The organism is Pseudoalteromonas sp. G5_S1_54_S4, assembly GCF_054968565.1.
Window position 1 is genome coordinate 1 of record NZ_JBQKUL010000016.1, and the last position, 57,671, is coordinate 57,671.

The following is a 57,671-nucleotide window of genomic DNA, read 5'->3' on the forward strand; positions in this document are numbered from 1 at the left end:
ACTTAAGTTAAAAAATTCTCTCTCAAAGCTTAATTGGCATTCTAATTCGTGCGCAACATGCTTAATTAATTCATATCCTTGGGAGGGCGTAATAATGGTATTTAGCGAGTTAAAATGACGTATTTTAACCAAACATAAAGTGGTGGAACGTTGCTGGGCTTTGAGTGCCATAAAGGCATACTTTAACTTTGCGCTATTGAGCAGTTTTGTTTGCTGGGTATGCGTGGCATGATATAAAGCGCGCTCACGCTGATAACGAACCCGATCGGCAAGTGCCATGGCCATTAAGACAATTTCACACAAAATGGCCATTAAAAAAGCATGACGTATTGAAAAGCTATAAGTAATAACGCCTGTAAGCTCTAAAGGCTGAATGGCTGCACCAATAATCAATGGCACCCATGAAAATACGTAAAACTTAGCCCATCTAAAGCCACTTTTTAATTTGTTATAAATTAAAATAAAGCAGACGATATAAAGTAATCCCAAAATTACAAAAAATATGGGGGCAGCTATATTTTCAGGAATAAAAAAGCTTAATGTACCGAGCACTAGCATTAGCCAGAGTAAACCAACACTTAATTTATAACGCCAGCAACGGTCTTTATGATATCGCAAAAACATGGTGCAAAAAGCGAGAGTGAAAAACGCAATAGTGTAATTAACGACAATTATTTTTTCGTGAATAAACAACTGCCATTCTAGCGGCCATAAATAAAAACCAAACCCCAGAACGGTGCCCATTAATGCTATAGCACTAATAATGTAGCCAATATAAACTAAGTACACGCGGTCTTTAATGCCAAAATAGAGTAATAGGTTATATAGTGAGGCCATTAACAATACACCCGCGAAAATTCCCCAAATGCCTGTTTGTGAGCGAACTAAATCAACAAATACATTATGGCGATACAAGTGAATTGGGGTTTTACTGATCCCCACGGTATCTATTTTTATAATTAGTCGTTGTGTAGATTGGCCATCGAGGTTAAAGCGAATGTGGGGCACGCTGTACTTAAATAAAGTAAGACGTGGCTCTTTATCGCCAAGCTTATAAGTGTCGAGTAGTTGGTTGTTACTATTGAGCCGATATATGGTGAGATGATCTACCATCGGGTTATCAAAGTGGGCAACCACATCTTCTTGTTGGCTGCTTTTGTTTTCTAAATCGAGGCGTAACCAATAATTTTGCTGTTCAAAGCTCCAAGGTATATCGTTAAATTCTTGCTGTGTAAATAGCGCCTGCTTGGTCATTACTTCTGCAAAACTTTGTGTTTTGCTTTTGTCTATGTAATAAGCATGATCGAGGTAAACAGGGGTTATTTTATCTATGGTATAGCGCGATGGCATCACAAAGTTTGTTGCCAATATGCTGATAATAAAAAAGATAAAAATAAGTATTACAACTGCTATGGCATGATAGCGTAAAGTTTTAAATTCCAATATTAATCTATGTCCAGATTACTTTTTTATAGTGTAGCAGTAAAAAGCGCAGATAATCTGCGCTTTTATAAAATTTACTCGTTAGTTATCAATCGTTATGATTGTTCACGAGCAATTGCGCGATAAGCAATGTCAGTACGGTATTCCATGCCATCCCAGTTGATTTCATCAACCAGTTTATAGGCACGCTGCTGCGCTTGTGTAACTGTATTACCCAGTGCAGTAGCACACAGTACACGACCACCGGCAGTCACTACGTTATCGCCGTCTTGCTTAGTCCCTGCATGGAAGACTTTTTCGCCTTCAGGGTAAGTTACTTTCAAGCCATTAATAGCATCGCCTTTCGGGTAGTTATCAGGGTAGCCTTTAGCGGCTAAAACAACACCTACTGCAGCGCGTGAATCAAACTCAATGGTGGTTTTATCAAGCTCTACACGGTTAGCAGCTTCAATCAATTCAACTAAGTCTGATTGTAAGCGTAGCATCATAGGTTGTGTTTCAGGATCGCCAAAACGACAGTTATATTCAATAACCTTTGGTGTACCTGTCTCATCTATCATCAAGCCTGCATACAAAAAGCCAGTGTACGGATGGCCTTCGCTAGCCATACCTTCTACCGTTGGGTAGATCACTTCGTTCATAATGCGCTGATGAATTTCATCGGTTACTACAGGCGCTGGTGAGTATGCACCCATACCACCGGTGTTAGGACCTTGATCGCCATTGTAAGCGCGTTTATGGTCTTGGCTGGTTGCAAACGGCAGTACGTTTTTACCATCAACCATGACAATAAACGACGCTTCTTCACCTTCTAAAAACTCTTCAATTACTACACGGCTACCGGCGTCACCAAAGGCATTACCCGCAAGCATATCGCGAATAGCCTCTTCAGCATCGCGTTCGTCCATAGCAACAATAACGCCTTTACCAGCCGCTAAACCATCGGCTTTAATAACAATCGGTGCGCCTTTTTCTTTTAAATAGGCAAGCGCAGGGTCGATTTGTTCAAACGTTTGGTAATCAGCGGTTGGAATAGCATGACGTGCTAAAAAGTCTTTAGTGAACGATTTAGACCCTTCAAGCTGGGCTGCACCGGCGGTTGGGCCAAAAATAGCTAAGCCGTGTTCACGGAACTTATCAACAACCCCTAATACTAGTGGCACTTCAGGGCCAACAATGGTTAGCTCAACATTATTTTGTTGTGCAAAGCTTAGTAGTCCATCAAGGTCTTCAACGTTAATTGCTACGTTCTCAAGTTTTGGCTCAAGAGCTGTGCCCGCATTACCTGGAGCAACATAAACAGTGTTAACTTTTGTATTTTGAGCGGCCTTAAACGCAAGTGCGTGTTCGCGGCCGCCGCTGCCAATGACTAATACATTCATGGCGAATATCCTATTTAAAGCGGTTTTTTAAATTTCAGCGTCATACGGTCGCTTTCACCTATGGCTTTATATTTAGCGGCATCTTGCTCGCCAAGTCTAAGGCTCGGTGGAAGGGTCCATACCCCTTTAGGGTGATCGGCTGTATCAAGAGGGTTTGCATTAATATCGCTTTTTGCTTCAAGTTCAAAACCAGCTTGTTCAGCAAGTGCAATAACCACACTTTGCTTCATATAACCTGATGATTTTTGCATCTCATCATCTTGCTCTTCTGGTAGGCGGTGTTCAACCACACCTAAAGTGCCGCCTGGTTTAAGTGCTTTGTAAAAAGACTTAAACGCATTGCTTGCAGCTTCTTTATCTTTGCTCATGTACCAGTTATGGACATTACGAAAAGTCAGTACCATATCGGCGCTAGCCGCAGGAGCAATATCTAAATGTGTAGATGGGGCAAACTCAGTGAGTTTAACGTGACTAAAGCGGGCGTCTTCAGCGATTTTAGCTTTAAAGCCAGCAAGAGAACGTTGGTAATAACCAACCGATGAATCAGCAGGGAAGTGCGCAGCATAATAGGTGCCTTGCTCTTTCAGCGCTGGCGCTAAAATTTCACTGTACCAACCACCACCTGGGGCAATTTCTACCACAGTCATTGTTGGTTTAAAGCCAAAAAATTCGAGTGTTTCTACAGGATTGCGGTATTGATCGCGCTCACTGCTACGCTCGCTTGCTTTAACTGCATTTGTTAATGCTGAGTCGTGGCCATGGTTATGTGCCAACGCCATTGTTGAGCTTAATGACAGTGTGGCAACCAGTAGAGATTTTAGTGCAAATTTCATCGTCTAATCCTTCACATTATAATTGTTAGTCATGGTTATAGAATAAGCAGAATACGTGAATTTGGTGCAAACAAAAAGAGCTAACTGAACCCGTTAGCTCTTTATGCGATTAATGACGGAAGTGGCGCATACCGGTAAACACCATTGCCATTCCAGCTTCGTCAGCGGCCGCAATCACTTCTTCATCGCGCATTGAACCACCTGGTTGGATAACAGCAGTAATGCCAGCCTCTGCAGCTGCATCAATACCATCGCGGAATGGGAAGAATGCATCTGATGCCATCACTGAGCCTTTTACTTCAAGGCTTTCATCAGCGGCTTTAATACCGGCAATTTTAGCTGAGTAAACGCGGCTCATTTGGCCCGCACCTACACCTATAGTCATACCGTCGCGGGCATAAACAATGGCGTTTGATTTAACAAATTTAGCCACTTTCCAGCAGAATAATAAATCTTTAAGCTCTTGCTCAGAAGGTTGGCGCTTAGACACAACCGTTAAGTCGCCTTGCGTTACCATGCCTAAATCACGGTCTTGAATAAGTACACCGCCATTTACACGCTTAATGTCGTGACCTGTGCCTTTAGCTGAGAATTCACCACACTCTAATAAGCGAACGTTTTGCTTAGCAGAGACTATTTGAGCCGCTTCAGGGCTTACGCTTGGTGCAATAATAACTTCAACAAATTGACGTTCAACAATCGCTTGTGCAGTCTTAGCATCAAGTTCTTGGTTAAAAGCAATAATGCCGCCAAATGCTGACGTTGGGTCAGTTTTAAAGGCGCGCTCGTACGCTTCTAAGATATTATTACCAATTGAAACACCACATGGGTTAGCGTGTTTTACAATAACACACGCAGGTACATCAAATTCTTTTACACACTCAAGTGCAGCATCGGTGTCGGCAATATTGTTAAACGATAATGCTTTACCTTGCAGTTGAGTCGCTGTTGCCACTGACGCTTCAGTGATGTCGTTCTCAACATAAAACGCGGCATCTTGATGCGAATTTTCACCGTAGCGCATATCTTGCTTTTTAGTGAATTGCATATTAATAGTACGCGGGAACTTAGTATCGATAGCGGCTTCTTCTGTGTAATCAGGAACCATTTTACCGAAGTAGTTAGCAATCATGCCATCGTACTGCGCTGTATGCTCATACGCTGCAATAGCTAAGTCAAAGCGTGTTTTGTAGGTTGTTGAGCCGTTGTTATTTTGCATTTCGCTAATAACACGGTCGTAGTCGCTTGCGTTAACAACGATCGTCACATCTTTGTGATTTTTAGCTGCCGCACGTACCATCGTTGGGCCACCAATATCGATGTTTTCAATAGCATCTTCAAGGCTGCAGTTTTCTTGAGCGACAGTATTCGCAAAGGGGTATAAGTTAACTACAACGATGTCGATAGCAGAAATGTTGTTATCTGCCATTACGCCTTCATCTTGGCCACGACGAGCAAGAATACCGCCATGAATTTTTGGGTGTAGGGTTTTTACGCGACCATCCATGATCTCAGGGTGTCCGGTGTGATCTGATACTTCGGTAACTTTAATCGCATTGTCAGCAAGTAGTTTACACGTGCCGCCAGTTGAAAGTATTTCAACACCTTGTGCTTCTAGTGCACGGGCAAATTCAACAATACCGGTTTTGTCTGACACACTCAAAAGTGCGCGACGTATAGGACGATGTGTATCCATTGTAGTTTGATTTCCTCAGTTAATGAGCTAGCTTAGAAGCGCGTATTTTAACTGATTACGACTCAAAAAACGACTTATAACGAACCATAAAGCGTGAGCATTTTGCAATTTCGTTAATAAATTTTACAAATAAAAAAAGCACCCTAAGGTGCTTTTTACTCAAAATACTTTGTACCAGCTGTATTGGATTAGTAAGCAATTATAACGACAGAGAAATAAGTCAATAACAAGGCAAAAATTTTGCTGTGTAGTTATTCTACATAAAAAATTTTTAACGCAGTTAGGGGCTTAATTAGCTCGTTAGAATGATTACGGTTTCAATATAGCTGGTATCAGTTCATACCGTATTTTTTAAGCTTTTTACGTAAAGTACCACGGTTGATACCTAGTAAAATTGCCGCACGAGTTTGATTGCCACGTGTGTAAGTCATTACTTCTTCAAGCAATGGCGCTTCTAGCTCAGAAAGAACAAGGTCGTAAACGTCTTGCACATCTTGACCGTTAAGCTGCTTTAAGTAGTGGTGAACAGCTTTTTTCACTGCATCACGCAATGGCTGCGGTTTCTCGTGTGACTGAACATGAGGGTTAGTGATAAATGGAGAAGTCACGTTTTGTTCGAACATTATAAAGTCTCTTTCTTTCTTAGTTAGCTGCTAGTGTTTTAAAGTATTGCTCTAATGCGACGACCTGTGCCTCTGAATTGTCGAGCGCATTAAATACTCGCCTAAACTGACCGTCACTGTCATGGGTTTGCAAATACCAAGATACATGTTTGCGAGCGATTCGTGCTCCCATTGGCTCACCGTAAAACATATGGAGGTTGGTTAAATGCTCCATTAAAATACTGCGCACCTCTGCAATAGCAGGTGGCTGCATATGTTCACCAGTTCGCAAATAGTGGTCTATCTCCCTAAATATCCAAGGGCGACCTTGGGCGGCTCGACCAATCATAATGGCATCTGCACCCGTATAGTCCAAAACCTGCTTTGCTTTTTCAGGTGATGTAATATCACCATTAGCAACGACAGGTATCGACACTGAACGTTTTATATCCCTAATTGTGGCGTACTCAGCATCACCTTTATACATACATGCGCGCGTGCGCCCATGTACAGCCAGTGATGCAATGCCATAACGTTCAGCTATTCTTGCAATCTCTACACCATTACGGTTGTCCTGATCCCATCCGGTACGGATTTTAAGTGTCACAGGTATATCAACCGCGTTTACTACGGCATCAATAATCTCTTCCACGAGTTCTGGAAACTGTAATAAGGCTGAGCCTGCAAGTTTCTTGTTCACTTTTTTTGCTGGGCACCCCATATTGATATCTATGATCTGTGCACCGTTTGCAACATTGAATTGTGCGGCCTGTGCCATAAGCTCAGGGTCTGCTCCTGCAATTTGCACCGCACGTATACCCGACTCACCAGAATGATCCATTCGGTTCATCGACTTTTCGGTTTTCCAAACCTTCGGATTAGACGACAGCATTTCAGACACAGCAAGGCCAGCGCCTAAACGACGACATAGCTGTCTAAATGGTCTGTCCGTTATGCCCGCCATAGGCGCGACAATGACATTATTCTCAAGTTGGTATGAACCGATACGCACGATATTCAATAGGCCTCTTTTCAAGGGGCGCTAAGTTTACGGCTTTTTACGCAAAAATCAAAGGCTATAAATTGAACAAAAGTGACTTTTTTTTGCTCTTTTCGTATTGACATTTGATAACCGTATGACGAAGCGGTTTATTTGTGTGAATTTTGAACGGCTGTTACTTTTATAATAAAAAATCTTTATTTTTTATTATGTAAAAAAATAGTAAAGCCTGTTAAATACAGGCTTTAGATACGACTTTTGAGTTAATACTCTAAATTTTTTAATAACGCACTATTACGCTTTTTTAGTGCCACTTACTCGGGTCCAATCGCCTTCAATGGCAATTTCATCGAGCTCAATAAAGGGCGCGTATATGTCAGCAACCGATTGTGCTTGTTCTTCTAAAATTCCCGACATAGCAATTTTACCGCCTGGCTTTAATAATCCTAAAATAACACTATGAAGCTCACGCAGTGGTTGCGCTAAAATATTTGCCACTACAATGTCAGCAGTAAACTCAGGTTGATTTTCTGGCAGGTAAACTTCAAGCTTGTCAGCAACACCATTGCGATTAGCGTTATCTAGGCTTGCTTCAAGCGCTTGTGGGTCAATGTCTATCCCAATCATGCGCTCAGCACCCAATTTTATTGCTGCAATACCTAATATGCCTGAGCCACAGCCAAAATCGACCACGGTTTTACCAGTTAAATCTTGGCTTTCTAACCATTTTAAACACAGTGCTGTAGTGGCGTGTGTGCCAGTACCAAAAGCAAGACCAGGATCAAGTAGTACATTGACTGCGTCTGGGTCTGGAATGTCGCGCCAGCTTGGACAAATCCAGAGTTTTTCGCCAAATTGAATAGGGTGAAAGTTATCCATCCACTCACGTTCCCAGTCTTTATCTTCGAGTTGCTCAATTTTGTAAACTAAATTGTCTTTTAGCTCATCATGGCGCTTCAATAACGCAACCACTGCGTTCATATCGTGATTAGCTTCGAATAGACCTATCACTGTGGTGTCAGCCCAAAATACAACAGTGCCAATTTTAGGCTCATAGATAGGCGTGTCTTTTGCATCAATAAAAGTAACAGAAGCACTGCCTGCTTCCATTAATAGGTCACTGACTGCATCAGCAGTTGCAGCATTGGCATTGATACGGATTTGGATCCAAGCCATGTTTATTTCCTTGAAATAGAAAAAAGGCCGCTACAGCGGCCTTTTAAGTTAACTCATAATGTAACGCTAGATTATTTAGCGTCTAAAAAGCTTTTCAGTAAATCAGAGCGAGAAGGGTGACGTAATTTACGCAGTGCCTTCGCTTCAATTTGACGAATACGCTCACGTGTTACGTCAAACTGTTTACCTACTTCTTCTAACGTGTGGTCGGTATTCATATCAATACCAAAACGCATACGTAGTACTTTCGCTTCACGGGCTGTTAAGCCAGCGAGCACGTCGTTAGTTGCGCCACGAAGAGACTCCATTGTTGCCGAATCGATTGGCGAATCAATAGTCGTATCTTCGATAAAGTCGCCTAAGTGCGAATCTTCATCATCACCAATTGGTGTTTCCATTGAAATTGGCTCTTTTGCAATCTTAAGTACCTTACGGATTTTATCCTCAGGCATCATCATGCGTTCAGCTAATTCTTCTGGATTTGGCTCACGACCCATTTCTTGTAACATTTGACGTGAAATACGGTTCAACTTATTGATCGTTTCAATCATATGTACTGGAATACGGATTGTTCTTGCTTGGTCAGCAATAGAGCGCGTAATTGCTTGACGGATCCACCACGTAGCATAAGTTGAAAACTTATAACCACGACGGTATTCAAACTTATCAACCGCTTTCATCAGACCAATGTTACCTTCTTGGATTAAATCTAAGAACTGTAAACCACGGTTGGTGTATTTTTTAGCGATTGAAATTACAAGACGTAAGTTTGCTTCTACCATCTCTTTTTTAGCACGGCGCGCTTTCGCTTCACCAATACTCATGCGACGGTTTATATCTTTAATACGTTCAATGCTTAAGCCAGTGCTTTCTTCCATTGAAGTAAGTTTGCTAATACAACGAAGTATTTCAGGCTTCACTTCTTCAAGTTTAGCTGAGTGCTTTTCGTTTGCTGCAATTTCAATATCAAGCCATGCTGTGTCAGTTTCGTTGTTTGCAAAGTGCTTAACAAAGGTTTTCTTTGGAAGCTTTGAAACTTGTACTGCATGCTTCATGATAAGACGTTCTTGAACGCGAACTCTGTCCATCATTTCACGCATGTTATTAACCATGCGATCAAACTGTTTAGGCACGAGTTTAAAGGTTCTGAACAGCTCACCAATTTCTAAAATAGCGGCTTGAGACTCTGGGTGAGAGCGACCCTTTTTATCGAATGTTTCACGTGCTTTAGTATATAAATTACGTAAATTTTCGAAATGGATGCGCGCTTCTTCAGGATCTGGACCTGTATCTACTTCTTCTTCGTCTTCATCATCGCTGTCATCGTCATCATCGTCGCTGTCATCAAGCTGTTTTTCACTTAATTCAGAACCAATGTTAGTGGCAGCAATAGGTGGTGCTTCGTCTGCATCAGGATCGAAAAAGCCAGAGATAATATCGCTAAGACGCATCTCTTCTGCTTCAAACTTATCCCACTGTTCAAGTAGGTAAGTGATCGCTTCTGGGTATTCAGCAACCGAAATTTGAACTTGGTTAATGCCTTCTTCAATACGTTTAGCGATGACAATTTCGCCTTCACGAGTAAGAAGCTCAACAGTACCCATTTCACGCATATACATGCGAACAGGGTCAGTTGTACGGCCAATTTCTTTTTCTACAGTAGCAAGGGCTGCAGCGGCAGCTTCCGCTGCGTCTTCGTCTGTCGTGGTTTCTTGCATCATTAATTCATCGGCATCAGGCGCGTTTTCGCTAACCTTGATACCCATGTCATTAATCATGCTAATGATATCTTCTACTTGATCTGAGTCGATAATATCTTGTGGAAGGTGATCATTAACTTCTGCAAAAGTTAAGTAACCTTGCTCTTTACCTTTTTGAATCAGAAGTTTTAATTGTGACTGAGGAGTTGGATCCATAGAGATTGTTTCTTCCACTCTGATAAGTTGATACAACAGGCGCCATCATGGAGTTTGCTCAAAGGCTAACCAGAATAATATGACGCAGTGAATAGCACAGTATAACAGCCTAAATCAAATCTGACTAGCTGTTCGTTGCTTTTAACGCTGTCATTAGTAAATGACATTCTAGTCGTTCGTCGCTATTTAGGCCCTGTGTCTTGTCTTTTATTAATAGGGTCTCTAGTCGATAATTTAAACACTGATCTTCAATAAATTTGAAAGTATTTTGGAAAACAGTCTCTAAACGCTCTTCATTTATTTGATGTTGCCATGTCGCTAACTTAGTTAATGGCTCGTAGTCATCGGTGCCCCGAAATGATTCAAGAATTTGTGCGGTGGTAATGCCATCTTTTTGTAATGCTTGATGTTGTAGTCGCAATAATAAGCCAATACCCGCAATATTCATTTGAGCTAAATCGGGTAAATAGGGCACACTTTTAGCCAAGTTAGGGTGCTGAATTAAAATCCCTATTGCTTGGCGCATGGGTGTAATTTTAAATTTTCGTTCAATTGCTTGCTGCTGTTTTGGCGTTTTTAAGTGATTATTGAGTTGCTCACGGGTACGGCCAATCAATCGCCCAAGTTGCTCTAGGATATTTTCTTGGTAAAACTCACTTGGGATCTTTTCAATCAGGGGCAGTGCCGCACTGAGTAACTTAGCCTTACCGGAATCTAGTGTTAAATCAATCTCTTTACTTAGTTTATTAAACAGCACTTTAGTGAAGTCATCTGCGTTTTCAAGGCGTTGCTCAAAAGCTGCTTTACCTTCTTGTTGTACGAGTGAATCAGGGTCTTCACCATCGGGTAAAAATACAAAATGCAGTGCTTTGCCATCGTTTAAGTAAGGCAACGCATTTTCGAGTGCGCGCCACGCAGCATCTTTACCTGCACGGTCACCATCGTAACAACAAATAACTTTATCTGTGGTTCTAAATAAAGTGTGCATATGCTCGCTGGTTGTCGCTGTACCAAGGGCTGCTACGGCATATTCAATACCTTGTTCTGCCAGCGCTACTACGTCCATGTAACCTTCAACAATCAGTACATGGTCAAGCTTCTTGTGTGCTTGTTTAGCTTCATAAAGGCCATAGAGTTCAAAGCCCTTATGAAATATGCGCGTCTCCGGAGAGTTTAAATATTTAGGCCCTTGATCGGCTTGCATTACTCGCCCACCAAAAGCAATAACGCGGCCGCGTTTATCACGAATTGGAAACATTAAGCGATCACGAAAAAAGTCGAACTGTTTGCCTGGGGTTTTCTCAGATGCGAGTTTAAGCTCAACTAATTGTTCTTTTTGTTCTTGGTTTCGCCCAAGTTGTTGGCAGAGCCCTTCCCATTCGCTGGGCGCATAACCTATCATAAACTTTTTAACGGTTGCACCGCTTAAGCCGCGACCTTTAACGTAATCGATTACCGCTTCAGAGTTACTGTGATGTTTTAACTGATGTTGATAAAAGCGTGCTGCATGCAGCATTAGATCATAGTCTGAACGTTTTTGTGCCGCTGTGCGCTCTGGTCCATTACTGCTCCCTTGTTCGCGAGGAACATCAAGGTTAAGTAAACTGGCTAGTTCCTCAATTGCATCAACAAACTCGAGTTTGTCATACTCCATTACAAAAGAAATAGCATTGCCGTTAGCGCCACAGCCAAAGCAATGATAAAACTGTTTATCTTGCGATACGGTAAATGAAGGCGACTTCTCATTATGAAAAGGACAGCAAGCTTGATAGTCTTTGCCCGCTTTTTTCAACCCTACCTTTGAGTCAATCAGGTCGACAATATCGGTTCGTGCCAATAAATCATCGATAAAGTTGCGTGGGATCTTTCCAGCCATTGTTTAAAGTACAGCCCTAAGATAAATAGAAAAGTGATGAAAACGAATTATAATACGCAAAGATTTGAACACAAATGCATAATTTTTTGAAGTACTAAATATCTAAACGAAGAAACCGAGCTCAAGGCTCGGTTTACTTCAATCATACTAAATGTATGTGGGGGTATTAGGCAGTTAATCGTTGCTTAATTAAACCTGAGATTTTGCCCATATCGGCACGACCTTCGGCTTTGCTTTTGATTATACCCATTACTTTACCCATGTCTTGCATACCTGCTGCGTTAGTATCAGCAATAGCCGCGTCAATGAGAGCAATAATTTCTTCTTCACTCAATTGTTGAGGTAAAAAAGCTTCAAGTGCTGTAATTTCATTGGCTTCAATATCAGCTAAATCATCACGCCCAGCATCTTTGTACTGAGTGTAAGAGTCGCGACGTTGTTTAACAAGCTTCACTATAACGGAGGTAATACCTGCGTCGTCTAGTGTTATTTGCTCGTCAATTTCACGTTGCTTGATTGCAGCAAGTACCATACGAATAGGGTTAAGACGTTGTTTGTCTTTGGCTCTCATCGCATCTTTTTGCGCATCTTTTAGCGTTATTAAAAGGCTCATTTATACAAGACCTAATATATTAGTATAATTTAACGCGACGAGCGTTATCACGAGAAAGTTTTTTCATGTGACGTTTAACAGCAGCTGCTTTTTTACGCTTACGCTCAGCTGTTGGTTTTTCATAGTGCTCGCGACGACGAACTTCTGAAAGGATACCTGCTTTTTCACATGAACGCTTGAAGCGACGAAGTGCTACGTCAAACGGTTCGTTCTCTCTTACTTTAATTACTGGCATTAAAAATTCACCTACCTAAATTATGAGCGTTGCTCAAGTTGATCAAACATTGATCAAGTGGTTCAAAAATGGTGCGGTATTGTAATCCGAAGCAACACCACATGTAAAGGATAATATTAACAGAAACACAGCAGCTAAAACAGTGTTAATTTATATGGCGTTGGTACAGCCTACAAAAAACCTGACCTGCCTTTTTCTCTTTAATTAACAACCAGTTATTTGGTGCTTTAAACGAGGTTAGCTCAGTTTCTACTTCAACATATATCAATGCTTCGGGGTCGAGCCATTGATTATTTTCCAATAAATCACAGCATGATTGAGCTAAATTTTTGCGAAATGGCGGGTCAATAAAAACCAAATTAAATGTGTCACTGGTGTTTTTTCTCTCTAAAAACGTCAGTGTATTGGTATTAACGACTTGCGCGTTTTGTGCATCAAGCGTCGCAATGTTTTGCTCTAATTGTTTTGCTGCTTGTGAATCAAGCTCTATGAATGTGGTGTGTTTTGCAAAACGCGACAATGCTTCAAATCCCAATCCACCGGAACCGGCAAAGCAATCGAGAGTGTGCGCATCGCGGGTATCGTGCATCAACCAATTAAACACCGTTTCTTTAATTCGGTCGGTTGTAGGACGCAGACCTTGAACATCTTTTACTGGCAGTTTTCGACCGCGAAATTGGCCGCTAATGATTCTAATAACCCCATCAGCTGATTTATGAGTGGTGTTATTTTGTGTGGTTTTTTTTCTCATTTAACTCACTAAAAATTGGTATCTATGATCTAGCTCAGATAATATTGCAATCATATCACGGCGTGTCATTTTTCAACTGCGCTAAAAGTGTTACTATTATGCACCCTCGAGGATAACGTGTTGCTAAAAGCAATTATTTAGGCTTAAAAGCACGCTATCATTATCGTTAGTTTATCAGATTTTTATAAGTGGTTATTAGCAAGTATGGCAAAAAAAAGTAAATTCATGTCGTGGCTCGGTTTTGGCAAGTTAGATAAAAAACAAGCAGAAGCTGATAAACAACAAGCATTAGCAAAAGAGCAGGCAGAAAAAGCCGAGCAAGAACGTTTAGCTGCAGAGCAAGCTGAGGCAGAGCGTTTACAGGCTGAAGCAGAAGCCGAGCGTATAGAACAAGCTCGAATTGCAGCTGAACAAGATCGTTTAGCACAAGAGCAGGCAGAAAAAGCCGAGCAAGAACGTTTAGCTGCAGAGCAAGCTGCGGCAGAGCGTTTACAAGCTGAAGCAGAGGCCGAGCGTTTAGAGCAAGAGAAACAGGCGCAAGCACAGCGCGCAGCGGCAGAAGAAAAACAAGCGATTGAACACGCTAATGCAGAGCTATTAGCTAAACAGCAGGCAGATGCAGAGCAACAAAGACAAGAGCAAGCCAAACGTTTAGCAGAACAAGAAGCGCAAATGCAGTTAGAGCAAGAGCGCATTGCAGCAGAAAAAGCTGAGAACGAGCGTTTAGAACAACAGCGTATTGCAGCAGAACAAGCTGAGAACGAGCGTCTAGAACAACAGCGTATTGCAGCAGAGCAAGCTGAGAACGAGCGTTTAGAACAACAGCGCATTGCAGCAGAGCAAGCTGAGAACGAGCGTTTAGAACAACAGCGCATTGCAGCAGAGCAAGCTGAAAATGAGCGTTTAGAACAACAGCGCATTGTAGCAGAACAAGCTGAGAACGAGCGTTTAGAACAACAGCGTCTGGCTGCTGAAGAGGAGTCTGAACGCCTAGAGCAACAGCGACTGACCGCAGAGCTTGCAAAGGAAGAAGCTATAAAAGCGGAAAAACCTAAAAAAGAAGGTTTTTTCTCTCGCCTCAAAAAAGGCTTACTGAAAACACGCGTTAATATTGGTTCTGGCTTTGCCTCAATTTTCAGCGGTAAAAAAATTGACGATGAGTTATTTGAAGAATTAGAGACTCAGTTACTCACTGCCGATCTTGGTGTTGATACCACAATGAAGCTAATCGATAGCCTGACCGACGCCGCTGATCGCAAGCAGCTTAAAGATGGTGATGCGCTTTATGAATTAATGAAGCAAGAAATGGCAACTATGCTGAAAACAGCAGAGCAGCCTTTAGAAATACCAGCAGACAAAAAACCTTTCGTTATCCTTATGGTAGGTGTAAACGGCGTAGGTAAAACCACCACCATTGGTAAAATGGCGAAACAATTTCAAAACCAAGGTAAATCGGTAATGCTTGCTGCCGGTGATACATTTAGAGCCGCAGCAGTAGAGCAGCTTCAAGTTTGGGGTGAGCGTAATAGTATTCCTGTTATAGCTCAGCACACTGGTGCTGATAGCGCCTCAGTGGTATTTGATGCCTTTCAAGCCGCTAAAGCGCGTAATGTTGATGTGTTAATTGCCGATACAGCAGGGCGCTTGCAAAATAAAGATAACTTAATGCAAGAGCTTGAAAAAATAGCCCGTGTGATGAAAAAAGTAGACCCAGATGCACCGCATGAAGTGATGCTGACAATTGATGCTGGCACAGGCCAAAATGCTATTAGCCAAGTAAACTTATTTAACCAATGTGTAGGTCTAACGGGTATCACACTATCAAAGCTTGATGGCACCGCTAAAGGCGGGGTTATTTTTGCCGTTGCTGATAAGTTTAATATTCCTATTCGTTACATTGGTGTAGGTGAAAGTATTGATGATTTACGCACCTTCAAGAGCGATGACTTTATTGACGCGCTATTTAGCCAAGATGAGGACGACGTTTAATTTACCAAAAGGGAGCCTGCTCCCTTTTTAATTGCAAGGAATACCAATTGCGTTAGGACGTTTAATGAGGTTGGCATAATAAAAAAATGATAAATTTTCAGCAAGTAAGTAAAACCTATGCCGGTGGGCATCGCGCGCTTGAAAAAGTGAGTTTTCATATAAAACCAGGCGAACTGGCTTTTTTAACGGGCCACAGTGGTGCCGGTAAAAGTACACTTTTAAAGCTTATTAGCTTGATGGAACGCCCTTCTGCGGGCAATGTGTTTATCAATGGCGTGGATTTAAATAAGTTAAATTCACGACAAATTCCGTATGCACGCCGCGACATTGGTATTATTTTTCAAAATCATCGTCTATTAGAACGATACACGGTGTTCGATAACGTTGCTTTGCCCTTAATTATTGAAGGGACTCACCACAAGCAAATTGCCAAGCGTGTGCATGGTGCGCTCGATAAAGTGGGCTTGTTAGATAAAGTACGCTGTCACCCCTCCACACTCTCTGGCGGTGAGCAGCAACGTGTAGGGATTGCACGAGCCATTGTTAATTCTCCTCCTATACTATTAGCTGATGAACCTACCGGTAATCTTGATCCTGAGTTATCGATGGAAATATTACGCCTGTTCGAAGATTTTAATAAGCATGGCACCACGGTTTTAATTGCCACCCATGACTTGGGGTTAGTATCACGAATGAAGTATCGTAGCTTAACGCTTCATGATGGGCGGATGAGCCAAGATCCACTGGCTGAGGGTGTATTATGAGTTTACTGTTCAAAAGCCGTCAAAATAGTAATGATAAACAAAAAAAATCCGTATTCTCTGGCGGTTACTTTTTCATTATTAATATTTTTCGCCAAGGTGTGTACAGTCTTGGGGAAATGTGGCGCACGCCATTAGCCTCTATGATGACCATTGCTGTACTGGGTTTGAGTTTAACCTTGCCCGCAACGTTATACTTAGTGGTTAAAAATGTTCAGCAAGTGAGCAGTGGTTTTGAGCAAGCCAGCGAAATATCCTTGTTTGTAAAAGAGGGTATGAGTGAGCAAGAAACGCAAACTTTAGTTAAACGCTTAGCGCTATATCCTGAAATACAAAGTGTGACTTTTATTTCTCGCACTGAGGCTTTGGATGAATTCAAAGAAATGTCTGGGTTTGGTCAAGCTTTAGAATACCTAGATAGTAACCCATTACCGAATGTGGTTTTAGTTACACCAACCCAGCGACATAGCCAACCTAATGCGGCTAAGCTATTGCTTAAAAAACTTGAAGGTGAACGCGAAGTTGATTTTGGTAAGCTTGATATTGCTTGGCTTGAACGTTTAAATGCATTACTCAGTTTGTTAAAAGAAAGTGTAATTACGATTGCGCTATTATTACTGACCTCAGTGACGCTTATTATAGGCAACACAATTCGTTTATCTATTATGGATAAAAAAGAAGAAATACAGGTAATGAAGCTCGTAGGGGCAACTAATACCTTTATTCATGCCCCCTTTTTATGGACTGGCATTTGGTATGGCGTGATTGGCGGATTGTTTGCTTTTATTTGCGTAGCATTAATGATGTGGTGGCTATCTGCTGCGGTAAGCAGTGTTGCAGGGGTATATCAAACCAGCTTTACGCTAATAGGGCTTAGCCTTAATGAATTTGGCGCGTTGGTATTGTTGGCCACTAGCTTAGGCTTTATTGGTTCTTACTTATCGGTTAACCGTTACATCTCAGAAATAGAACCCGATAAGGTTTAGGGCCCTAATATAATTCTTAAAACTGTCATGTTTTAAGTTTAAAATTATAAAAAAGCCAAAGCAAAAAGATTAATCTTTGCTTTGGCTAAATCAATTCATAGGTTATTCAGTCGCCTAGTGTAGACTGACTTAACACTAAAAAAACCACTTGATTTATGATTCAAAAAAGTTTTAAATTCAAGTTAGCACTCTTGCTAAAAGAGTGCTAAGATGGTTTCAAATGTTTATCACCGAGGTGAAAAATGAGTAAAGATTTATACGCAATGGCACTTACAGTTGGGCAACAAAGCGCAAGTATGGATGGCTATCTTCAAGCTGTTAGTACTATTCCTATGCTTAAAGTTGAGCAAGAGCAGGAACTTGCAAAAAAACTTCAGGAAGAAGGCGATCTTAGTGCTGCAAAGCAACTCATTATGTCGCACCTGCGCTTTGTAGCGCACATAGCAAAAAGCTACTCGGGTTACGGGTTACCACAAGCTGATTTAATTCAAGAGGGTAACATTGGACTGATGAAGGCAGTAAAACGTTTTGACCCATCAGTGGGTGTACGTTTGGTTTCATTTGCGGTTCATTGGATCAAAGCCGAAATTCATGAGTTTGTGCTTAAAAACTGGCGTATCGTAAAAGTTGCGACAACCAAAGCGCAACGTAAACTGTTTTTTAATCTTCGTAAAAACAAAAAACGTTTAGGCTGGTTTAATCAAGCTGAAGTTAGCACAGTAGCGAGCGAGCTAGGTGTGAGTGAAAAAGAAGTGCGTGAAATGGAATCGCGTATGAGCGGCCAAGACATGGGCTTTGACTTAACAGGCGACGATAACGACGATGCGCCAACCAGTACTTACTCACCAGTGCAATACTTAACGGATGGTTCTGCTGACTTAGCCGATGATATTGAGCAGCAACAATGGCAAGAGCAGTCGCATACGCGATTATTTAGCGCTTTGAAAACCCTCGATGAGCGTTCTCAAGATATCGTTAGCGCACGCTGGTTGTCAGATGATAAAGCAACACTGCAAGAGTTGGCTGAAAAATACAGCGTATCAGCAGAGCGTGTTCGCCAGCTGGAAAAAACAGCAATGAAAAAATTACAAAGCGCGATGAGTTAATCGTACTTAAAAAGTTATAAAGCCCTGCATGAAAATGCGGGGCTTTTTTTTAGTTAAAAAAAGAGGTTAACAAAAAGTATCGTTTTTCTTATTTTGCTTACCTCTAGTCACATCTGTATATCTTTTAATTAAATATACCCTAGTTAAAGTTAATGAATAAGTTTGGTTTTAATTTAAATACATGATTTTAGTTTGTTTTTAATTTGGGTATATGAAAATATTCGCGCACCTGAGCGACTTGTCGTTCAAACCGTAGCCTAAATTAAATTATTAATTGCTGTGCTTATTGCCTTTCAATTTCATTTAACGCGAGTATTTACACTCAATATGAACTCATATTCACTAAAGAAAAAGATCTTGCTATCGGTGGTTCTTGCCCTAGCCGTTATTATTGTATTGCTATCGTGGAATAGCTACACCTCTCAAAAAGCGTTACTGTTAAAAAGCAGTATTGATAATGTAAGTCAGTCTGGTAAGCAACAAGCTGCGAGTATTGAAGATTGGCTAGCTAGTCGTCAGCAGATCATAGAGTCAGTTGCGAGTAAGGTTGAGGGCAATACGCTCAGCGCATTACAGCAAGCCAAAGTGTCGGGTGGTTTTCAATTAACTTACTTTGGAGATAGTATCGGGAAAATGACTGACTCTGATCCAAGTATTGATCGAACCGGCTACGACCCGCGCACTCGTCCATGGTATAAACAAGCACAGCTGAAAAATGGCACCGTAATTACCAAACCTTATTTAGATACTGCGTTTAATCAGTTGGTTGTTTCTATTGCTAAAACCACACAAAGTGGCGTGGTAGCGGGTGATTTATCGATTGAGTCTTTAGTTAATGATGTTAATACTATGTCTTTACCGGCAAATGGGTATGCCATCATGATGCATCAAGATGGCACTGTGATTGCCTATAAAGACACTAAAAAAGTAATGGCAGATATTACGCATATTGACTCGAAAATAAATCACCAATTCATTTTATCTAATAGTCAAAACGGTGAATTTACTCCCCTTTATTTTAAAGATGAAGGCCGAAAGAAGCTTGTTTGGGGTGAAAATATAAATAATACCGATTGGCAGTTGCTATTTGTATTGGATAAAGAAACCTTAGAGGCACCGTTAATTAGTTTATTAGTAACTCAACTCGTATTAGTCAGTGTGGCACTTTTATTGAGCGTGTTGGCTATTTCATGGTTATTAAGTGTGTTGCTTGCGCCGTTAAGCCGAGTATCTCAAGCGTTATCAACAATTGCTGATGGTAACGGTGATTTGACCCAGCGTATTAGTGTTGATACACAAGATGAAGTTGGGGTACTGGCTGATAGTTTTAATCGCTTTGTAAGCAGCCAGCATGAGCTTATAAGCCATATTCGCCAGTTAGCTACTGATTTAGATTTTGATGCAGAGAAAAGCTTAATCACCAATCAAAACAGTGTCAGTGAGTTGCAGCGTCAGCAGCAAGAAGTGGCGATGGTTGCCACTGCGGTCACAGAGATGGCAAGTGCAACCCATGAGATTGCTGCTAATGCCGAAAATACCGCGACGGCATCACAGCAGTCAGCGCAAAGTAGCCGTGAAGGTAAACTGTTAGTTGATAAAACCAGAAATACGATTAATTCACTTGCGGGTGAAATAGACCAAACAACCACCGTCATTGGCGAACTAAGCTTACATGCTCAGGCTATATCGAGTATTTTGACTACCATTCAAGAAATTGCTGAGCAAACAAATCTCTTAGCACTCAATGCCGCAATAGAGGCTGCCCGTGCTGGTGAACAAGGGCGTGGCTTTGCAGTGGTTGCCGATGAGGTGCGTGTACTATCAAGAAGAACGCAAAACTCCACAGCAGAAATTTACACCACCATAGAAACCTTACAAAATACGACCAAAAAAGCAGTGAGCTTGATGGACAGCAGTAAGGGGTATGCTAACAATAGTGTGGATGATGTTAATGCAGCAGCTCATGCACTAGAGGAAATCACCTTAGCAGTGAATGAAATTTCTGATATGGCAGGTCAAATAGCGGTTGCAGCAGAAGAGCAAACGCAAGTGACTAATGAAATTACTAGAAATACGGTCGCCATTAAAGATGTAACCGATGAAATTACTACCTCAGCAACTGCGCATTTAAGCCAAGCTGAAGTATTAAAAGACAGAGCTACAGATTTAAATGCCAAAGTAGCGACGTTTATTTTATAAATATAATGCGTTTAAGTAGTTAAATTAACTGATGGGTTAGGGGGTTTACTTACCCCATCAGTTTAATGAAATAGCTTCTTGCTGAGCTATTTGTACATATTTACGTTCGACCAGTTGCGATACTGGCACCAGTTCAAATCCTTGCTCACTTAATTGCGGCAAAGCGTGGCGTAAAAAATCGATGGTTTCGGGGTAGGGATGCGCTATTGCAATGGCAAACTGATACTTAGTTGCTTTTGATTTTAGCTCTTCTAATCTTAATTGTAGTTGCTCTGTGGTCGTTATATTGTCTAAAAATACATGTCGGCTAATATTTTCCACTCCCAAAAAGTTGGCTGCATTCTGAGCTTGGCTTAATTCAGTTGTACGGCTATCAAGAAAATACAGCTGGCGTTTTTTGAGTACTTCCATGGTCCATTTCATTGCTTGGCTTTGTTGAGTCAGCGCAGAGCCCATATGGTTATTAACTCCTTTAACTTGCGGTAAACTGGCCAGCGCATTCCCGAGCGTTTGTTGAAGTTGTGCTTTATCCATATTTAAAGTGAGCGCACCAGGCCCGAGTTTTTTACCATTTAAAGCCTGCATAGGAACATGCAACAGGAGCTCTTTATTTGACTGACTAGCAAGGGTTGCAAATATTTGAGAATAGGGGGTGTGGGGCAATATTGAATAGGACAACTGCCCAGGTAAACTCAGGAATTCTAAATCACGTTGATGATAACCTATGTCATCGATCACTATGGCTATTTGCTTGGCTTTAACAGCACTCGATGTTGCAAATAAGGCTAAAAACAGCCCAGCTAACACCATTAAATTTATAGTTTTCACGTTTTATAATTTTTATTATCTTTGTCGTGTTTAAAATAATTTACCGAATTTAGTGCATGTTGAGTAGCTGTTTTGCCTTGGTTAACTGGATATCGGCTAAATCTTCAGTGCTAAAAACGGTGTTTTGTTCTAATTGTTCATTTTTTATTATAACGGCTTTATTTGTTTGTGGAAGCGTTGTTTGATTAATCGCCACATTCGGAGTCACGCCAATACCTTCAATCGATTCACCTGATGGCGTAAAGTAGCGTGCGGTAGTTAGTTTTAAGGCGGTATCACCATCGCCTAATGGAATGAGTGATTGTACCGACCCTTTGCCAAATGACTGACTCCCCACTATTTTTGCACGCATATTTTCTTTTAGTGCTGCAGCCAGTATTTCTGCTGCAGAGGCTGAGTTTTCGTTAATCAGTACAACAATAGGTGCGCCTTTTAAAATATCGCCGCGTTTAGCGTAAAACGACTGATTAGAATCATAAAAGCGCCCTTTGGTCGTTACTATTAGACCATCTTGTAAAAAGAGATCTGCCACAGCAACCGCGCTTTTTAAAGTCCCGCCAGGGTTGTCTCGTAAATCAATAATTAAGCCTTTTAATGCGTGGCCGTAATGGTTTTGCATAGCGGCTATTTGTAAGGCAACTTCATGCAAGGTGTGGTTTGAAAAGGTATTTATAGCAATATAACCGCTACCCGCATCAAGTAGTTGCTTAGTTACACTGGCCAGTTTTATTTGTTTTCTGCTGAGGTTAAATATAAGCGGTGTTAGATTGTTATTTCGGATAATACTTAGTTGTACTTTATTGTTGGGGCTGTCTTTAATTTGCTGCGCGACTATATCAATAGGACTATTTTTAATCTGCTGATTATTAACTGCTGTAATAATATCGCCAGCTCGCAGGCCGACTTGTTTAGCAGGCGAATTATTAATTACTTTAACAATCGTGGTGCGCTGCTCAATATTTTTGACCTCAATGCCTAAGCCAGTATAGCGACCATTGGTATTATCAAATAACGCATTTAGCTCATTTTTATCTAAATATTTAGAGTAGGGATCGAGTTTAGAGTATAAGCGTTCAAATTGAGAGGTGTTGTATTCAATATACTCACTGTTTTGCAGTGCTAAATCATCAACGTAGTAGGTATGGATATTAAACAGTATTTCATTTATTTTTTGGCTTTCTAAGTCTTTAACTGAGCTTGCATAGGTAGTATTTATAAAGCCAAAAAGTGCCAATAAAAAAATACCTGCAAACAAAACCAAAACATTGGTTTTGCTTGCGATACTTTTTTTTGGCAAATGTGTGTGTTTATCATAACTGCCTCTACTAGGATGCAGTTATTTTAAGATTAAATACGTCTGCACCATTTTATGGGATTAACAGCACGCCCTTTGTGGCGTATTTCAAAGTATAGACCAGAATCGGCTTGTCCACCGCTTTGCCCAACTAAAGCAACGCTTTCACCCTCTCTGACCATATCACCCACATCTTTGAGTAAGGTTTGTGCATGCCCGTATAAGCTCATAAAGCCTTCTCCGTGGTCCACAACAATCACCCAGCCGTAACCTTTTAACCAATCTGCAAATACCACCTGACCGTTATGAATGCTATTTACTGAAGTGCCCTCTGCAGCAGAAATTAACACGCCTTTCCAGTTAATTCCGCCGTGCTTACGTTGGCCAAACTTGTGCGTAAGTTTGCCTTTACTCGGCCAGCTTAATCTTCCTTTATTTTTATTTAGGCCCAATAGCTCAATTTTTGTGGTTTTTTCTTCTTCAAGTTCTTTAATAGTTGCGATCAGCGTTTGTTCGTTCTCTTCTAAGTAACTAATTGAATTTTTTGTTTTATTTAACTGCTTTTTTAGATTTTTTAGGCTGGCTTGGCGCTCATTTTTAGCGTCAAGAAGCGCTGCTTGTCGCCTTTTTTGTTCATCAAATAAAGCAACTAGCTTTTCTTTTGTTTTTTCAAGATCAGCTTGGTTTTTCGCAATTTCTATTTGCAGCGCTTTAAGTTCATCAAGCTGCTTTATGCGGGCTTTATTTAAGTAGTTGTAATAGCTAAGCGTACGTTCAAATTTAGCGGTATCTTCTTGGTTAAGCAGCATTTTTGAATAGTCATCACTACCTGCCATATAAGCACTTTTTAACTGTGCTGCTAACACACGCTGAAATTGGGCTTGTTGTTTTTCAAGCTTTACCGCGCGTTGTTGTTGCTCTGCTTGCTGTTGTTGTGTTTTTTTAACAGATTGCTCAGCCATATTGAGTGCTTTAGCGTTTTTCGCTATAGCGAGTTCATGTGCTTTTAGTTTTTGCTGCTGTTTAGCTATTTCTTTTTGCTGTTGTTGATATTCAGCTTGGCTTTGCTCTAAAGCCACTTGAACTTGGGATAGGTCTTTTTTAGTACGATCTTCATTAGCCACGGCAACGCCAGTGACTAATGAATGCAGTACACAGATACACGCAATGACGCGGTATGCGCTTTTTTTCATAGGTTATTTCAACACCATAATTGGCGACCCTGTCATTTCTGCAGGTTGCTCTAACCCCATTAAATGCAGCATGGTTGGGGCAACATCGCTCAAGGCTTTGCCTGAATAAGCTTGTGCATCGCGACCTACATAAATGAACGGCACGGGCTCACTGGTATGTGCTGTGTGCGCTTGGCCTGTTTTAAGGTTTGCCATTTGCTCTGCATTGCCATGATCGGCGGTAATAAGTGCTTCGCCGCCATATTCTTTCAATGCATCCACTACACGGCCAATACAGTTATCTACTGCCTCACAGGCTTTAACTGCAGCCTCAAATACACCTGAGTGACCGACCATGTCGCCATTAGGGTAGTTACAAATAATGGCATCGTATTTTCCACTTTTTATTGCTTCTATTAGCTTATCGGTAAGCATTTTTGAGTTCATTTCTGGCTGCAAATCATATGTTGCAACCTGAGGTGATGGAATAAGTTCACGGGTTTCGCCGTCAAACTCATCTTCTCGTCCACCACTGAAGAAAAAGGTAACATGAGCATATTTTTCAGTTTCAGAAATACGCAGTTGAGTTTTACCTTGTTTTTCAAACCATTCGCCAAGTACGTTATTAAGCGGCGTGGGGCCAAAAGCAACAGGCGCATCAATATCAGCAGCGTATTCAGTCATCATCACAAAGGCACTAAGCTCGGGCGATTTTTTCTTATTAAAGCCGTCAAAACCAGGTTCGACAAAGGCGCGAGTTATTTCGCGTGCGCGGTCTGCTCTAAAGTTTGCAAATATAATGGTGTCGCCATCATTTACTTTTACAGATTCGCTGCCTTTAGGAGTGATCGTGCTGGCTGCTACAAATTCGTCATTTTCATCGCGCTCATAAGCGGCATTTAGTGCACTTACGCCTTCTTCATAATCAAAATCGCCTTCACCTAAGGTGATTAAATTATAGGCTTTTTCAACACGATTCCAGCGGTTGTCTCTGTCCATGGCATAGTAACGGCCAATTAGTGAGGCTAAACGGCCACATTTAAGTTCGCTAAATAAGGCTTCAATACGCTCAATAGACGCTTTAGCACTACGCGGTGGTGTATCGCGTCCATCTAAAAAGGCATGAAAGTACACCTCTTTAGCGCCGCGTTTTGCAGCCAGTTGTATACTGGCAACAATATGATCTTCGTGGCTATGCACGCCACCTGGACTTAACAGTCCCATAATGTGTACAGCTTTGTTGGCATGAACGGCTTTATCAATGTTTTCAACAAGTGCAGGGGTTGTATCAAATTCGCCATCATCAATGGCTTTGGTGATACGGGTAAAATCTTGATACACAATACGGCCTGCGCCTAAATTAACATGGCCCACCTCAGAATTACCCATTTGGCCATCAGGAAGACCGACATCTAAACCCGATGCTGAAATTAATGTATGAGGACGTGTGGCCCAAAGCTCATCTAATACAGGGGTGTTAGCAGCTAAAATAGCATTGCTTTGCTCATCTTCTCTGTATCCCCAGCCATCTAAAATCATTAATACCAGTGGTTTTTTATGCTCTGTCATAGTCACTCCTATTAGGGTCTGTTGACCTTTGCGGATTAAAATTTGTTCAAACTAGGGGCGGTTTAATCGCGGCGCGAGGTTTGTAACCTAGTGGGCTAAGTAAAAACCGAGCAAAGCTTCCGCGTCCTGCTCACGCCCCTTACCTACATCCATGTAGGCAACAAAGAGTAAATCGCCCCTAGGCAGAACCCTTCGGGCAGCACCTGTTTGGCATTGATGCTGCGTTATCGCCTATTTATGGGGAATAACCACACCACATAGGCTCTGCCTTACCTAAATACCAAACAGACTGCTGCAAATTTAACCTTGAAAGATCAACAGACCCTAGCGTTGCTAAAATACACGCTAACATTAATGCCAACATGCCAAGCTTAAGCATACCGTGTTTTATAGCTAGGATCAGCAATGAAAAGAAGATATTAAAAATTTTCAATTAGGATTGGCTAAATTGAAAACTTTAAAGGGCTAGGTTATTTTTCAGTTAAAAAGAGCAGGGCATTGTGGCTTTCAAGTGTGCTTAAACTCGCATTTTTAGCTGATTTGGGTATACTTGCGCGGCTAATCTCTATTTTATTCAAGTATTGAATAGGGTTGTGGGGTAAGTTAAGCCTATCTTGTAGGTGAAAATTCAGAGTAGCCTAACAGCGCTCTATTGATTTGCTGATGAGTGACTGCTCATTGTGCAAGTGCAATTGGTAAGAATTTAAAATATCTAAAACATCCGTTTTAGTATGTAACTTTATAGTGGAAGTCGAATGGATCAATATATTGAATTTGTCTCAAACCATCCAATTCTAAGCCTAGCTTGGGTTGCGATTGCGTTTCTTATTATTAGTGGCGCAATAAAAAGTAAATTTTCAGCAATTCGTCAAATCAATCCTCAGCAGTTAACGTTACTTATTAACCGCGAAGACGGCCAGGTTGTTGATATGCGTGGGCAAAAAGAGTTTAAAACCGGCCATATTGCCGGTGCTGTGCACTTAAACCCAGAAAAAGCTAAAGAATCTGATTTCTCGACCCTTGAAAAGTATAAGAGCAAACCCATTATAGTGGTATGTGCTGCAGGCATGACTGCTTCAGGTGTTGCAACCGCAATGCATAAAGCAGGCTATGAACAGGTTTATGTTTTATCTGGCGGTATGGGTGCGTGGCAATCAGCAAGTCTGCCAACAACAAGCGGTCGCTAATATCTCTTAGCTAAACCGATTAAGGATTAATTATGAGTAACGTTGTTTTATACACCAAAGGATATTGTCCTTTTTGTCATCGCGCATTAGCGCTGTTAGAGAGCAAAGGTGTAAAATACACAAATATTGATATTGGCGTTCAGCCAGAGCTTCGCGATGAAATGATCGCCAAAGCCGGTGGCGCAAGTACGGTTCCACAAATTTTTATCAACGATGAACACATCGGTGGCTGTGACGACATGATGGCACTAGAAGCACAAGGTCACCTTGATGCTAAGCTCAGTGCTTAATTTAATTAATTATAATAAATAACAGGTTAGGAATAACAATGAACGAACAAAATCAAAACGCAGCAGCAGAAGCTGATGCAGGTGCACAGTTTACTATTCAACGTATTTACACTAAAGATGTATCGTTTGAAACGCCAAATTCGCCGGCTATTTTTCAAAAAGAGTGGGCTCCAGAAGTAAAATTAGATTTAGATACGCGCTCTAACAAGCTTGATGAAGGTGTTTACGAAGTTGTGCTTGCACTAACTGTAACGGCATCTATCGGTGAAGAAACTGCGTTTTTATGTGAAATTCAACAAGCAGGTATCTTTACGATTGCTGACGTTGAAGAAATGCAATTAGCGCACATGCTAGGCGCATTTTGCCCTAACGTGTTATTCCCGTATGCACGTGAAGCGGTATCTAACTTAGTAAACCGTGGTACGTTCCCACAACTTAATCTTGCGCCAGTTAACTTTGACGCATTATTTGCACAGTACATGCAGCAACGCACAGCGCAAGCTGAGCAGGCTACAGCAGACGCTTAATTTATGAATACAGCCACATCAGCTGTTACTGTTTTAGGGGCGGGGTCGTATGGCACCGCCCTTGCTATTTGTTTAGCCCGAAATGGTCACAAAGTGACTTTATGGGGACGCAATAGCCAAGACGTTGCGACGCTTGCAGCTGAGCGAAAAAATCAACGTTACTTACCTGATATTCCTTTTCCTGACACCTTAATCCTTGAAGCCGATTTACAGCGTGCAACGCAAAATAGCGATATTGTTTTGGTTGTTGTGCCAAGCCACGCATTTGCTGACACATTAAAGCAAATCAAACCGGCTTTGCGGCCAAATGCAAAAATAGCATGGGCCACCAAAGGGCTAGAGCCAAATACTGGGCGTTTGTTACAAGAAGTGGCAGTGCAAGAACTAGGTGAAGAGGTGCCACTAGCGGTGCTTTCTGGGCCAACTTTTGCCAAAGAAATGGCTAAGGGATCACCAACCGCTATTTCGGTGTCATCAACGTCATCAGCATTTGCTAAACAAATTGCCGATTTATTACATTGCGGGCGCTCGTTTAGGGTGTATAACAATGATGATTTTATTGGTATACAGCTCGGTGGTGCGGTTAAAAACGTGATTGCTATTGGTGCGGGAATTTCTGATGGAGTGGGGTTTGGTGCAAATGCTCGTACCGCGCTTATCACTCGTGGTTTAGCAGAGTTGTCGCGTTTAGGGTGTGCACTGGGTGCAAAACCTGAAACCTTTATGGGTATGGCCGGGTTAGGTGATTTAATTCTAACCTGTACCGATAACCAATCACGCAATCGCCGTTTTGGTTTAGCCTTAGGCAAAGGTGAAAGTGTTGATGATGCCATTGCATCAATCGGCCAAGTGGTTGAAGGCTTTAGAAATACCAAAGAAGTGTACTTACTAGCTCAACGCGCTGGTGTTGAAATGCCAATTACCGAGCAAATATACAAAGTACTCTATGAAAATAAAGACATGAAAGCAGCTGCTATGGCGCTATTAGGTCGTGAACAGAAATCAGAATAAAACGAACTGCTAGGTTTTAGGTGACAGTTATTTTGTTTACCTAAAACCTAAAACCTTATTGGGCGTTTACAAAGCCAAGCTGGCGCCAAGATTCATACACAAACACAGCTACTGCATTAGACAGATTCATACTGCGACTATCGGCTTGCATAGGTATACGCACGCGTTGCTCGTTTGGCAGTGCTTGAATCATGTCATCAGGTAAGCCTCGGGTTTCTGGGCCGAATACTAAGCAATCACCCGCTTCATACTGTGCTTGGTGATGAAATTGGCTACCTTTAGTGGTGCAAGCATACACCTTTTTAGGTTGGCACTTTTCTAAGTAAGCATCAAATGAGGCATGGCGTTGTACATGGCTAAATTCGTGATAGTCAAGTCCAGCGCGTTTTACACGTTTGTCATCCCACTCAAACCCTAACGGTTCAATTAAATGCAATGAATAGCCAGTATTGGCACATAAACGAATGATATTCCCGGTGTTAGGCGGAATTTCAGGTTGGTATAAAACAATATCCAGCACAATAAGCCCTATAAAATCTTTAATTTGACTGGCTCAGTATACACGAACAATGAATAAAAAATGATATACTACAAACATTAAATACATCTTACACTTGGACAGATACGTGCATAATCGCAGTTATGAATTTTGGGTCAAAGCTTCAAGCATAGTGACCATGGTCATGGTGAGCCTAATGATTGCGACCAAAGCATGGGCTTGGCTGGCGTCGGGTTCGGCGTCGATGCTTGGCTCACTCACTGATTCATTAATGGATATTACCGCGACGCTAATGAGCTTTTTAGTTTTATCGTATGCACTGCGTCCTGCGGATGATGACCACCGGTTTGGTCACGGTAAAGCGGAGGCGCTTGCAGGGTTAGGCCAAGCCGCATTTATTGCGGGCTCGGGCTGTTTATTGGCGTTTCACGGTATTGAGCGACTCATTAACCCCGTAGAGCTGACACATTCATTATTAGGTGTTTGGGTCAGTATTTTTGCCATAGTGTGTACATTAGTGATTGTATTTGTGCAAAATAAAGTCGTGAAGCATACAGAGTCAATCGCTATAAAAGCCGATTCTGTACACTACAAAGGCGATTTAATTTTAAACGCTGCGGTATTGCTTGCTATTTTACTCGCCTATTATGGCGTACTGTATGCCGACCCATTGTTTGCTATCGGTGTGGCAGGTTATTTATTGTATAACAGTTGGGATATAGCAACCGAAAGTGCCTCGCATTTAATGGACAAAGAGCTACCCGATGAAGAAAAGCAAAGTATTTTTGAAATAGCGCGTAACCATAATGATGTTTATGGGGTGCACGGTATTCGCACTCGACAGGGCGGTAAAGTTAAGTTTATTCAACTGCATTTAGAGCTTGATGACAATTTACCGCTTATTCGTGCCCATAAAGTGGCAGATGAAGTGGAGCTGATGATCACTCAGCAATTTGAATCTGAAGTTGATATTTTGATTCATCTAGATCCGCTGTCGCTTAGTAGTTAACCTATTGAATCACAAAATTTATAAAGGCTTGTTAGCAATGGTTGGCGAATTTCGTCCCGCTCAAAAAACAGCTCGTGCTTAGCCCCTTTAAACTGCTTTATTAGGGTGTTTTTATGTCGGCTTGCAAGCTTATGCTGGGCTTGGTTATCAACCACTTCGTCATTTTCTGCGCTGGCTATAAATAACGGGGTTGTTATGGATAGTTTATCGAGCGCTTTAATAAATGAAAAAACAGTATGCAGCCAGCCATAGGTAACACCGCCTAATTGTAATAGTGGCGTTTGCTGATAAGTTGCCCTAAATTGATCATAGCGTATTTGGCTACTGGTTAAAGTGTTAAGCGCAAACTCTTCAGGTGTATAATCGCTTTGTCCTAACGCATAACACCCTGAGAACCCTAATAATGACGCACTGGCAGCGATAAACTGTGCTACGGGTTTTGGTATTCCTTTAGTATGAATATCAAACATGGGCGCAGATAAAAACGCCCCACTAAAGTCATGTGAGTAACGTGCTAAGTAATCAAACGCAATAGCGCCGCCCATTGAATGGCTAAGCAGTAACTTTTTACCTTGCCAGTGCTGCTGCACCACTTTTTCATTAAACTGGTTAAGATCGTGACTGTAATCTTCAAATTGTTTTACGTAGCCTTTATGGGGGTTTTTTAATAACCGATAAGAGCGACCTTGGCCTTGGTGATCAACAATAAACACTGCAAAATTATTACAATAAAGCTCCCAAAGTAGCTCTTTGTATTTATCCAGTCCTTCAATACGCCCTGAACTAATAACAATGGCAGTGTGAGCATCGTTAGGCTTGGCATAAGCATAAAACAATTCCCCTGCCGCTGTGTTTAAATACGCTTTTTTTAGCGTATTAGTATAAAACTCATTTATTGCAGGCTGATTCTTTTCAAGCTCACTTTCAGTACTATAAAACATGCTCTCTCTTTTGTATTGGTAAGCTTACCTCAACGCACAACCCGCCAGCGTCTTTATTTGATAAAGCTAAATTTCCACCATGCGCGATCACCGCATTTTTTGCAATGGCTAACCCTAAACCCGTGCCACCGCTGAGGCGGTCGCGGGCATCTGATTGCCTGAAAAACGGTTCACACAACTTATCAAGTTGTGCCTTAGGTACGCCAGGGCCATCGTCACATATTTGTATGTATATGGTATCACTGTGTTTTAAGGTGATGCTAATAGTATGTTGTGCGTATTTAATTGCATTACGTAAAATATTTTCTAGAGCACTGGCAATCAGCATTTCGTCGCACTCTATATTTACCTCAACATTACCGTGTACAAGTAAGGTTTTATTGTGCTGTTTCGCTTCAAACTGAGCATCGTTAATCACATGGTCAACAATAACTTGTAACGACTGCGCTTGCAGTGATAAAGGTTGGCTATTGGCTTCTAAGCGCGATACCTGCAATACATCGGCTATCATTTTATCAAGTTGATTTGCTTCTTTTTCAATACGCAATAAATACGATTGGCTGGCCTCACTCGCTTGCATTTGCGCCAGCCCTGTGGCCATTTTTAAGCGTGTTAGTGGGGAGCGCAATTCATGGGATATATCGGCAAGTAAACGCTTTTGAGCGCTAAGTAGTTGCTCTAATTGATCAGCCATACGGTTAAAATCGCGTCCTAAAACTCCAAGCTCATCTTTTCGTTGACTATTTATTGTCGCGCGCGCACTTAAATCGCCATTTGAGAGCCTAATTGCAGCTTGTTTTAAACTATTTATAGGGGCAATTAAGTTACGACTAAATAAAAAGCTTAATGTAAGTGAGGCGATAATGGCGATAGAAATTTTTAACCAAACCGGCAACAATCTTAAGCGAATAAAGAGCGGTCGCTGTTGATTTATATCGATTTCATATAACTCAAATTCGCCTTCAGGTACTCGAATGCGCACAGGGCCAAAAGCTTGGTAATATTCAGTAAAAATAATTTGAGGTGGCATGCCTTCACTAAAGTTCAGTAAGCTAAAATCAATATTATTCTCAACTTTTTTACTGATCAAAAACTCATCGCTACTTAGTGAATTTAAATAAAGTAACTTGCGTTTACTCAAACGCGGGTGAGTAATAATGTCATGAATAGATCGCTTGTGTTTATGTGCACTACGTTCGATACCTCGAGCCAAGTATTCTAGATTTTTTTGCATGGGCCCTTTTAGGGGGTCATGGCTAATTGCATTGATCAGCGAAATATTACTTAAGAAAAATAGCGCAGTAAAAGTGCCAATGATCGTTAGCCAAAACCAAGCAAAGACTTTAAAAAACAAATAATGTCGAGGGTGTCTTAACCAGCTAAAACGCGTTAATTTACTCTCCTTGGATAAAGACATAACCCGTCCCTCGAATAGTTTTAATTTTTTCCCCCGCGATATGCTCAGCTATTTTTTTTCGAATATTACTCACATGCATATCAATAGAGCGATCAAATGACGCTAAACGCCGTCCTAGTACCTCTTCGCTTATTTGCTCTTTGCTTATAACATCAGGAGCGTGTTTTACTAATAAAGCCAATATTTCGTATTCGGTACCCGTAAGCGTGAGTGTGGTGTTATTTACACTGGCTTCACGCGTGGCAAAGTTAATAGTAATACCGTTTAAAGAGAGCTTTTTATTATTGTTATTGCTTACACTATTAATGTGTTCAATACGGCGAGTAATGGCTTTAACGCGGGCAAGGAGTTCGCGGTGGTTAAACGGTTTTGGAATATAGTCATCAGCGCCGAGCTCTAAACCAAAAATACGGTCAAAGTCTTCACCTTTAGCGGTCAACATAATCACCGGCGTTAATTTACTTTGTCTGAGTTGTTTGAGTACTTCAAAGCCATCTATAAAGGGCAACATAACATCAAGTAATATAAGCGCGTAATCGTTTTGTAAAGCAAGCTCTAAGCCTTGTTGGCCATCATGTGCGGTTTGTATGCTAAAGCCTTGTGCGCTCAAATACTCGCTTAATAGCTCACATAAACCTGTGTCATCATCAATCATTAATAGTTTCATACATTAAGCCCTACGCGCTGTTTTATGGTTTTATTTTACGCGTTTAATGTACTAAAAGTTAGTCTTTACATAACCTTTACACTGCTTTGCGTTACTTTGCATTGAGCCGGTTATAGTGAACACACTGGCTAGCAGCCAACAACCAACTCAATATTAAGGTGATGATTATGACTAAGATAAACACGCTATCAAAATTAGTACTTATTTGTGGCTTAACAGCAGCAACGCTCAGTGCGGGCAGCGCACTTGCAAAAGGTGATGGCCATAAACAAGGGCACTCTCAAGCACGCTTTTTACTCTCTGAGCGAGCTGCAGATAAACTGGCGCTTACTGAAGATCAACAAACACAACTAAAAGCGATTTTTACAGCGCAAAAAACGCAAATTAAAGCACTAAGAAGCCAAAATAAAGACGCGCGTAAGGCACAGCGCCAAGCTTATAAAGCGCAGATGGATGCGTTATTGTCAGCGCCAAACTTTGACGAAAATGCAGCGAAAGAGTTATTAACCGCACGCCAAGATAAGAAGCAGCAATTGGGATTAATTAAATTGAAAACCCAGCATCAGGTAATGCAACTGCTTAACGCTGAGCAAAAAGAAAAGTTAGCTAAAATACAGCAGCGCCGCAGGTAATAGGGCGAGGTCCGCAACCCGAAACTCGTCGCCCGAAGCCCCGCCTTGTATCTACAGAATATTTTAAACCACAGAGGGAGCAGAGGCGCTTTGCGCTACACAGAGAGAAGATCATTTATTGTCACTTTCTCTGTGTGCTCTGCGCCTCTGTGGTAGATAAATGACCTAAAACCTAATACTGACGCGGGGTAAACCGCTGCTACAGGTATAAAAAACCTTGCTATGTTAACTGCAAGGTTTTTAAATTTCTCGAACCATTAAAAATCACTTAAAAAAGTCATCTTCGTTTTTTGCCATCATTGCTTCAATGTCTTCAATCATGTCTTGGCTGAATTCATCTGCAGAAGTGATGGGTGCTGAAATTTTATTATTTTCAAACGACCATTCACCTAAATCAATAAGTTGGCAACGCTTTGAACAAAAAGGGCGATACGGACTTTGTTCTGACCATTCTACTTTTGCTTTACAGGTTGGGCAGTTAACCACTGTTGGCATAATTTACTCTCACATTAATATAGGCTTTGCGACTCAATTTATAATAAACAGCTAAGCTTTCTATTTAAAAACTAGTGACACGATTAACCTCAGCAAGTGAGGTCACACCCTCTGCGGCTTTACGAATACCCGATAAACGCAAATTGTTATATCCTGCTTTAAGTGATACCTCAGCAATTTCTAATGAGTTACCGCCGCGCATTATAATTTGCGCTATTTCAGGCGTAATTTTCATTACTTCGTAAATACCAACACGGCCTTTGTAGCCATCGGTACAGTTTTCACAGCCTTTAGGTGCGTATAAAACCATGTCTTGAATTTGTTGTTCACTAAAGCCTTGGCGTATAAGCTCTTCGCGAGGTAACTGCTCTGGTGTTTTACATTTAGAGCATAATCTTCGGGCTAAACGCTGAGCTATAATTAAACTAATAGAACTGGCCACATTATACGCGGGTACACCCATATTTAACAAACGGGTAATTGTTTCCGGCGCTGAATTGGTATGCAGTGTTGACAGTACCAAGTGACCTGTTTGCGCCGCTTTAATTGATATTTCCGCAGTTTCTAAATCACGTATTTCACCCACCATCACTACATCGGGATCTTGACGTAAAAACGCCCGCAGTGCATTAGCAAAAGTCATATCTGCTTTAGTATTTATTTGTACTTGGTTAACCCCTTCGAGGTTAATTTCTACCGGATCTTCGGCGGTACTAATATTCCGCTCCGGCTGATTGAGTATATTTAAGCCCGTATACAAAGAAACCGTTTTACCTGAACCGGTTGGGCCTGTAACCAAAATCATCCCTTGCGGTTGCTCAAGTGCATCGAGGTAGAGTTTTTTCTGTTCGGGTTCATAGCCTAATACATCTATACCTAACATGGCACTGGATGAATCAAGAATACGCATTACAATTTTTTCGCCCCACAAAGTTGGCATGGTACTAACACGAAAATCAATACTTTTACGCTCTGTTACCTTAAGCTTAATACGGCCATCTTGTGGTTTACGCTTTTCTGCAATATCCAGTCGCGACATTACTTTTATTCGCGCCGATAGCTTACTGGCCAATGTATTTGGCGGGCTGGCTACTTCGTGCAAAATACCATCAATACGAAAGCGAATACGGTATTTGTGTTCATAAGGTTCAAAGTGTAAATCTGAGGCGCCTTTTTTTATTGCATCCATTAAAATTTTATTAATGTAGACAATTATTGGGGCGTCGTCTTTGTCATCGTCTTTAGGAGTGTGTTCTTTGTGCTGCTCAGAATCGAGTTCAGCAAACTCTTTAAATTCGTCTTCACTTAAATTTAAACTGCTAGAGGCATCGAGTAATTGCTCAATTTTATGGTCAAGCTGGACGTAGTCAACCACAACTACTTCGCACGATAAACCCGTGCTAAATTCAAAGTTTTCGAAGGCACCATAATCGGTAGGATCTGAGGCGGCAATATACACTTTTCTGCCTTTTTGTACCAAAGGCAAAATATGGTGTTTGCGGATCAGTTTTTCTTTAACTAGCTCAGCTGATATTTGTGCAACATTAAAATCTTTTAAATCAAAAAAAGGCACTCTAAATAAATCAATGCATTGCTGCGCTAAATCTTTACTGTCTATTTTTCCACATTTAGAGATAAGCTCTGCAGTTGAGGCAAAATCTTGCTGCCTGGCTTTTATGGTATCGGTATCAACCCGGCCGAGGGTAATAAATTTTCTTAATAACGGTGAGTTAATATTCATTGCGCACCTGATTTAATCCTTCTTTAGCCAGCAATTTATCAGAAAAAAGAAAGGAATACATTAATCGTACCAACGCAGCAGACAATTTACTGATAAAAATATCAGTTTATGGCGCTGCGATTGGGTTAATTTATTTATATTGTAGACTTAGCTTGCTGTAAATAATAATTATGCAGTTTAAGTAAGTCTTGTTTTACATCGCTTAGGTCGCGGTTATTATTTAAAATATCATCCGCTTTTTGTTGTTTATGCTCTCGAGACATTTGTGCGTCAATAATTTGCTCGGCCTGTTCAATGCTTATATTGTCGCGCTGTGTAGTACGTGCAATTTGCACCTCTTTGGGAACATCTATTAGCAAAGTACGATGACAGTAGCCATCAAGCCCATTTTCAAATAATAGTGGGGCAACTAACACCACGTAGTCGCTTTGCGCGTTTTTTAAATCAATAATAAGCTGAGTGCGTATTAATGGGTGCAGCAGGGCATTGAGCCATGTTTTTTGCTCAGGGTTACTAAAAATACGCGCTCTTAGCTCGCTACGATTTAAAGCGCCATGTTCATCGAGTATATCATTGCCAAAATGCGCAATAATCGCTTTTAGGCCATCAGTGCCGGGTTCAACCACTTGGCGAGCTACAATATCTGCATCCACAATAGTAATACCTAGTTCTGCTAACATATCGCTAACTGCGGTTTTACCACAGCCAATCCCGCCAGTTAGTCCCAATACCCAGTTATTTTTATGATGTTGTGTATTGCTCATAGTTAGTAGCCAATAAAATTAAAATAGCTGTTTTGCAGTTGCGTTCCCCATAGCATAGTGATCCAGCCGGCTATAGCTAAGTAAGGGCCAAAAGGAATGGGGGTTGCTTTGTCTTTACCTTGAATACTCAGAAGGGCAATGCCAATTACTGCGCCAACCACGCTTGAGAGCAAAATAATGGTCAATAACGATTGCCAACCTAGCAATGCGCCAAACACCGCCAGTAATTTAAAGTCGCCATAGCCCATGCCTTCTTTGCCGGTTATTAATTTAAACAACCAAAACACACTCCATAAGCTTAAATAGCCACATGCTGCGCCAATAATGGCATCGCTAGGGACAATGGTATAACCCATAACAGAGGCGATTAACGCTAACCATAAAAGTGGCAAAGTAAGCTGGTCCGGCAGTAGCATGTGATCAATATCAATAAAAGTCAGTGCTACCAACGCCCAAGTAACTACAATGTACAATAAAGCCTGCTCTGTAGCGCCAAAGGTGTAGGCAACCACTAAACTTAAAATAGCAGTAATGGCTTCAACGATTGGGTAACGTACTGATATTGGGTTATCACAGGTTGCACATTTACCTTTTAAAAATAACCAACTAATAATGGGGATATTTTGCCACGGTTTAATCGCCGCTTTGCACTTTGGGCAGCATGAATTGGGTTTAACTAAGTTAAACGTGTCAGTCGTTTGTTCAGTGGTCTGTTTAGCCTTTGGGCTGGTTAGTTCATCGGCTAATAATAAGCGGCATTCAGTTTGCCATTCTTTTTTCATCATTAGTGGCAAGCGATATATCACCACATTTAAAAAGCTACCAATACATAAACTCACTAGGCCAATCGTGGTTAAGTAAAACCATAAATGGTTTTGCATCGTGGCGGTGATATCAATAAAAAGACTTTGCATTTATTTTACCTAAAACTAAATTCTGTGTTGATAATACAGTTGTTTTATATAAGTGCAAAATTAGGTTCGAGGTTCGAGGTGTTAGGTTCGAGGTTCAAGGTTCAAGGTTCAAGGCTCGAGGTGTTAGGTTTGAGGTTCGGGCAACGGGCTTCGGGTAACGGGCCTAGAAACTCGAAACTCGAAACTCGAAGCTCGAAGCTCGAAGCTCGAAGCTAAATAACTGAACCTAGTTGGAAAATAGGTAAGTACATGGCAACAATTAAGCCACCCACTAATACACCAAGTACTGCCATTATTAACGGCTCTAATAGGCTAGATAGGCCATCTACCGCATCATCTACTTCTTGCTCGTAGATAGTGGCGACTTTTGCCAGCATGCCATCAAGCGATCCTGACTCTTCACCAATGGCAACCATTTGTATTACCATATCGGGGAATATTTTAGAGTTACGCATCGCCCAGTTCATTTGATTACCTGAGCTTACTTCGGCTTTTATTTCTAAAATAGCATAACGGTAAACTGCGTTACCTGAGGCACCAGCTGCAGAATCCAAAGCATCTACTAATGGTACACCGGCAGCAAAAGTGGTTGATAAAGTCCGCGCATAACGCGCTACCGCTGCTTTATTAAGTATCATGCCAATAACTGGGAGCTTTAGAATAGCGCGATCGGTAGCATCCCGCAGTTTTAAGCTTCTTAAATGTGCTTCTTTAAATATATAACCAAAGGCAATTACTGCAATGAGCGCTATCCACCAGTTGGCTTGCATAAATTCAGAAATGGCGATGACAAATAAAGTAAAGGCGGGGAGCTCAGCGCCAAAGCCGGCAAAAATATCTTGAAATTGCGGCACCACAAAAATCAGTAATATGGAGGTTACAATCAGCGCAACTACTAATATAGCAATCGGGTAAAACATGGCTTTTTTAATTTTTGATTTAAGCGCTTCTGATTTTTCTTTATAAAGGGCAACGCGGTCAAATATTTTATCCAGTGCGCCAGATTGCTCGCCTGATGCCACCAAGTCGCAATATAAATCATCAAAATAGCGAGGGTGCTTTCTCAGCGCTGTTGATAAGGGCTGGCCAGCCTTTACTTCATCGCCAATAGTACTCATTAACTTAGTTACGCTTTTATTGGTCGAGCCTGAGCCTATCATTTCAATCGATTGAATTAGCGGCACACCTGCCATCAGCATAGTAGCTATTTGCCGAGTAACTAAGGCAATATCCTTTGGGGTAATTTTTTGTATTCTTTGAATACCAAACAAAGGTTTAGCTTTGCGTTTTACTTTTGAGGGGGTGATGCCTTGCTTACGAAGTTGTGCTTTTACTAAAGCTATACTTGAGCCCGATAGCTCTCCTTCTAATTTTTTCCCTCTTGTGCTGACCCCTACCCACTGAAAAGTATCATCTTGTTTTTTTGTTTGATTTTTCATTTGGTGGCCATCGCTCTTGTAACTATGAAATTAATAAATCCAAAAATTACACTAGGTGTTGTTTAATCTGATTCAATGAAAAAGTTTTACCGATTTTACAATAGCAAGATTGTTGTTTTACTAATTATTGAGATTAAATAACTATAAATTACTTGAAAAATAAGTTAATTAAAGGTGTAGTGAAAGCCAGTGCTAGGCTCTCACTACAATGTCAGTTAGCAAACGCCAGCATCTTTACAGGTGCCAGTCATAACCCATTTTGCAGTACCGTTAGCAACAGTACCTGTTAAAATTACAGTAGGATTTGTTTTTGTGCCAAACGTGCCATTAGAAATTGCAGTGATTACCACAGTTCCAGTCCCTGCAGCAGCAGTGTGCGTTCCTGTAACGTCAACAGAAGTAACTAGTGGTGATGATTTCCAACCATCTACACTAGGTATTGTAGAACAATCACCAGGAGTAGCGGTAGCTCCGCCTGTACCTGTTTGTATACAAATATCTGCGGCAGACTTTGCGCCTCCAGTAGCTAAAACTACTTCAGAAAACTTAGCTTTATCAGCATAGGTCTTATAAGCAGGTAAAGCTACTGCTGCTAAAATACCGATGATTGCTACTACAATCATTAATTCAATTAGGGTGAAACCCTTTTGGTTTTGTTGTGTCATTGTTTGCATGTTTCCTCTCCTAAAGGATAATGTTTTTTGTAAGTTAAAAAAGTTATGTTAGTAACGTGGTTATCACGGTAGCTACTGTAACTGCCTTATCTTACGGTTTTTTTAAAATTACTCTGTTAGAACTACTTTAGCACTAAAATTGCTTATTGAAAGCGATGTTAGCTGCATTTCATCGAATTTAAAAAATAACTATACTCGATAGTTGTTTTTTATTGTTGTTAATTTCGCTGAGCACGTTTATTTAAAAAACGATCTTCAGCAAAGCAACAGTAAAAAATAGTTCTTTAGGATCGCTTAAAGGGGGGGTTAATTCATCCTAGAGGCTTATATTAACACTGTTTTTTAGTCTATTAGGTACTAAATTTAACAATTTGTTACAAAATAAGCCTTTCGGCTTATTTAAAGCTTTTTTGTACAAATTGTCAACGGATTAGGTAAATATAAAATTCGTGACTTTAAGAATAATTACTCAAACCGCATTGATAAATCGATTGATTGTAAATTTTTTGTAAGTGCACCGCTTGAGATAAAGTCTACGCCTGCTTGCGAGTAGGCTTTTAGTGTTTCTAGGGTCATATTGCCTGACACTTCAAGTTTAGCGCGCTTATTTGTAATGCTAACTGCTTGGCGTATTTGCTCAGGATTAAAATTATCTAACATTATAATGTCGGCGCCTGCGTTAATGGCTTGCTCTAGCTCATCAAACGATTCAACTTCAACCTCTATCGGTTTATCGGCATGATTTAGCTTAGCTTGAGTAACCGCGTTATTAATACCTCCACAGGCAGCTATGTGGTTTTCTTTAATTAAAAACGCATCAAACAAACCAATTCGGTGGTTTGCACCGCCGCCACATTTAACTGCATACTTTTGTAGCGCTCTAAGTCCTGGAATAGTTTTACGGGTATCGAGTAGTTGCGTGCTAGTTCCACTTAACTCTTTTACATAGTGCGCTGTAGTTGTGGCCGTACCAGAAAGCGTTTGTACAAAGTTAAGTGCGGTGCGCTCGGCTGTTAAAATAGCGCGAGCAGAACCTGATGCGGTAAATAAAGTGCTATTGGCACTGACAAAGTCGCCGTCGTTTACGCATATATTTACAACCACGCTTGGGTCGACTTGTTTAAATACTTCAATGATTAGGTCTTTACCACAAAAGATGCAGTCTTCACGGGTGATCACTTTCGCATTGGCTTGCTCTGCTTGAGGAATAAGCTGCGCGGTAATATCGCCTTGTTCAGCGCTTTGGTAATTTAGATCTTCATCAAGTGCTAAGGTAACAAGTTGACTAATTAGGGTATGCGAAATAGACATGAAAAAGCTCATAATAGATAATAAATTAACTAAATTTTACTCTGTTTAATTACTAAATAGAAGCAGCTAACAACTAAACTAATCAGCCAGCGCTTAATTTACACGTTAATCATATTTTATCGTTTAGTATTACGCTATCTTTATAGGGTTAAATCTATTAGCATCTTGATATACATCAATTTTGGTTGATTAACCTGAGCGCTGCGAGCTACGGGCAGCGGGATGCGGGCAGCGGGTTTATAAAATAAAGGTTCTAGGTTTTAGGCAGAGATTAAGCCAAGCACGGTGTTTGTGTTGAGTGTAGGCGGGGCTTTACGTCGCGCACATGTAGCAGCGGATTTATTCCGCGTCGGTATTAGGTTCTAGGTATTAGGTATTAGGTATTAGGTATTAGGTTCTAGGTTTTAGGCAGAGATTAAGCCAAGCACGGTGTTTGGGTTAAGAGCTACATAAGTTTTAAATAAATAGTATGAAAATAGATTCTTTAGGCGTTATAAATAATATTAACCAGCGGGCGTGTAGCCACTTTGACGAGCGACCTGCTCAGTGCGATATTTCGCTGTTGGTTATTCATAATATTTCATTGCCCGCAGGGCAGTTTAACACTCCGTACGTTGATGATTTATTTATGGGGTGTATTGATTGTAATGCACATTCTAGCTTTAGTGACCTAGAGGGGCTTAAGGTGTCAGCGCATTGTTTTATTAAGCGCTGCGGCGAAGTTATACAGTATGTGCCTTTTGAAAAACGTGCATGGCATGCGGGGCGCTCCTGCTTTGCTGGGCAACAAAATTGTAATGATTTTAGTATAGGTATAGAGCTTGAAGGCACAGATACAATTAACTATACCGATGCGCAATATCAAAGTTTAGCTGCATTGGCGCAGGCTATTATGCAGCGCTATCCAAAAATAACAGCCAGTAATATAGTTGGGCATTGCGATATAGCCCCTGGGCGAAAAACCGACCCTGGAGCGAGTTTTAACTGGCGTAAGTTTTTTAACCTAATTGAATAACTAGGGTCTGTTGACCTTTCAAGGTTAAATTTGCAGCAGTCTGTTTGGTATTTAGGCAAGGCAGCGCCTATGTGGTGTGGTTATTCCCCATAAATAGGCGATAACGTAGTATCAATGCCAAACAGGCGCTGCCCTTCGGGTTCTGCCTAGGGACGATTTACTCTTTGTTGCTCGGTTTTGACTTAGCCCACTAGGTTACAAACCTCGCGCCGCGATTAAATCGCCCCTAGTTTGAACAAATTATAATCCGCAAAGGTCAACAGACCCTAAATTAAGCGAGTAACAACATGATTTTGGTTTCAATAATAATAGCACTGATACTTGAGCGTTTAGGTGCTCGCTCTGCGCATTGGCAAATGAGTTATTACGCTAATGGCTACTTAACTCGCTCTGTTAATTTATTGACCAATAAAGGTTTATTTGGCACGGCTACCGGGTTTTTGATTTGGTTATTACTGCCTGTGATTGCCGTAGGGTGTGTGTATTTTTTATCTGACTTTGCATTGTGGCAGCTTGTTTTTAATGTAGCGGTGTTACTCGTTTGTTTTGGTTGTGCTAAACAGCGTGCTTTGTATAAGTCGTATTTGAATGCACTGACTCGCGGTGATCAAACCGCTGCGTCTTTGTATGCTTTGCAATTAGGGCAAAAACGCACCCAAGATCAGCAAGGCGGCGAAACCTTAGGGCAAACATTAGCTTGGGTTAATTTCCGGTTTTATTGCGCGGTTATATTTTGGTTTGTGGTATTGGGCGTTGCTGGTGCTGTTTTTTATGCATTAGTGCGTACCTTTGCCGACTTAGTGAGTGATAACCGTGATGAAGTCATTGCTAAGCATTTTAAGTTAATCCACCGTTTACTATTTTGGCTAGATTGGCTCCCCGCGCGTATTACCAGTTTTGGCTATTTAGTGATTGGTAACTTTAATAAAGGGACTAGCTGTTGGCTACATTACGTGTTTGACTTTTCAAGCCCTAATCGCAAGGTGGTTACTTATACGGCGCTAGCGGCTGAACAAGTTGAAGAGCGCTACTATGGTTGCACCTTTGAAGCCACCTGTATGATCAAACTGGTTAAGCGCAATGTACTTTTTTACTTAGTGTTAATTGCCTTGATGACTTTATTTGGTGGTTTAAGTTAAAAAGCAGTGATTAGGGATTAGGCTTTAGGTTCTAGGGTTTAATTCACTTTGGCTTCTCATTTACTCTCATTGTCTCCTCTTTGTGTAAAAAGATCTAAGTGATTTATTCACAAAGAGGTTAAGAGGCGCTGCGCTTTAGAGGTAAAGACAGGTATTAGAAAATAAAGGTTCTAGGATTAGGAGTTATTCCACTTTGGCTTCTCATTGTCTCCTCTTTATGTAAAAAGATATAAGTAATTTATTTACCACAGAGAATGCAGAGCACACAGAGAAAGTGACAATGAAGGTTTTCCTCTGTGGTTCAAAAAATAAATATATTTGGTGTTAGGTTTTAGGTTCTAGGCAGAGATTAAGCTAAGCATAGTGTTGGGTTAATCGTAGGCGGGGCTTTATGCCGCGCACTTTACTTTTTTGTGACGGGCTTCGAGTTGCGGGCTTAAACCTTTAACCTAAACATGCGCGAGGTAAACTCCCGCCTACAATATAAAAACATGTTTGCAAAAGGCTCCACGTTTTATCCTATTGCGAACCCCGAACCCCGAACCCCGAACCCCGAACCCCGAACCCCGAAAATTAAAATTAGCTGGTCTGACCATTTGTTTTTCATCTTATTAACCTTTCTTTACCCCATGCTATCTGTGTATTATTTGAACTTTGTTTAAATTACGTTACGCTGGCCTTAGGGCTTTAAAACTGCTGTAAATTGACAGTAATTACGGTTTTTGATAACGTATGGCAAAATTTGGTATGACCAATTTACCTTTTGGTCAGGTCGTTCAGTTAAAAGCCTTATTTAATGGGCTGCTAGCACTTATACAACGCGGACGTTGATTGATGTCTTTAAAAATTAAAGCGGCAAAATTATCTGATGTTATTTTACAACAACTTGAGAACATGATTCTTGAGGGGTCGTTAGCACCAGGAGAAAAGTTACCACCGGAGCGTGAACTCGCCAAGCAATTTGAAGTGTCGCGTCCGTCGTTGCGTGAAGCCATTCAAAAGCTTGAGGCAAAAGGGCTCGTAACCCGTCGTCAAGGTGGTGGAACGTATGTAAAAAATCAATTGGAAGAGGGGCTGACTGATCCGTTGTTTGATTTGATCAGTAAACACCCCGAATCGCAATTTGATTTATTAGAGTTTCGTCATGCGCTAGAGGGAATTGCGGCTTATTACGCAGCACTTCGCGGAACAAGCAACGATTTTGCAAAAGTAAAACAGAGCTTTGATCAGATTGCATTAGCTAAAGATGAATTAAAGCAAAAAGCCAAAGCGATTAATGACTTTCATTTTTGCATCGCAGAGGCGTCTCATAACGTAGTGTTACTGCATTTAGTAAGAGGGATGCGAAGCTTACTTGAGCAGAATGTTTTACAAAATTTAACGGTGTTACTTAAAAAGTCAGATATAAGCAGCCAATTAGCCGAGCATAGACGCTTATTAATGGATGCAGTGATTGACGGTAATCCTGAACAAGCTCGCTTAGCAAGTAATGCGCATTTAGCCTATATTGAAGAAGCATTGCTTGAAGCGGGTAAAGAGCACTCGCGAATTGAACGTAGTTTAAGACGCACCAAACAAAATTAAGCAAGTACATTCACTGTTAACTTGATTCAACAGTGAAGTATTCAATACATAAAATTAGTATTTTAAACATAAGGAAACCTCCATATGTCTGAAGTCAATAAAATTGACGTAGACGCGCTAGAAACACAAGAGTGGTTACAAGCTCTTGAATCGGTTGTGCGCGAAGAAGGTGTTGAACGAGCTCAGTTTTTACTTGAGCAAGTGTTAGAGCAAGCCCGCTTAGACGGTGTTGATATGCCAACTGGCATTAACACAAACTACGTTAATACGATCCCGGTTGATCAAGAACCTGCCTACCCTGGTGATGTAAATCTTGAGCGCCGTATTCGTTCAATTATTCGTTGGAACGCGATTATGATTGTATTGCGTGCATCGAAAAAAGATCTCGACTTAGGCGGCCATATGGCGTCTTACCAATCGTCTGCTGCATTTTATGAAGTATGTTTTAACCATTTCTTTAAAGCGCCAAATGATGTTGATGGTGGTGATTTAGTTTATTACCAAGGTCATATTTCTCCGGGTATTTATGCGCGTGCATTTGTTGAAGGGCGTTTAAGTGCCGAACAGCTTGATAATTTCCGTCAGGAAGTAGATGGTAAAGGCTTACCTTCTTACCCTCACCCTAAATTAATGCCAGAGTTTTGGCAGTTCCCAACGGTATCTATGGGCTTAGGTCCAATTTCTTCAATTTACCAAGCGCGTTTCTTAAAGTACTTAGATGGCCGTGGCTTAAAAGACACTAAAAACCAACGTGTATATGCGTTTTTAGGTGATGGTGAAATGGATGAGCCAGAATCACGTGGTGCTATTTCTTTTGCTGCCCGTGAAAAGCTAGATAACCTATGTTACTTAGTTAACTGTAACCTACAGCGCTTAGACGGCCCAGTAATGGGTAACGGTAAAATCATTCAAGAGCTAGAAGGGCTATTTAAAGGCGCTGGCTGGAATGTTATTAAACTTGTTTGGGGAAGCGGTTGGGATATTCTGCTTGCTAAAGACACCACAGGTAAATTACTACAGTTAATGAACGAAACTGTTGATGGTGATTACCAAACATATAAAGCGAAAGATGGCGCGTACGTACGTGAACATTTCTTTGGTCGCTACCCAGAAACAGCAGCACTTGTTGCTGATATGACCGATGAAGAAATTTTCGCCCTTAAGCGCGGTGGTCATGAGCCTTCAAAACTGTTTGCTGCATTTAAAAAAGCAGAAGAAACGAAAGGTCGTCCAACAGTGATCCTTGCTAAAACAGTAAAAGGTTACGGCATGGGTGAAGCAGCTGAAGGTAAAAACATTGCGCACCAAGTTAAGAAAATGGATATGTCGCATGTGGCTCACTTACGCTCTCGTTTAGGCTTAGATGATTTAGTATCTGAAGAGCAATTGAAAGAGCTACCATACTTAGAGCTTGAAAAAGATTCTCCAGAGTACAAGTATCTTCATGCGCGTCGTGAGGCTCTACAAGGTTACACGCCAACACGTATCGCTAAGTTCTCTGAAAAGTTACAGTTACCAGAAGTAGATGCGTTCAAGCCGTTACTTGAAGAGCAAAAGCGTGATATTTCAACCACTATGGGCTTTGTACGTGCACTTAATATCTTATTAAAAGATAAAGGTATTGGTAAAAATATTGTGCCAATTATTGCCGATGAAGCACGTACTTTTGGTATGGAAGGTTTATTCCGTCAAATCGGTATTTACAACCCACATGGCCAAAATTACACCCCTCAAGACCGTGATATTGTTTCTTACTACAAAGAAGCAACCTCAGGGCAGGTATTACAAGAAGGGATTAACGAGCTAGGTGCAATGTCGTCATGGGTTGCTGCTGCAACATCATACAGCACCAACGACTTACCGATGATCCCATTCTACATTTACTACTCTATGTTTGGTTTCCAACGTGTTGGTGACATGGCATGGATGGCAGGGGATCAACAAGCACGTGGTTTCTTATTAGGTGCTACAGCGGGTCGTACAACGTTAAATGGCGAAGGCTTACAACATGAAGATGGCCACAGCCACATTCTTGCAAACACGGTACCTAACTGTATTTCTTACGATCCTACTTATGCATTTGAAGTAGCGGTTATCGTGCAAGACGGTATTCGTCGTATGTACGGTGAAGAGCAAGAAAACATTTACTACTACCTAACGCTAATGAACGAAAACTACCATCAGCCAGCAATGCCAGAAGGCGCTGAAGAAGGTATTCGTAAAGGTATCTACAAGCTAGAAAGCTACGAAGGTAAAAAAGCCAACGTACAGCTATTAAGCTCAGGTACTATCATGACTGAAGTGCGTAAAGCTGCGGCAATTTTAAGCGAAGAGTTTGGTATTGCGTCTGATGTTTACTCAGTAACTTCATTCAATGAACTTACCCGTGATGGACAAGATGTTGAACGTTTCAACATGCTTAACCCAGAAGGCGAGCAAAAAACGCCATACATCACTAGCGTATTAAACGATTCAGTCACTGTTGCTGCAACGGATTACATGAAAAACTACGCAGAACAAGCGCGTTCATTTATTCCAAGCAATAACTACAAAGTATTGGGTACAGATGGTTACGGTCGTTCAGACAGCCGTGAAAACCTACGTCGTCACTTTGAAGTTAACGCAAGCTACGTGGTAGTTGCGACATTATCTGAACTTGCTAAACGTGGTGAAGTTGAAAAGTCAGTGGTTGTTGAAGCAATTAAAAAATTCAACATCGACACTAACAAACTAAATCCACTGTACGCATAAGAGGTTTGCAATGAGTATTGAAATTAAAGTACCTGATATCGGTGGCGATGAAGTAGAAGTAACCGAAATACTAGTGAGCGTTGGCGATAAAGTTGAAGTTGACCAATCACTATTAAGTGTTGAAGGTGATAAAGCTGCGATGGAAGTACCTGCTGAACAAGCCGGTACGGTAAAAGAAATTAAAGTAAATGTGGGTGACACTGTTACCACAGGCACTTTAGTGTTCATCTTTGAAGGTGAAGCGCAAGACTCTGCTGCTGACTCTAAAGAAGCTGAAAAAACCGAGGAAGCTGCACCTGCTGCGTCATCGGCTTCATCAACTAAAGAAGTCACTGTGCCAGATATTGGTGATGACGAAGTTGAAGTAACTGAAATTATGGTTGCAGTTGGTGATAGCGTAGAAGAAGAGCAATCTATCTTAAACGTTGAAGGCGACAAAGCGGCAATGGAAGTACCAGCACCCTTTGCCGGTACAGTAAAAGAAATTAAAGTAAATACTGGTGACAAAGTGAAAACGGGTTCACTAGTATTTGTTTTTGAAGTGGCGGGTGGTGATAACCAAAGTGCCCCTGCAGCTGATTCAAAAGCACAAGAGAAGCCTGCTGAACAAGCATCGGCATCAAGCACTAAAGAAGTTAGCGTGCCTGATATTGGTGATGACGAAGTTGAAGTAACAGAAGTTATGGTTGTGGTTGGCGATAGCGTAGAAGAAGAGCAATCTATCTTAAACGTTGAAGGCGACAAAGCAGCTATGGAAGTACCGGCGCCGTTTGCAGGTACTGTTAAAGAGATTAAAGTAGCGACTGGCGATAAAGTTAAAACTGGCTCATTGATTTTTGTATTTGAAGTGGCGGGTAGTGCACCAGCTGCAGCACCTGCAGAAAAATCAGCACCAGCGCCTAAAACAGAATCTAAGCCGGCAGCTCAGGCTGAGTCAAAATCAGCAGCATCATCTGCTAAAGCAAGCTCTGAAAGCTTTGAAAACAATAGCGCTTATGCACATGCATCGCCAGTGGTTCGCCGTTTAGCACGTGAGTTTGGTATTAACCTTGCCAACGTTAAAGGCACGGGCCGTAAAAACCGTGTTGTTAAAGAAGACGTGCAAAACTATGTTAAGCAACTGGTTAAGCAAGTTGAGTCTGGTCAAGTATCTGCAGCTAAAGGCAATGCTGGTGGCGGTGAGCTTGGTTTAATTCCATGGCCAAAAGTTGATTTTGCTAAGTTTGGTGAAATAGAAGAGAAAAAACTCTCTCGTATTCAAAAGCTGTCAGGTAAAAACTTACACCGTAACTGGGTGCAAATCCCACATGTTACCCAGTTTGATGAAGCGGATATCACGAGCCTTGAGCAGTTCCGTAAAGAGCAAAATGCCCTTAACGAGAAGAAAAAGCTGGGTGTTAAAATTACGCCACTCGTGTTTGTAATGAAAGCAGCTGCTAAAGCGCTTGCTGAGTTCCCTACATTTAACTCATCGCTTTCAGAGGATGGCGAAAGCTTAATCCTTAAAAAGTACATTAATATTGGTGTAGCGGTTGATACGCCAAATGGCTTAGTTGTACCAGTATTTAAAGATGTTGATAAAAAAGGCATTATTGAACTATCTCGTGAGCTTATGGAAGTATCTGTTAAAGCGCGTGATGGCAAGTTAAGTTCATCAGATATGCAAGGTGGTTGTTTTACTATTTCAAGCCTAGGTGGCATTGGCGGTACGGCATTTACGCCGATTGTGAATGCGCCTGAGGTGGCAATTTTAGGTGTGTCAAAATCTGAAATGAAGCCTAAGTGGAATGGTAAAGAGTTTGAGCCTAAGCTAATGGTTCCACTTTCAATGTCTTACGACCATAGAGTGATTGACGGTGCACTTGCTGCACGCTTTACTGTTACTCTTGCAAGTTACATGAGTGATATACGTCAGTTAGTGATGTAATTACTACAGAGTGAATAAAATCAAATCCCAGCCAGTTGTTTTTAGCTGGGATTTTTATCATTTGCAATGATACAATATTTGCACAAATGCCCTTTTCTGCCTTGCAGAAACATGGCAGTTAAATTTTGGGGCTGTGTCCCGTTCAAACAATAAAGGTAATAGCATGAGCAACGAATTAAAAACTCAAGTTGTTGTACTAGGCGGTGGTCCTGGTGGTTACTCTGCGGCTTTTCGCGCTGCTGACTTGGGCTTAGAAGTTACATTAGTAGAATCTCGCGAGACATTAGGTGGTGTATGTCTTAATGTTGGTTGTATTCCTTCTAAAGCACTTTTACACGTAGCTAAAGTGATTGATGATGCTGCAGAAATGTCATCTCACGGCGTTACTTTTGGCGCACCAAAAATTGACTTAGATGAAGTTCGTTCTTGGAAAGAGTCTGTTGTCGGCCAGCTTACAGGTGGCTTAGACGGCATGGCTAAAATGCGTAAAGTAAAAGTTGTATCTGGTTACGGTAAATTTACTGGTAGCAATACTTTAGACGTTGAAGGCGCTGACGGTAAAACAACCATTACCTTTGATAACGCAATTATTGCTGCGGGTTCTAAACCTGTAAACTTACCTTTCATCCCTGAGGATGATCGCGTTATTGATTCAACGGGTGCGCTAGAGCTTAAAGATGTTCCTGAAAAGCTACTTGTTTTAGGTGGTGGTATTATTGGTCTAGAAATGGGTACGGTTTACCGTGCACTAGGTTCTGCAATTGATGTTGTAGAATTTGCAGACCAACTAGTTCCTGCTGCTGATAAAGACATCATTAAAATTTACCAAAAGCATGTTAAAGACAAGTTTAACGTGATGCTTTCAACTAAAGTAACTGGCGTTGAAGCAAAAGACGACGGTTTATATGTTACGTTTGAAGGCAAAAATGCACCAGCAGAGCCAGTACGTTACGACAAAGTACTTGTTGCTGTAGGTCGTACACCAAATGGTAACATGTTAGACGCTGATAAAGCGGGTGTGAATGTTGATGAGCGTGGTTTTATTAACGTTGATAAGCAATTACGTACTAACGTAGAACATATTTTTGCAATTGGTGACTTAGTGGGTCAGCCTATGCTTGCGCATAAAGCGGTTCATGAAGGCCATGTTGCTGCTGAAGTTATCTCTGGTCAAAAACATTACTTTGATCCTAAGTGTATTCCTTCAATTGCTTACACTGACCCTGAAATTGCATGGGCGGGTGTAACTGAAAAAGAAGCGAAAGAGCAAGGTTTAAGCATTGAAACAGCAGTATTCCCTTGGGCTGCATCGGGTCGTGCAATTGCTTCTTCACGTACTGAAGGTTCTACTAAGCTTATTTTTGATAAAGAAAGCGGCCGTATTATCGGTGGTGCTATGATTGGTATTAACGCAGGCGAAATGCTGGGCGAAATCGGTCTAGGTATTGAAATGGGTGCAGATGGTGAAGACCTAGCGCTAACAATTCATGCTCACCCAACATTGAACGAATCAATCGGCCTTGCTGCTGAAATTTTTGAAGGTTCAATCACTGATTTACCAAACAAAAAAGCAGTTAAAAAGAAGAAGTAATTTCTTTTAGTTAATCGCGATAAAAAACCCAAGCCTCGGCTTGGGTTTTTTGTTTTTATAGCCGTCAGCCGTCAGCCGTCAGCCGTCAGCCGTCAGCCGTCAGCCGTCAGTAAAGACAAGCTCCCTTGACACTTAAGTTAATATGAGCAAAATTTTGTAGCTGATAGCTGATAGCTGATAGCTGATAGCTGATATCTATTCCCTTTTATTTTAGCTACAATGCGCAGCCATCAATTTATAGGTAATAAACCACAGTGACTCAAGGTTTCAAAAATTCAGTTTTAGCGTTACGTGCCCAGCAAATAAGTGAATCTCGACGCGAGTTTAATGCCCGGGGCGGTAAGATGGACCGCTGTGAGCAATGCTTAATTGCCAAGCATTACTGTATTTGTGAGGGCGCTGAGTATGCAAGTTGCGACGCTGCGGTTTGTTTACTGATGTATCATAATGAAAGTTTTAAACCGTCTAATACAGGGCGTTTAATTGCTGAAATAGTCCCTGATAATTATGCGTTTCGCTGGGATAGAACCTCCCCAGATCCTGCTTTATTAGCACTGTTAAGTAATGAACAGTATCAACCTTTTGTGATTTTTCCTGCAGAAGATGTTGAAACAGATAGAGTAGTAACGCAAGTGGAGCCTGTTGCAGGTAAAACGCCTTTATTTATATTTTTAGATGGTACATGGCGTGAAGCTAAAAAAATGATCCGCAAAAGTCCTTATTTAGATAATTTGCCCGTGCTTTCTATTACCGCACAAAAGCTCTCAGATTACCGATTACGTGTAGCACCTCATGCTCACCAGTTGGGTACGGCAGAAGTGGCTATTATGGTATTGGCATTAGCGAATGAGGTTGATGCGAGTACTAAATTAGAACAGCATTTTATCAAATTTCGCGACGCCTATTTACTCGGTAAGCGCAACAAAGGCAGGCCGGAATAAACTGCAAGATGTTGATACGAAAAAGCTGAATTTAACACTTGAGTATAGCTTAAACATATATAATTTTGGCTGACCGCTGACCGCTGACCGCTGACCGCTGACCGCTGACCGCTGACCGCTGACCGCTGATTTTCAGGCAAAAGAAAAGCGCGAACCATCTCTAGTCGCGCTTGCGGAATCTTCTAACTTTGTTGCATCCTGCAATTGAACCTAATCAACTCCAATTTTTACGATCCGTGTTATTACAATATTACTTTCTAGTTCTATGTAATATAGGCTATCCGGGCCTGTCTCCATAAATCCTTGAAACATCCTGTAAGGTAAAATCTATTACCAATCCTTATTGCACATCCGAGTGCATTCCTTTTGCTACCATTCCGTTGTGTTGCCCTAAGGCCTGTCCGTTTTATTCCCTATCCTTTAGCAACAACTTTTCCGTGTTGTTATCCATTACGCATCATCCTGATGCTATCCCTTATGCAACATTCCATTGCGATACTCATCCTGAGCCTGTCCTTAAATCCCTGTTATCCTAAAAACCAAACCTTGGTATTCGAGTAGTTAGTCCGTTTCCATTTACTCGGTAAGCGTCGTTGCTTATTTATGGGTTAATTATAGAGAGTGATTTGCAGTAAATGTAGGATAAAACCGCTTATGGTTTTGGTTCTTACAAATGAAATATTTTTAAATTATATAAAATACAATAACTTGCTATGTTTTTGTGGTGTTATACAGAGTGTTTTTACTCATTAGCTGTCATAAGCGTAAGAGATGTCTTACAAGGGTTTTCTTTTTTTGGCGTATTTACCACGAAGTGATTATATAAAGTGTGCACTTTTTAGTTCATCGCGGTAAAATTAATGATAATAATTATTAGTTAGGTAAGACAATATGAAAAAAACACTCGCGCTTGTTGTTGGGTTAATTGCCTCAGCACCGGCTGTTGCAACCGATGTTGTGAATATTTACTCATTTCGACAACCTTTTTTAATTAAACCTATTTTAGACGATTTTACACAGCAAACGGGCATTAAAACCAATGTGGTGTTTGCTAAAAAAGGCTTAATAGAACGTGTTAAGCGTGAAGGTAAACACAGCAAAGCCGATTTAGTTTTAACCTCAAACTTTAGTGCTTTAATTCAATTAGAAGAGCTAAATCTTACGCAAACTATAGAAAGCGAGCTGGTTAATAATAATGTCCCGGCGGCATTTCGTGATGGCGATGGTCAGTGGGTAGCGCTCACTAAGCGCGTGCGTAATGTTTACTCTTCAAAAGAGCGTTTAGGCGCATTGCCTAACCTTACCTACGAAGCGCTTGCTGAGCCGCAATACAAAGGACAAATTTGTACTCGCTCTGGCAAACACCCATATAACTTAGGCCTTGTAGCTTCTATGATCGCTCATCATGGTGAAGCACAGACGAAAACATGGCTTGAGGGTGTAAAAGCTAATTTAGCGCGTAAACCTCAAGGTAACGATCGAGCGCAAGTTAAAGCGGTTAAAGAAGGTTTATGTAATTTAGCCTTAGGTAATAGTTATTACTTGGGCAAAATGCTGCAAGATGAAGCACAAAAACCATGGGCTGAAGCCGTTCATATTAACTTTCCAAATCAAACTGACCGAGGATCACATATAAATGTATCGGGTGCGGTTATTACTAAGTATGCTAAAAACCCTGAAAATGCCTTGAAACTCATAGAGTATATGACAGACAATAAGGCGCAAAATATGTATGCCTCGCTCAATATGGAGTATCCGGTTAAGCCAGGTGTGAAACTTTCTAGTTTGGTTGCATCATGGGGAAGCTTTAAGGAAGACAGCTTACCGCTTGATGAAATTAGCAAATATCGTCCGTTAGCACTTAAGCTAATTGATGAGGTGAAGTTCGATCTTTAATGACTTATAAATTTCAGCTGTCGAAATGGCAGCTTATTGCGTGGTCGACGGGGTTATTGCTGTCGACCCCGTTGTTTTTCCTACTATTAGAATCTTTACAAGGCGACTCAGAGGTATTTACCCACCTGTGGAATACCGTACTGTGGGACTATATAAGTAATACCGTATTACTGGTTTTAGGTGTAGGGTTACTTAGCTGCTTTATTGCGTTACCACTGGGTTGGCTCACCGCTTATTGCCGTTTTCCTGGTAAAAAACAATTTGAATGGGCATTGATGCTGCCTCTTGCCATGCCTACTTATATTATTGCTTATGTGTACACCGATTTACTCGACTATGCGGGGCCGGTACAAATAACGCTAAGAGAGTGGTTTGGTTGGCAGTCGCCAAGTGACTACTGGTTTTTTGATATACGCACCTTACCAGGGGCTATTGTTATGATTGCGCTGGTACTCTACCCGTATTTATATTTAATTTTTAAAACTGCACTGCGAGAACAATCTTTTAAGTTAGTCCAAGCCAGTCAGTTAATGGGGCTAAATGCATGGAAAAGCTTTTTTAAAGTCAGCCTTGTATTATCCCGTGGTGCCATTGTAGCGGCACTTGCTTTGATCAGCATGGAAACCATGGCTGATTTTGCCACCGTAAGCTATTTTGCTGTCAGTACATTAACCACTGCCGTATACGATACCTGGTTTGGCTATTATTCATTAACTGCAGCAGCAAAAATTTCAGGGGTGATGTTGTTATTGCTGTTCTTAGCATTGATCACCGAGCGTTTTAGCCGTCGTAACCAAGCGGTGTTTGAGCGTCAATCGAGTGTGAACAGTGAGGCACTTTATATTCTTAAAGGTAAGTCTGCATGGTTAGCAACGGGGTTTTGTAGCTTTATTTTAATTATTTCGTTTATTATTCCGATGGTTGTATTGCTCAAATATGCAGTTATGTATTTTGATCAAGCGTGGAATAGTGAGTTTTTTAGCTATGCATGGCAAAGTTTAAAAGTGGCAGCTGTAGTCAGTGTGGTGACTATTATACTGAGTGTTTTAGTGGTGTTTTATCAGCGCATTGCTAAACAAACAAATCCATTAATTCCTGGGCGTTTGGCCAGTACGGGCTATGCGTTACCCGGCACAGTATTAGCGATTGCGGTATTGTTGCCACTAACACTATTAGAAAACACCATTAACCGCATTTTAACCCCTTATGATTTAGATATTGGCTTATTACTTACTGGCAGCTTAGTCACTATTATTTTTGCTTATATAGTGCGATTTTACGCAGTTGCACATGGTGCCATAGAGTCAAGCTTTTCACGTATTAGCCCCTCGCTTGATATGGCAAGTCAGTCAATGGGGAAAAGCCAAGGCCGCACATTACGCTTAGTGCATTTGCCTTTATTGCGCCGAGGCTTATTAACCGCAGGTTTATTGGTCTTTATTGAGTGTATGAAAGAGCTGCCCGCAGCCTTACTGCTAAGGCCTTTTGACTTTGAAAGCTTAGCAACGCACGTGTTTCAATATGTCAGTGACGAACAATTAGAGCTGGCCTCTATATCAGCTTTATTTATAGTGGTGGTGGGCTTTATTCCGTTATATTTTATTAACCGTTCAATGGAGCAACGTAGTTAAATGAGTAGTTTGATTTTACAAGGCGTGAGCTATGCATATAACGGGACTAAGGTTGTAGATGATTTAGACCTAACCTTAGGTAAAGACGAAATAGTGTGTTTACTCGGTGCCAGTGGCTGCGGCAAAACCACCACGCTTAAAGCCATTGCAGGATTAATTGAGGCCAAGCAAGGACAGGTATTTATTGATGGTAAATTAGTCAGTGATGCCAATACGTTTGTTTCACCTGAGCATCGTAATATTGGCATGATGTTTCAAGACTACGCACTATTCCCACATTTAACGGTAGCGAATAATATTGGCTTTGGCCTAAGCGGTATGAGCAAAGCGAATAAACAAGCTCGCGTGGATGAAATGTTAAAGCTTGTGCATTTGATTGGCTGCGCCGATAGGTACCCACATCAACTCTCTGGTGGGCAACAGCAACGGGTAGCGATTGCACGTGCATTAGCTTATAAACCCAGTTTACTCTTGTTAGATGAGCCGTTTTCTAATATTGATACCCAAGTCCGATTTGAATTAATCGCCGATATTAGGCGTATTATTAAAGCTCAGCAAGTGTCGGCAGTGTTTGTTACTCACTCAAAAGAAGAGGCGTTTGCATTTTCAGATACGCTTGCGGTTATGCATCAAGGTAAAATTGCGCAGCAAGGCACGCCAGAGCAGCTTTTTGCCAAACCAAGTTCAAAGGAGGTTGCAGAATTTCTGGGTCAGGGCATATACTTAAGCGCAACTGTATTAACAGCAACTGAATATAAAACACAGTTTGGTGTGGTTAAATCAATACTGCCACAGCAATGCGCAGTGGCTAAAAAGGGTGTTATTTATGTGCGCCCACATCAACTTGAACTTGCCAGTAATAATGATAACGAGCTGGAGTGTGAGTGCGTAACTATACTAAGTAGTCGCTTTATTGGCTCTGCTTATGTATACACTGTGGTTATTGCTGAACAAGAAATAGAAGTTGCAGCTCAGTATGGCCAGTCATTTGAAATTAATGAACAGGTTATAATAAAAATAAAACCGCACACGGTGAATTTTTTTGAATCGTAATTAATCACTGTGTTTTGCTCTAAAAAGTAAGGAATAACAATGGCGCAAGCGCAATCAGGGATTTGTGCTGAAGCAAACTTACACGGTTTGCACTTATTTTTTAATGTACTTGATGGTCACGACGAATCACTTCGCGCTAAGCTTAAACAAGTGAGCGATATTGAAGATGAGTTTAGTGATCAGTTCTCTGAATCTATGCTTTCTTGTATGGTGGCAATTGGCGCGCAATATTGGCCACACATTCTGCCTGATTATATGCCAAGTGAGCTGCAAAGCTTTCCTAATATCACCCATAGCGATTTTGTGATGAGTGCAAGGCCATGCGATTTATTTGTACAAATCCGCTCAGACAGAGAAGATGTAAACCACCTGTTTGCATTGCAAATATTAAAACTTTTCAACCCTGATGTTGAGCTGGTGGAGCAAATTCGTAATTTTCGTTTTCTAGATGGCCGTGATTTTAATGGTTTTATTTATGCGGGCGATACTCCGCATGGTCGTCAAAAACGGGTAACGGCCCTCGTTAATAAGCCTGATAGCTTTGAAGATCAAGGCAGCTATATTCATGTTCAGCGCTATAAGCATGACTTAACGTTATGGCAGCACTTGTCGTTGCAAGAACAAGAACAAATAATGGGGCGTACTCGTCTCGACAATACCCTAATAAGCCCCGCACTTGAAAGCAGCCATGCAACCCGAAGTGAATTAAAAGATGAACAGGGGCAAGCATTATTACTAAATCAAAGTATGCCTTATGGCGACGTGTATGAGCAGGGGATGTTAATGATTACGTGCTCGGCTAAAGGGGATGCGTTCGAGAAAGTACTCAATAGCCGATTAGGGCAGGGGGAGTATTACGACCATTGGCTTGATTTTACTCAAGCAGATATGGGCTCTGCGTTTTTTGCACCCTCAGTGCGATTTCTAAAGCAGCTATAAAACAAGCCAGTAACGGCTACGTATTAGTATAGCCGTAACAGTGATAACCAAACGAGTTTAAACCGTATCAAACAAAATACGCACACGCTCTAATGTGAGGTCTATTTCTGATACTTTCGCTGGCGCAATAAAAATAGTGTCATCGCCGGCAATTGTTCCTAATACGCCATCTGCTTTACCTAATGAGTCAAGTAAACGGGCAATTAGCTGCGCAGCGCCTGGGCTGGTGCGAATAATAATCATCATTTCGTTATGCATA

51 protein-coding genes (1 of these 51 running past the window's edge) are annotated in these 57,671 nt (G+C 41.2%); 22 read left to right on the top strand and 29 right to left on the bottom strand.

Features of this window, described 5'->3' with window-relative positions; translation table 11 throughout:
• The 12 genes from ACTRWE_RS08160 to rsmD form a co-directional block, all read right to left on the bottom strand.
• A partial coding sequence (locus tag ACTRWE_RS08160; protein ID WP_462879804.1) for a 7TMR-DISM family protein occupies positions 1 to 1,443 on the bottom strand: 1,443 nt, incomplete at its 3' end.
• A gap of 95 nt (positions 1,444 to 1,538) precedes the next feature.
• Complete coding sequence (gene purD / locus ACTRWE_RS08165; protein WP_462879806.1) at positions 1,539 to 2,825, bottom strand: phosphoribosylamine--glycine ligase; 1,287 nt, start codon at positions 2,823 to 2,825, stop codon at positions 1,539 to 1,541.
• Positions 2,826 to 2,839: 14 nt separating this feature from the next.
• On the bottom strand, positions 2,840 to 3,658 hold the full coding sequence (locus tag ACTRWE_RS08170; protein ID WP_064663974.1) for a class I SAM-dependent methyltransferase: 819 nt from the start codon (positions 3,656 to 3,658) through the stop codon (positions 2,840 to 2,842).
• A gap of 109 nt (positions 3,659 to 3,767) precedes the next feature.
• Positions 3,768 to 5,354, bottom strand: a complete 1,587-nt coding sequence (purH, locus tag ACTRWE_RS08175; protein ID WP_462879807.1) for a bifunctional phosphoribosylaminoimidazolecarboxamide formyltransferase/IMP cyclohydrolase — start codon at positions 5,352 to 5,354, stop codon at positions 3,768 to 3,770.
• Between the two features lie 332 nt (positions 5,355 to 5,686).
• Positions 5,687 to 5,977 (bottom strand): DNA-binding transcriptional regulator Fis, encoded by a 291-nt coding sequence (fis, locus tag ACTRWE_RS08180; RefSeq protein ID WP_002957804.1) that lies wholly within the window; start codon positions 5,975 to 5,977, stop codon positions 5,687 to 5,689.
• A 19-nt stretch (positions 5,978 to 5,996) separates the two neighbouring features.
• Positions 5,997 to 6,968 carry a tRNA dihydrouridine synthase DusB gene (gene dusB, locus ACTRWE_RS08185; RefSeq protein WP_171034673.1) on the bottom strand — a complete coding sequence of 324 codons (972 nt, stop codon included), beginning with the start codon at positions 6,966 to 6,968 and terminating at the stop codon, positions 5,997 to 5,999.
• Between the two features lie 282 nt (positions 6,969 to 7,250).
• Positions 7,251 to 8,132, bottom strand: coding sequence for a 50S ribosomal protein L11 methyltransferase (gene prmA, locus ACTRWE_RS08190; protein WP_008466387.1), 882 nt, complete (start codon positions 8,130 to 8,132; stop codon positions 7,251 to 7,253).
• A 71-nt stretch (positions 8,133 to 8,203) separates the two neighbouring features.
• Positions 8,204 to 10,048 (bottom strand): RNA polymerase sigma factor RpoD, encoded by a 1,845-nt coding sequence (rpoD, locus tag ACTRWE_RS08195; RefSeq protein ID WP_462879809.1) that lies wholly within the window; start codon positions 10,046 to 10,048, stop codon positions 8,204 to 8,206.
• Positions 10,049 to 10,172: 124 nt separating this feature from the next.
• Positions 10,173 to 11,924: a DNA primase gene (gene dnaG, locus ACTRWE_RS08200; protein ID WP_028835595.1), complete on the bottom strand. Its 1,752-nt coding sequence runs from the start codon at positions 11,922 to 11,924 to the stop codon at positions 10,173 to 10,175.
• A gap of 166 nt (positions 11,925 to 12,090) precedes the next feature.
• Positions 12,091 to 12,537, bottom strand: coding sequence for a GatB/YqeY domain-containing protein (locus tag ACTRWE_RS08205; protein ID WP_016899740.1), 447 nt, complete (start codon positions 12,535 to 12,537; stop codon positions 12,091 to 12,093).
• A 19-nt stretch (positions 12,538 to 12,556) separates the two neighbouring features.
• Positions 12,557 to 12,772, bottom strand: a complete 216-nt coding sequence (rpsU, locus tag ACTRWE_RS08210) for a 30S ribosomal protein S21 (RefSeq protein WP_002957797.1) — start codon at positions 12,770 to 12,772, stop codon at positions 12,557 to 12,559.
• Positions 12,773 to 12,917: 145 nt separating this feature from the next.
• Entirely contained in the window at positions 12,918 to 13,523 is a 606-nt protein-coding gene (gene rsmD / locus ACTRWE_RS08215; RefSeq protein ID WP_013465959.1) for a 16S rRNA (guanine(966)-N(2))-methyltransferase RsmD, read from the bottom strand.
• Between the two features lie 204 nt (positions 13,524 to 13,727).
• On the opposite strand from rsmD, the gene ftsY reads away from it, so the two are divergent.
• The 5 genes from ftsY to ACTRWE_RS08240 all read left to right on the top strand — a co-directional run bounded on the left by ftsY (position 13,728) and on the right by ACTRWE_RS08240 (position 20,564).
• The gene (gene ftsY / locus ACTRWE_RS08220) at positions 13,728 to 15,512 is read left to right on the top strand and encodes a signal recognition particle-docking protein FtsY (RefSeq protein WP_462879810.1); all 1,785 of its coding nucleotides are present in this window, start codon (positions 13,728 to 13,730) and stop codon (positions 15,510 to 15,512) included.
• An 86-nt stretch (positions 15,513 to 15,598) separates the two neighbouring features.
• Positions 15,599 to 16,276, top strand: a complete 678-nt coding sequence (gene ftsE / locus ACTRWE_RS08225) for a cell division ATP-binding protein FtsE (RefSeq protein WP_013465956.1) — start codon at positions 15,599 to 15,601, stop codon at positions 16,274 to 16,276.
• On the top strand, positions 16,273 to 17,259 hold the full coding sequence (gene ftsX, locus ACTRWE_RS08230) for a permease-like cell division protein FtsX (RefSeq protein WP_215521861.1): 987 nt from the start codon (positions 16,273 to 16,275) through the stop codon (positions 17,257 to 17,259). The genes ftsE and ftsX overlap by 4 nt, the downstream gene beginning before the upstream one ends.
• A 242-nt stretch (positions 17,260 to 17,501) precedes the next feature.
• The gene (gene rpoH, locus ACTRWE_RS08235; RefSeq protein ID WP_013465954.1) at positions 17,502 to 18,365 is read left to right on the top strand and encodes an RNA polymerase sigma factor RpoH; all 864 of its coding nucleotides are present in this window, start codon (positions 17,502 to 17,504) and stop codon (positions 18,363 to 18,365) included.
• Between the two features lie 327 nt (positions 18,366 to 18,692).
• Positions 18,693 to 20,564, top strand: coding sequence for a methyl-accepting chemotaxis protein (locus ACTRWE_RS08240; RefSeq protein WP_462879812.1), 1,872 nt, complete (start codon positions 18,693 to 18,695; stop codon positions 20,562 to 20,564).
• Between the two features lie 57 nt (positions 20,565 to 20,621).
• Here ACTRWE_RS08240 and ACTRWE_RS08245 read toward each other — a convergent pair whose 3' ends face one another.
• The 5 genes from ACTRWE_RS08245 to ACTRWE_RS08265 form a co-directional block, all read right to left on the bottom strand.
• Positions 20,622 to 21,374 carry a divergent polysaccharide deacetylase family protein gene (locus ACTRWE_RS08245; protein ID WP_013465952.1) on the bottom strand — a complete coding sequence of 251 codons (753 nt, stop codon included), beginning with the start codon at positions 21,372 to 21,374 and terminating at the stop codon, positions 20,622 to 20,624.
• 67 nt (positions 21,375 to 21,441) lie between these two features.
• The gene (locus tag ACTRWE_RS08250) at positions 21,442 to 22,647 is read right to left on the bottom strand and encodes a S41 family peptidase (RefSeq protein WP_462879813.1); all 1,206 of its coding nucleotides are present in this window, start codon (positions 22,645 to 22,647) and stop codon (positions 21,442 to 21,444) included.
• 92 nt (positions 22,648 to 22,739) lie between these two features.
• A complete protein-coding gene (locus tag ACTRWE_RS08255) occupies positions 22,740 to 23,879 on the bottom strand; it encodes a murein hydrolase activator EnvC family protein (protein WP_462879814.1) in 1,140 nt (379 codons plus the stop codon).
• A gap of 3 nt (positions 23,880 to 23,882) precedes the next feature.
• Positions 23,883 to 25,427, bottom strand: coding sequence for a 2,3-bisphosphoglycerate-independent phosphoglycerate mutase (gpmM, locus tag ACTRWE_RS08260; RefSeq protein WP_462879815.1), 1,545 nt, complete (start codon positions 25,425 to 25,427; stop codon positions 23,883 to 23,885).
• Positions 25,428 to 25,662: 235 nt separating this feature from the next.
• Positions 25,663 to 25,860: a hypothetical protein gene (locus ACTRWE_RS08265; protein ID WP_138609618.1), complete on the bottom strand. Its 198-nt coding sequence runs from the start codon at positions 25,858 to 25,860 to the stop codon at positions 25,663 to 25,665.
• Between the two features lie 322 nt (positions 25,861 to 26,182).
• Between ACTRWE_RS08265 and ACTRWE_RS08270 the strand changes: the two genes are divergently transcribed.
• The 4 genes from ACTRWE_RS08270 to gpsA are packed head-to-tail and all read left to right on the top strand — an operon-like array spanning position 26,183 to position 28,442.
• Positions 26,183 to 26,614, top strand: a complete 432-nt coding sequence (locus ACTRWE_RS08270; protein ID WP_013465947.1) for a rhodanese-like domain-containing protein — start codon at positions 26,183 to 26,185, stop codon at positions 26,612 to 26,614.
• Between the two features lie 32 nt (positions 26,615 to 26,646).
• On the top strand, positions 26,647 to 26,904 hold the full coding sequence (grxC, locus tag ACTRWE_RS08275) for a glutaredoxin 3 (protein WP_462879816.1): 258 nt from the start codon (positions 26,647 to 26,649) through the stop codon (positions 26,902 to 26,904).
• 38 nt (positions 26,905 to 26,942) lie between these two features.
• Positions 26,943 to 27,431, top strand: a complete 489-nt coding sequence (gene secB / locus ACTRWE_RS08280; RefSeq protein WP_013465945.1) for a protein-export chaperone SecB — start codon at positions 26,943 to 26,945, stop codon at positions 27,429 to 27,431.
• 3 nt (positions 27,432 to 27,434) lie between these two features.
• A complete protein-coding gene (gene gpsA, locus ACTRWE_RS08285) occupies positions 27,435 to 28,442 on the top strand; it encodes an NAD(P)H-dependent glycerol-3-phosphate dehydrogenase (RefSeq protein WP_462879817.1) in 1,008 nt (335 codons plus the stop codon).
• 55 nt (positions 28,443 to 28,497) lie between these two features.
• Here the strand turns inward: gpsA and trmL are convergent, their stop codons facing one another.
• Positions 28,498 to 28,962, bottom strand: coding sequence for a tRNA (uridine(34)/cytosine(34)/5-carboxymethylaminomethyluridine(34)-2'-O)-methyltransferase TrmL (gene trmL / locus ACTRWE_RS08290; protein WP_013465943.1), 465 nt, complete (start codon positions 28,960 to 28,962; stop codon positions 28,498 to 28,500).
• Positions 28,963 to 29,068: 106 nt separating this feature from the next.
• On the opposite strand from trmL, the gene ACTRWE_RS08295 reads away from it, so the two are divergent.
• Positions 29,069 to 29,950, top strand: coding sequence for a cation diffusion facilitator family transporter (locus tag ACTRWE_RS08295; protein ID WP_462879818.1), 882 nt, complete (start codon positions 29,069 to 29,071; stop codon positions 29,948 to 29,950).
• Here ACTRWE_RS08295 and ACTRWE_RS08300 read toward each other — a convergent pair.
• Genes ACTRWE_RS08300 through ACTRWE_RS08310 form a run of 3 tightly spaced genes read right to left on the bottom strand, consistent with a single transcriptional unit; the run spans position 29,947 to position 32,975 of the window.
• Positions 29,947 to 30,891 carry an alpha/beta fold hydrolase gene (locus ACTRWE_RS08300; protein ID WP_462879819.1) on the bottom strand — a complete coding sequence of 315 codons (945 nt, stop codon included), beginning with the start codon at positions 30,889 to 30,891 and terminating at the stop codon, positions 29,947 to 29,949. The two genes, ACTRWE_RS08295 and ACTRWE_RS08300, sit on opposite strands and share 4 nt — an antisense overlap.
• Positions 30,881 to 32,308: an ATP-binding protein gene (locus ACTRWE_RS08305; protein ID WP_462879820.1), complete on the bottom strand. Its 1,428-nt coding sequence runs from the start codon at positions 32,306 to 32,308 to the stop codon at positions 30,881 to 30,883. Before ACTRWE_RS08305 ends, ACTRWE_RS08300 begins: the two co-directional genes overlap by 11 nt.
• Positions 32,286 to 32,975, bottom strand: a complete 690-nt coding sequence (locus tag ACTRWE_RS08310; protein WP_350645449.1) for a response regulator transcription factor — start codon at positions 32,973 to 32,975, stop codon at positions 32,286 to 32,288. The genes ACTRWE_RS08305 and ACTRWE_RS08310 overlap by 23 nt, the downstream gene beginning before the upstream one ends.
• Before the next feature lie 167 nt (positions 32,976 to 33,142).
• Here ACTRWE_RS08310 and ACTRWE_RS08315 point away from each other — a divergent pair, with 167 nt between their 5' ends.
• Positions 33,143 to 33,607 carry a periplasmic heavy metal sensor gene (locus tag ACTRWE_RS08315; RefSeq protein ID WP_008114914.1) on the top strand — a complete coding sequence of 155 codons (465 nt, stop codon included), beginning with the start codon at positions 33,143 to 33,145 and terminating at the stop codon, positions 33,605 to 33,607.
• Between the two features lie 264 nt (positions 33,608 to 33,871).
• Here ACTRWE_RS08315 and yacG read toward each other — a convergent pair whose 3' ends face one another.
• The 7 genes from yacG to nadC all read right to left on the bottom strand — a co-directional run bounded on the left by yacG (position 33,872) and on the right by nadC (position 40,945).
• The gene (yacG, locus tag ACTRWE_RS08320) at positions 33,872 to 34,102 is read right to left on the bottom strand and encodes a DNA gyrase inhibitor YacG (RefSeq protein WP_138563694.1); all 231 of its coding nucleotides are present in this window, start codon (positions 34,100 to 34,102) and stop codon (positions 33,872 to 33,874) included.
• Between the two features lie 64 nt (positions 34,103 to 34,166).
• A complete protein-coding gene (gene pilB, locus ACTRWE_RS08325; RefSeq protein WP_462879821.1) occupies positions 34,167 to 35,843 on the bottom strand; it encodes a type IV-A pilus assembly ATPase PilB in 1,677 nt (558 codons plus the stop codon).
• A 134-nt stretch (positions 35,844 to 35,977) separates the two neighbouring features.
• Positions 35,978 to 36,607, bottom strand: a complete 630-nt coding sequence (coaE, locus tag ACTRWE_RS08330; protein WP_462879822.1) for a dephospho-CoA kinase — start codon at positions 36,605 to 36,607, stop codon at positions 35,978 to 35,980.
• Positions 36,608 to 36,609: 2 nt separating this feature from the next.
• Positions 36,610 to 37,521, bottom strand: a complete 912-nt coding sequence (locus ACTRWE_RS08335) for a prepilin peptidase (RefSeq protein WP_462879823.1) — start codon at positions 37,519 to 37,521, stop codon at positions 36,610 to 36,612.
• 212 nt (positions 37,522 to 37,733) lie between these two features.
• On the bottom strand, positions 37,734 to 38,960 hold the full coding sequence (locus ACTRWE_RS08340; RefSeq protein WP_462879824.1) for a type II secretion system F family protein: 1,227 nt from the start codon (positions 38,958 to 38,960) through the stop codon (positions 37,734 to 37,736).
• 215 nt (positions 38,961 to 39,175) lie between these two features.
• Positions 39,176 to 39,634 (bottom strand): pilin, encoded by a 459-nt coding sequence (locus ACTRWE_RS08345; RefSeq protein WP_462879826.1) that lies wholly within the window; start codon positions 39,632 to 39,634, stop codon positions 39,176 to 39,178.
• Between the two features lie 465 nt (positions 39,635 to 40,099).
• Complete coding sequence (gene nadC / locus ACTRWE_RS08350) at positions 40,100 to 40,945, bottom strand: carboxylating nicotinate-nucleotide diphosphorylase (protein WP_290191705.1); 846 nt, start codon at positions 40,943 to 40,945, stop codon at positions 40,100 to 40,102.
• A 469-nt stretch (positions 40,946 to 41,414) separates the two neighbouring features.
• On the opposite strand from nadC, the gene ampD reads away from it, so the two are divergent.
• The 11 genes from ampD (at position 41,415) to ACTRWE_RS08405 (ending at position 57,412) form a co-directional block, all read left to right on the top strand.
• Positions 41,415 to 41,960: a 1,6-anhydro-N-acetylmuramyl-L-alanine amidase AmpD gene (ampD, locus tag ACTRWE_RS08355; RefSeq protein WP_462879827.1), complete on the top strand. Its 546-nt coding sequence runs from the start codon at positions 41,415 to 41,417 to the stop codon at positions 41,958 to 41,960.
• Between the two features lie 287 nt (positions 41,961 to 42,247).
• Entirely contained in the window at positions 42,248 to 43,099 is an 852-nt protein-coding gene (ampE, locus tag ACTRWE_RS08360) for a beta-lactamase regulator AmpE (RefSeq protein ID WP_462879828.1), read from the top strand.
• A gap of 834 nt (positions 43,100 to 43,933) precedes the next feature.
• Positions 43,934 to 44,683 carry a pyruvate dehydrogenase complex transcriptional repressor PdhR gene (pdhR, locus tag ACTRWE_RS08365; RefSeq protein ID WP_076920086.1) on the top strand — a complete coding sequence of 250 codons (750 nt, stop codon included), beginning with the start codon at positions 43,934 to 43,936 and terminating at the stop codon, positions 44,681 to 44,683.
• Between the two features lie 84 nt (positions 44,684 to 44,767).
• Positions 44,768 to 47,434, top strand: coding sequence for a pyruvate dehydrogenase (acetyl-transferring), homodimeric type (gene aceE / locus ACTRWE_RS08370; protein WP_462879829.1), 2,667 nt, complete (start codon positions 44,768 to 44,770; stop codon positions 47,432 to 47,434).
• 10 nt (positions 47,435 to 47,444) lie between these two features.
• A complete protein-coding gene (aceF, locus tag ACTRWE_RS08375; protein WP_075169864.1) occupies positions 47,445 to 49,361 on the top strand; it encodes a pyruvate dehydrogenase complex dihydrolipoyllysine-residue acetyltransferase in 1,917 nt (638 codons plus the stop codon).
• A gap of 163 nt (positions 49,362 to 49,524) precedes the next feature.
• A complete protein-coding gene (lpdA, locus tag ACTRWE_RS08380; RefSeq protein WP_013465928.1) occupies positions 49,525 to 50,952 on the top strand; it encodes a dihydrolipoyl dehydrogenase in 1,428 nt (475 codons plus the stop codon).
• 254 nt (positions 50,953 to 51,206) lie between these two features.
• Entirely contained in the window at positions 51,207 to 51,893 is a 687-nt protein-coding gene (locus ACTRWE_RS08385) for a tRNA-uridine aminocarboxypropyltransferase (RefSeq protein WP_377112287.1), read from the top strand.
• Positions 51,894 to 52,784: 891 nt separating this feature from the next.
• Entirely contained in the window at positions 52,785 to 53,789 is a 1,005-nt protein-coding gene (locus ACTRWE_RS08390) for a Fe(3+) ABC transporter substrate-binding protein (RefSeq protein WP_013465926.1), read from the top strand.
• Positions 53,789 to 55,420, top strand: a complete 1,632-nt coding sequence (locus ACTRWE_RS08395; protein WP_335674976.1) for an ABC transporter permease — start codon at positions 53,789 to 53,791, stop codon at positions 55,418 to 55,420. Before ACTRWE_RS08390 ends, ACTRWE_RS08395 begins: the two co-directional genes overlap by 1 nt.
• Entirely contained in the window at positions 55,421 to 56,473 is a 1,053-nt protein-coding gene (locus ACTRWE_RS08400) for an ABC transporter ATP-binding protein (RefSeq protein WP_462879830.1), read from the top strand.
• A 39-nt stretch (positions 56,474 to 56,512) separates the two neighbouring features.
• The gene (locus tag ACTRWE_RS08405) at positions 56,513 to 57,412 is read left to right on the top strand and encodes a Dyp-type peroxidase (protein ID WP_462879831.1); all 900 of its coding nucleotides are present in this window, start codon (positions 56,513 to 56,515) and stop codon (positions 57,410 to 57,412) included.
• Between the two features lie 57 nt (positions 57,413 to 57,469).
• On the opposite strand, the gene argR is transcribed toward ACTRWE_RS08405, so the two are convergent.
• Positions 57,470 to 57,671, bottom strand: partial view of a transcriptional regulator ArgR gene (gene argR / locus ACTRWE_RS08410; protein WP_008114955.1) — the end only. The gene runs 266 nt beyond the window's last position; only the last 202 of its 468 coding nucleotides appear in the window; the start codon falls outside the window, past its right edge; its stop codon occupies positions 57,470 to 57,472.

What these genes read in the sequence shown, in the direction of transcription:
- purD (WP_462879806.1), bottom strand. Translation starts at nt 2,825, where the DNA reads ATGAATGTATTAGTCATTGGCAGCGGCGGCCGCGAACACGCACTTGCG.
- ACTRWE_RS08405 (WP_462879831.1), top strand. Translation starts at nt 56,513, where the DNA reads ATGGCGCAAGCGCAATCAGGGATTTGTGCTGAAGCAAACTTACACGGT.
- ACTRWE_RS08340 (WP_462879824.1), bottom strand. Translation starts at nt 38,960, where the DNA reads ATGAAAAATCAAACAAAAAAACAAGATGATACTTTTCAGTGGGTAGGG.
- ACTRWE_RS08255 (WP_462879814.1), bottom strand. Translation starts at nt 23,879, where the DNA reads ATGAAAAAAAGCGCATACCGCGTCATTGCGTGTATCTGTGTACTGCAT.
- aceF (WP_075169864.1), top strand. Translation starts at nt 47,445, where the DNA reads ATGAGTATTGAAATTAAAGTACCTGATATCGGTGGCGATGAAGTAGAA.
- gpmM (WP_462879815.1), bottom strand. Translation starts at nt 25,427, where the DNA reads ATGACAGAGCATAAAAAACCACTGGTATTAATGATTTTAGATGGCTGG.
- ACTRWE_RS08205 (WP_016899740.1), bottom strand. Translation starts at nt 12,537, where the DNA reads ATGAGCCTTTTAATAACGCTAAAAGATGCGCAAAAAGATGCGATGAGA.
- ACTRWE_RS08305 (WP_462879820.1), bottom strand. Translation starts at nt 32,308, where the DNA reads ATGTCTTTATCCAAGGAGAGTAAATTAACGCGTTTTAGCTGGTTAAGA.
- pdhR (WP_076920086.1), top strand. Translation starts at nt 43,934, where the DNA reads ATGTCTTTAAAAATTAAAGCGGCAAAATTATCTGATGTTATTTTACAA.
- ACTRWE_RS08270 (WP_013465947.1), top strand. Translation starts at nt 26,183, where the DNA reads ATGGATCAATATATTGAATTTGTCTCAAACCATCCAATTCTAAGCCTA.
- rpoH (WP_013465954.1), top strand. Translation starts at nt 17,502, where the DNA reads ATGAGTAAAGATTTATACGCAATGGCACTTACAGTTGGGCAACAAAGC.
- coaE (WP_462879822.1), bottom strand. Translation starts at nt 36,607, where the DNA reads ATGAGCAATACACAACATCATAAAAATAACTGGGTATTGGGACTAACT.
- dnaG (WP_028835595.1), bottom strand. Translation starts at nt 11,924, where the DNA reads ATGGCTGGAAAGATCCCACGCAACTTTATCGATGATTTATTGGCACGA.
- nadC (WP_290191705.1), bottom strand. Translation starts at nt 40,945, where the DNA reads ATGTCTATTTCGCATACCCTAATTAGTCAACTTGTTACCTTAGCACTT.
- ACTRWE_RS08245 (WP_013465952.1), bottom strand. Translation starts at nt 21,374, where the DNA reads ATGGTGTTAGCTGGGCTGTTTTTAGCCTTATTTGCAACATCGAGTGCT.
- ftsX (WP_215521861.1), top strand. Translation starts at nt 16,273, where the DNA reads ATGAGTTTACTGTTCAAAAGCCGTCAAAATAGTAATGATAAACAAAAA.
- aceE (WP_462879829.1), top strand. Translation starts at nt 44,768, where the DNA reads ATGTCTGAAGTCAATAAAATTGACGTAGACGCGCTAGAAACACAAGAG.
- ACTRWE_RS08400 (WP_462879830.1), top strand. Translation starts at nt 55,421, where the DNA reads ATGAGTAGTTTGATTTTACAAGGCGTGAGCTATGCATATAACGGGACT.
- purH (WP_462879807.1), bottom strand. Translation starts at nt 5,354, where the DNA reads ATGGATACACATCGTCCTATACGTCGCGCACTTTTGAGTGTGTCAGAC.
- ACTRWE_RS08395 (WP_335674976.1), top strand. Translation starts at nt 53,789, where the DNA reads ATGACTTATAAATTTCAGCTGTCGAAATGGCAGCTTATTGCGTGGTCG.
- ACTRWE_RS08310 (WP_350645449.1), bottom strand. Translation starts at nt 32,975, where the DNA reads ATGAAACTATTAATGATTGATGATGACACAGGTTTATGTGAGCTATTA.
- rpsU (WP_002957797.1), bottom strand. Translation starts at nt 12,772, where the DNA reads ATGCCAGTAATTAAAGTAAGAGAGAACGAACCGTTTGACGTAGCACTT.
- ftsE (WP_013465956.1), top strand. Translation starts at nt 15,599, where the DNA reads ATGATAAATTTTCAGCAAGTAAGTAAAACCTATGCCGGTGGGCATCGC.
- ampE (WP_462879828.1), top strand. Translation starts at nt 42,248, where the DNA reads ATGATTTTGGTTTCAATAATAATAGCACTGATACTTGAGCGTTTAGGT.
- ACTRWE_RS08240 (WP_462879812.1), top strand. Translation starts at nt 18,693, where the DNA reads ATGAACTCATATTCACTAAAGAAAAAGATCTTGCTATCGGTGGTTCTT.
- rpoD (WP_462879809.1), bottom strand. Translation starts at nt 10,048, where the DNA reads ATGGATCCAACTCCTCAGTCACAATTAAAACTTCTGATTCAAAAAGGT.
- ACTRWE_RS08390 (WP_013465926.1), top strand. Translation starts at nt 52,785, where the DNA reads ATGAAAAAAACACTCGCGCTTGTTGTTGGGTTAATTGCCTCAGCACCG.
- gpsA (WP_462879817.1), top strand. Translation starts at nt 27,435, where the DNA reads ATGAATACAGCCACATCAGCTGTTACTGTTTTAGGGGCGGGGTCGTAT.
- pilB (WP_462879821.1), bottom strand. Translation starts at nt 35,843, where the DNA reads ATGAATATTAACTCACCGTTATTAAGAAAATTTATTACCCTCGGCCGG.
- ftsY (WP_462879810.1), top strand. Translation starts at nt 13,728, where the DNA reads ATGGCAAAAAAAAGTAAATTCATGTCGTGGCTCGGTTTTGGCAAGTTA.
- prmA (WP_008466387.1), bottom strand. Translation starts at nt 8,132, where the DNA reads ATGGCTTGGATCCAAATCCGTATCAATGCCAATGCTGCAACTGCTGAT.
- fis (WP_002957804.1), bottom strand. Translation starts at nt 5,977, where the DNA reads ATGTTCGAACAAAACGTGACTTCTCCATTTATCACTAACCCTCATGTT.
- grxC (WP_462879816.1), top strand. Translation starts at nt 26,647, where the DNA reads ATGAGTAACGTTGTTTTATACACCAAAGGATATTGTCCTTTTTGTCAT.
- lpdA (WP_013465928.1), top strand. Translation starts at nt 49,525, where the DNA reads ATGAGCAACGAATTAAAAACTCAAGTTGTTGTACTAGGCGGTGGTCCT.
- ACTRWE_RS08345 (WP_462879826.1), bottom strand. Translation starts at nt 39,634, where the DNA reads ATGCAAACAATGACACAACAAAACCAAAAGGGTTTCACCCTAATTGAA.
- secB (WP_013465945.1), top strand. Translation starts at nt 26,943, where the DNA reads ATGAACGAACAAAATCAAAACGCAGCAGCAGAAGCTGATGCAGGTGCA.
- ACTRWE_RS08300 (WP_462879819.1), bottom strand. Translation starts at nt 30,891, where the DNA reads ATGTTTTATAGTACTGAAAGTGAGCTTGAAAAGAATCAGCCTGCAATA.
- rsmD (WP_013465959.1), bottom strand. Translation starts at nt 13,523, where the DNA reads ATGAGAAAAAAAACCACACAAAATAACACCACTCATAAATCAGCTGAT.
- ACTRWE_RS08315 (WP_008114914.1), top strand. Translation starts at nt 33,143, where the DNA reads ATGACTAAGATAAACACGCTATCAAAATTAGTACTTATTTGTGGCTTA.
- yacG (WP_138563694.1), bottom strand. Translation starts at nt 34,102, where the DNA reads ATGCCAACAGTGGTTAACTGCCCAACCTGTAAAGCAAAAGTAGAATGG.
- ampD (WP_462879827.1), top strand. Translation starts at nt 41,415, where the DNA reads ATGAAAATAGATTCTTTAGGCGTTATAAATAATATTAACCAGCGGGCG.
- ACTRWE_RS08335 (WP_462879823.1), bottom strand. Translation starts at nt 37,521, where the DNA reads ATGCAAAGTCTTTTTATTGATATCACCGCCACGATGCAAAACCATTTA.
- ACTRWE_RS08170 (WP_064663974.1), bottom strand. Translation starts at nt 3,658, where the DNA reads ATGAAATTTGCACTAAAATCTCTACTGGTTGCCACACTGTCATTAAGC.